This is a genomic window from Neiella litorisoli, assembly GCF_014773395.1.
In the GTDB taxonomy this organism is placed as follows: Bacteria; Pseudomonadota; Gammaproteobacteria; order Enterobacterales; family Neiellaceae; genus Neiella; species Neiella litorisoli.
This window is the reverse complement of sequence record NZ_JACXAF010000015.1, coordinates 57,672-115,342: the sequence shown is the minus strand read 5'-3', so window position 1 is coordinate 115,342 and position 57,671 is coordinate 57,672. Positions and strand designations below refer to the sequence as shown.

Genomic DNA, 57,671 nt, shown 5'->3' with positions numbered 1-57,671 from the left:
GGTGCCAGTAAAGCGAGCTTCATGAACACACTGCTCTAGGGTCATGGAGCCACTAACGGGTAGCAATAATCCTTCGATTGATTGGCCAACTAATTGTTCTGGTGGTTGTTCTAACCAGCCTGCCAACATTTGGTTGGCGAAGTTGATGCGACCTTTGCCATTGACTTCCAAAATGCCATCGGACGAGGCTTGTAGCACGCGACTGAGGCGATCATTGAGCATTTGCAGTTCTTGGGTGCGGGTGCTGACCTGATGTTCCAGCGAGTTGTGGTAGCTGGCCAGCGCTTTGGTTTTCCGCACGATGTTGGCGAATAACTGGTGTTGCTCGCGATAATGGAAGTTATGGCTTTGTGATTTGTCTTTCGGGATGGGGAAGTTGTCCTGACTGGAAAATCGCAGCAGGGCATCCAGAGGCTGGGTAAACAAACCCGCCAGCAGCTGTCCGAGGACCACGGAGGCCAGTGAGGCAATGACAATAAACAGCGCCCATTTGAGATAATGCTGTTGCAGCTTCACCAAAACTTTCGTCGCCGGCGTTAATACCATCACTTCAGTTTGCTGATCGAGAGGGCGGCGGTGATAGAAATAGTCGGCTTTGCGATTGCCCAGTTCGGTGGTTAACGCGGGTAAGGGTAGCGGCAGCGCCGACATACTCTGAGTGTCAAACACAAAGTGACTATTGAGTGGCAAGCCGAGATTGCTGCTGCTCAGATTGACCTGTTGATTGCTATCTAAAATGACAAATTCAAACGGCGTTCCGGCAAGAAAGCTGTCCAAATTTTTCTGATGCTGCTTAAGTGGCAGAATGCCTTGTACATAGCCTTTGATGGTGAAGTTGTCTGTGCCGTAAATCGGCCGGGTGGCAATGACTGTTGGCTGAAAACCAAAGTCTGAATTGGCTACTGAATGCGATAAGCGGGTCAGCCGGCTCTTGCCTGCGCGTTGTAGCTCATCTTGCTTGATTTGAGGCGCTGGAGAGCGGCTGCGCAAGCTCTGCTGGAAGTCGCTTTGCTGGCTGTAGCGCAACAGTTGGCCATCTGGTGACACCAACATCAATGCCAGGTATCTGGGGTTGGCTTCGAACATGGCATCTAACTGCACCTGCGAAGGCATTACGCCAGGGCCTAAGTTGGTCCGCCAAATCGCGACCAAGGCATCCATTTGATTGCGCTCAATGGCTTTTTGCTGCAAACCGTAAGTGCGGATTTGGCCACTGTAATTGGATAAATCCAATTCCAGTTGTTGTTTGACATCATCAGTGTAATGGCGCTCGCTGACCAAGCCATAAGCCAACAGGCTCAGCGTTGCCAGCATACCGAATGCTTGGGTTAGATAAATTTTTAAGGGCGGTAGCGACAGCGGTCGATCAGACAGGAAGGTGCGGCACCACGGCAGCATGGCAATGAATGCTGCAAGTAAGGTATACAAATAGCCGTTGAGGGCTTGCTTGACCAGAATGGTCGCGAGCATCGGCGGTGACAGTTGCTCGACGCTGATCAGCACCAAATACACCAGTGGCATCCCCACCAGCAGCCAATAGAGTAAATCGGCAATCAGTGCGTGAATACGCTGCCGCACCATCCAGTTGACGAAGAGCACTTCGAGCGGAAACCAGATGTAGCCCCAGCCATGCTGCCAGTTAATCAGCAAACCGGTGGTGGCAATCACCGACGCCAGCAAGGCGTGATGGGGGCGCATAAGAATAGCGGCTAGCATGCTGAACACGCCGCCGAGGACCAAGCTGGTATTGGCGAACATGGGAATGGTAAATAGGTTGGTGACAGCACCGAGCACGCCTAAGCCAATCGCGACAAAGAGCGATTTGTTTTGCCATGTTTCGGGAGAAAACCATTCTCGGGCCAAAGTAAAACCATCCTGGTGACCAACCAATCTGCGCTAGATTAACAAGTTGTTGTCTGAAAGCGAATCGGATTGGTGTAAAATAGCGACCATGATTTTGCTGGTATTAACGCTTTGAATGACTGCCATCTCTGTTATTGCCGAATGTGCCGAACTTGTCGATGGCGCCAAACAGCTTGCTCGTCGCTTTGCCCTTCCTTTTGGTCCAACTAAACAGCCTGGATTACAACTGATCTTAACTGCTCGCGGTTTAGTTCTGCGCGATCGCCAGCAAACCAAGTTGGGAGATGTGTGGGTTGACTGGGCGTCGGGGGCTGTTGCTCATCGGCGCAACTTTGGTGGCGGTCGTGGTCAGGCCGTTGCCAAAGCGGTAGGGCTGAAAAAGGGGCAAACCCCGACAGTGTTGGACGCCACCGCAGGCTTAGGTCGCGATGGCATGGTCTTGGCGAGTTTGGGGTGTTCGGTGACATTGGTGGAGCGCCACCCAGCAGTGGCAGCGCTATTGTACGACGGTTATCAGCGTGCTTGTCTTGATGCCGATATTGGCCCTTGGGTGGCCGAGCGGGTGCAATGTCATCATGGTCAGTCGCGACAAATGATTGAAACCTTGCCACAGCACGATGTCATTTATCTCGATCCGATGTTTCCCCATCGGGCCAAATCGGCGCAGGTGAAAAAGGAAATGCGCTTGTTTCAACAGCTGGTTGGTGCTGATGAAGATGCCGATGAGTTGTTGGCCGTCGCGCGACAACATGCCGCTAAGCGAGTCGTGGTGAAACGTCCCGACTATGCCGATTTTATGGCCGGCCAGCAGCCCCACCATCAGATTGTGACGAAGAAAAATCGTTTTGATGTCTATATGGCAACGTCTTGATTACCATTTAATAATTTCATGAATCTGTCATATTTCTTGGCTACTGTGCCAGCCAACCATTCACTACCGGCTGACACTGCGATGCGCGTATCCCACTATTCCAGGTTCTCTACCATCACCCTGTTTTCTGTCAGCCTTGCCTTTATGGCCATGTTGTATTGGGCCAAAGGTCAACTCAATGGCGCCAGTGAACAACGAACCACCTATCAAACCATTAAAGAAGCGGCGTCGCTTGGCGTGGTGGCATCGCTGCAGAATTATTTGCTGACCGGTGATGCCGTGTTGCTGGTCGAGGTTGAGCAACGCCTCCGCAAGCTTGAGCAAGATTTGGCAACGCTGCCGCCGTCGATATCTGCACCGATTAGTGAACAGGTCAATTTGCTATTGCAGAAAACACAATCGGACTATCGCGCCATTGGCAAACTCAGTGGCGATCCGATGGCATTGTTGAAAAATGCCGAGCGAGAAATGCTGTCCAGTAGCAAATCCTTGATTCGCTACGCCGCCGATGGTTATGACAACAACCCCAATGCGGCGCGCCAATTTACCGATATCAGTGCCGATGTCGCCAGTTTACTGCACGAGTTGAGTGACGCCCGTCAGGATCTGTTTAATAGTCAGCCTCAGGCGCGCCAACACATTGCCACGCTGGTTAATAATCTGGCCGAACTGAGCCGGCGGATTCAAGCGCTGCCGTTGCTCGGCGTTTACCTTGAAGTAGAGCAAGATGAATTTGCTCTCGGTGACGATGACGAAGCGGCCGAAGAAGTTGGCGAACTGGCCGTTGCCGAGCTGGCTAGCCTGATCAAACGTTACCCTGGTGAACTGCAACAAACACAACAACTGGCGGATCAGCGTGAACAAAGTTTGCAGGCGCTGGCGCAAGACATGCAGCGCTTTGGTGACGAGGTTGCCAAAGGCGAAGCGGTGGTCGCAGCGGAGCGCGAAGCCATGCTCGACCGACTGCAACTGGTGGTGGGGGCCTTAGTGGCTATTTTGCTGCTGATTGCCATTGTGAACTACTTGCTGCAATTCCACTACGTACTGAAGCCGCTGCGGCAGCTGCGCGAAGGTTTTAAGCAACTGCTTGAAAGCGATGAGCTGACCACCATTGATATTCGCAACAAGCGTTCTGAAATGGGCGAGATTGCCGCTTACTTCAATCAGCTGATTGAGCAGGAAATGGCGGACATGAAACGCCGTCAGGATCAGCTGCAGGTGGTATCAAACGCATTAGAAAGTATCAGCGGTCAGGTTAATCACATTTGCCGCTCCAATAATGATACCGAGCAGCAACTGCTTGGCTCGCGCGAAGTGACCTCGGCGTTGGCAGAAATTACTACCGAGTTAAGCCGTATTTCAGCTGAAGTCGAAACTAATGCGCGGGAAACCGAAGCGGCAATGACTCACAGTCAGACCGATGTCGCCCAAGTGATTGCCGCCAGTGAACAAACGGCGGTGGCGACCGAGCAAGGGCTGACCTCGTTGCGTGACCTTACCGCTTCGGTCAGCGATGTTAGCGCCATTCTCGATGTCATTCGCACCATTGCCGAGCAAACCAATCTGCTGGCGTTAAATGCGGCCATTGAGTCAGCGCGGGCAGGAGAGCATGGCCGAGGTTTTGCGGTGGTGGCCGATGAAGTTCGTGGTCTGGCCATGAAAACGCAAAACTCATTGGGCGAAATTACCCAGATCCTTGAAACACTGGGCCAGGCCTCGACAAGCCTTGAAGGCAATATTAATGAGGTTCGAACGGCTTCCAGTAATCAAAAGCAGATTGCCCAGCAACTACTCGATACTTCGGAAAGCGTTCGTGAAAAGTCGCAGCAGGCGGTAAGTGTTGCTCATCAGGCGAATAATTTTGTCCAGCAGCAAGAGCAACAAGTGAGCTTGTTTAATCACGCTATGGACACGGTGCAACAACAGGTTGAGGGCGCGCGTGGCCTCGCCGAAGAGATTCAAACGGATGTCCGAACTCAGGCCAGTCACATTACCCGTACGCTGATTGAGACCGAAGCAGACAACGACGATTATCATCAAACCCGCAGAGCGTCTTAAGTCTGGCGGCTACAGCCTGTATACTTGCCCTCCATTTTTGCTGATATGAGAGGGTAGTCGTGGCAGCCATGATTACTTTGTTGGCCATGATTGTGGCCATGACGCCTCTGGCTATCGATATGTACCTGCCGGCGATGCCAACCATTGCCACCGATTTCAACACCCCACTAGCTGATGTGCAGCGCTCGCTCACCACGTTTTTGATTGGCTTTGCCGCAGGTCAGTTAGTCCACGGTCCGTTGTCGGATGGCTTGGGCCGACGCCCAGTGATGTTGGGTGGCCTCGCTCTATTTGTTGTGGCTAGTGCCGCTGCGGCAATTGCCACCACCGTCGAGTCATTTATGATTTGGCGGGTTGTTCAGGCATTTGGTGGCGCTGCTGGATCGGTCGTCATTAATGCCATTATTACCGACAAATTTGATGGTCCTGCCGCCATTAAGGTTCGTTCGGCGATTTTATCGGTGATGCTGGTGGCGCCGCTATTGGCACCATCGGTGGGATCATTTCTATTGCACTTGGGCGATTGGCACGCCATTTACTGGGTGCTGGCGGTGTACGGCACGGTGGCTCTCGCTTGGTCTTGGCGCGCCTTTGGCGATTTGGCGCCGGGCGTTGGCGGCACTAATTTGTTGGCGCTGTTTCGCCGTTACAAAGTGGTGCTAACCGAACCCAAAGGGTGGCTGTGGTTTATCGGTATGGCATTTCACGCTTCAACCATGTTTGCGTTTATTGCCGGCTCGCCATACCTGTACATGGAATATTTTGGCGCCAGTCCCCAGCTGTACGGGATTTTGTTTGCCGCCAATGTTGTGGTGATGGCAACTTGCGCTTTCTTTAATGGCCGCTTAGCTGGCCGCGCCCAAGCGCGGGTGGTATTGCGGCGAGCACAAACTGTGCAGTTGATGGCGTTAATCAGCCTAGTGGCTTTGGTCGCCTCAGGACTGGGCCAACTGCTGACGATTGTGCCGCTGATGGCGCTGGCGATTGGCGTCAATAGCTTTGTTTTTCCCAATGCCACGCAACAAGTGATGGAGCTATTTCGTACCAATGCCGGTACCGCTTCGGCGTTGCTTGGTGCGAGTCAGTTCGGTATGGGCGCGCTAGCCAGCGGCTTGGTGACGCTGGGTAATGATCACGGCCCGCTGCCCATGGTGGTGTTAATGGCGACAACCTGTACCTTGGCGTTTAGCTTGGTGGGCTTGGCCTGTCGGCAAAAGTAGCTAGCAACGGGTGATGCAGTGGGACGGGTTTGGGTAACAACGTTACTTTTCAAGACGCCGTGAAATCGTCACTGATGGCTCAGCCGCCGCGTCCTTGCGGCGGATGCTTTCAAAGCAAAGTTGTTACCCAAGCCCCAATATTGGCAAGCAAGCGCGCTAATGAAGTGGTCGAGTTTGTCGAAAACTTGAGACATGGATAATATGCCGCCACTATTAGCAACTTCATTGCTAGGCCCTGACCTCAATTTCATGGGCTTTTGACTAAAAAGCTCCGAGATTCGGTGCACACGAGGACAACACCGTTATGATCATCAAACCGCGCGTACGTGGCTTTATTTGCATTAACGCACACCCAGTTGGTTGTGCTGAAAACGTCAAACAACAAATCGAATACACTCGTCAGCAGCCCGCCATCACCGATGGCCCAAAACGCGTGCTGGTAATTGGCGCATCGACTGGCTACGGCCTTGCTTCTCGCATTACCGCCTCGTTCGGTGGCTCAGAGGCGAAAACCATCGGTGTGTTTTTTGAAAAGCCACCCACAGAGAAGAAGTGTGCATCGGCTGGTTACTACAACTCAGCAGCCTTTCATGCCGCTGCCGATGAAGCGGGTATTTATGCCAAAAGCATTAATGGCGATGCATTCTCGGATGCCATTAAGCAACAGACCATTGACCTGATTAAGAAAGATTTAGGTCAGGTTGATATGGTGGTGTATTCGTTGGCATCACCTCGCCGTACCGATCCGGTATCAGGCGAAACCTTCACTTCAGTATTGAAGCCAATTGGTGAGGGCTACACGGCCCGCACGTTGGACACCAGCAAAGAAGTCATCCACGAAGTATCGGTAGAGCCAGCCAATGAGCAAGAAATTGCTGATACCGTCAAGGTGATGGGTGGTGAAGATTGGCAGCGCTGGATTGACATGATGGCCGAAGCAGGCGTATTGGCTGACAATGCCCGCACGGTTGCGTATAGCTACATCGGTAAAGAGCTGACTTGGCCTATTTATGGCCACGCCACCATTGGTCGCGCCAAAGAAGATTTGGATCGCGCGGTGAGCGAAATGAACAAGCAATATGGCGACAAGGGCATCAAGGCCAATGTTGCTGTACTGAAGGCGCTGGTGACTCAGGCTTCTTCTGCCATTCCAATTATGCCGCTGTATATTTCACTGCTGTACAAAGTGATGAAAGAGCAGGGCACTCACGAAGGTTGTATTGAGCAAATCAGTGGTTTGTTCAATCAGTTGTACCTGAGCGAAGAAATCCTCGATGAAGCCAACCGCATTCGGGTTGACGGCAAAGAGCTGGATGACTCGGTGCAACAGGCGGTCACCGATTTATGGCCACAGGTTGAGACCGACAACATTTTCGAACTGACCGATTATGCCGGTTACAAGTCGGACTTCCTCAAGTTATTTGGTTTTGATTTCGACAACGTTGATTACGAAGCCGATGTCAGCCCGTTGGTTGATTTGCCACTCGAAGGCGAATAACCGCTAGCGACTCAGTGAAAAAGCGAGCTTCGGCTCGCTTTTTTGATCCTAATTCCATTGGCTGGTGTCCGACCAGCAACGAGCCTTGAGATTGCTGCAAGCCAGCATCCACAATTAGCTCAAGGTTGCCAGTTTATGACGGTATTTGAATAAGTGATCTGGTGTCTTGGTTTTTACTTAACAGATATTATGCTCTGTAATAAAGCGCCATTCGCCAATTCCAGAGTCTCGCTCTAAAATTAAACTTGTATTTCATTGGTTCTTATTGATCGGGTGCCGATACTAGTGACTAGCGCGACATACGAAAAAAACGCCGATTATTGGCAACGCTTGAGCCGACTGGAAGCTGGTAGGGCTGAAGTGTTGAAATTTGCCGCGCAAGGCGAGTCAATCGATACCATCCTCAGCTTTCTTTGTGCCAAGTCCGAAGAGTTCAATCCAGCGATGAAAACCTCGGTGCTGGCTCTCAACGAACAACAGCAAACCCTGCATCCGCTGGCCTCGGTGTCGTTACCTAAGGCGTATTGCGACGCACTGGATGGCGTCTCCATCGGCCTCGGCGTTGGTTCTTGTGGCACGGCGGCGTTTTCTAAGAAGCGGGTGGTGGTTGAGGACATCAATAGCCATCCCTACTGGTCACAGTACAAGCAACTGGCAATGGGTTTTGGTTTACGTGCGTGTTGGTCTGAGCCGATTATTGGCTCACACGGTAAAATCTATGGCACCTTCGCTATTTATTACAACGAACCTCAGTCGCCGACAGCAGAGGATCTGCAGTTCATTGAAACCTCGGCTAACCTTGCCGCCGTGGTGTTTGAGAACGCGGCGTATCGGCAGCAGTTGTTGGAAGCCAACCGCCAACTCGCTCAGACTGTTGATGACCGTACCCAAGAGCTGCAACGGCTTAACAGTGAATTGTCGGAAGTCGTGAGGCGCCAGCAAGACGACGAAGCATCACGCCTTGAAGCTGAAAAGCAGGTGATGGTGAAAACGTTGCTCACTGGCATTGCCCATGAATTGAATACGCCGCTGGGCGTTGCCATGACTGCGGTTTCTTGTGCGCAAAGCGATATTCACCGCCTGCTAAGCGGCATTACCAACAGGACCCTATCGCAGTCGCAAGCAACGGGATTGCTCGAAAGTTTGGAAGAAAAATTCAAACTAACCGAATCCAACCTGTACAAAGGTTCGCAGCTGATCCAAATCTTTAAACAGGTCGATTCCAGCGGTTCATTTCAATCGGAAGCCAAGTTCGATATTGGTGAGTTGTTACGCGAGCTGAAAACCAGTTATCAGCAACAAACCGGTTTTGCCAATATGGCGATTGAGGCCGATACGGGGATCCGCTGTCGCTCGCGTTATACCTTGTGGCAAATTTTTAGCGCCTTGGTGGATAACTCGCTAGTTCACGGTTTCAACGGCTCCAACAGCGGCCATATTTCGATTGGCGTGTCGGAATCGTCTTCTCATATCCATATCACCTACCACGACGACGGAGTCGGAATTGCGGCCAACGACAAAGACAAAGTGTTTGAGCCGTTTTATTCCCCCAACAAAACCAAAGGCAACATGGGCTTGGGCCTGAACATCATTCGCAACATCATCTACAACGCCTACAATGGCTCGATCAAGCTGGTTGATTCGCCCGTTGGCGTGCGCTTTCAGATTGCATTGCCGAAATAATTAACTTGCCCGCAATTGCCTCGGGTCGCCGCTATGCGGCTTTGTTCAGATGCTTTTGCAAAAATTTGTCGATCGCTTTTAAGGTCGCCAGCTTGGATTTTGACTGGTGCAAGTTGTGCCCTTCGTCTTCCAACTCGACGAACTCAAACTCTTTGTTTTCGTCGGCCAGCTCATCTGCCATGTCTTCGGATTGTTCGAGTGGCACTACTTTGTCGATTTCGCCATGGATCAACAGGACCGGCGCTTTGAATGCTTTAGCATGATGAAGTGGCGAAATAGACTCCAGAAATCCATCAGATAAGTTGTTGTTGGCAATCACTTTGCGCCAATAGGTGAGTACCCAACTATCAGAATCGCGGCGATCTTCTTCAAACTCTAGCATTTCCGGAATGCCGCTGACGCCGTTAATCGAGACAACACACTGATATAAATCAGGCGTAAAGGCTCCGCCTGCGAGTGCGGCATAGCCGCCATAGCTGGCGCCCATGATACAAACGCGGTCGGGATCGACTTCGCCTGCCGCGATGTAGTGCTTCACGGCGTCAGTGATGTCATGCTGCATTTTCTTGCCCCATTCACCGTTGCCTGCCGCTCGGTGTGCGCTACCAAACCCTCTTGAGCCGCGAAATTGCGGCTGGATCACCAAGAAGCCGCGACTAGCCAGGTATTGGGCCATCCAATTGAACCTGACTTTGTCGTAGGAAGCTGGACCGCCGTGCGGATACACCACAGTCGGTAACTTTTTAGCCGGCTGTGGTGAGGTCTTCGGGTACGTTAGTAACGTTGGAATGGTCAGGTCATCTCTTGCTTGAAAGGCGGTTGCGACCACAGGATGAACTTGAGACGGATGAACGTATCGGCGAGCGGTATCGACAAACGAGAAACCACCGTTTTCATACAGCATGTAGTCGCCGGCGCTGCCTTTGCCTTCGACGTAAAACAGGATCTTTGACCAATCAGGAGTATGGTCGGAAATGGTAAAAGAATGATTCGGTGATGACTGTTGAATACTCTGATAGAGCTTGTCAATTTTCGGATCAAAGAAGGCATAGCTTGGATAAAATCCAGAGAATCTCACCCCGTAAACGACTCGGTTAAGATCTTTCATCACCCCTTCGACATCGGCGTTTTTGTTTTCAAAGAGTGGTTTAGAAATAGCACCATCTTGTAGTGACATGGTGAAGTAATTTCGCCGCCCTGATTTGTCGGTTTTGAGCATGACTAAACTGCTGCGATCGGGGGTTAAACCGACGAAGCTACGCTTTCTGATTCGAGCTTTCTCTTCAAAAATAGTGACCCACTGGCCATCTTGTCGGGCTTGCACACGATGAATATCATCTTTATTGCTGTAGTACTCTTGAGCAATGATCTCGCCGTTTTCATCGACGAAGAAGTCGGTAGCATCATGGGAGCCGAGGGTCATTTTCCGTGGTTTACTTTTGCGATCAAGGCGAACAGAAGTCAGGGTGTATATTGGATCGGCGCCGCTATACATGTCACCGATATAGGCTGGCATAAAAATGCGGTTTTGTTCAGGCATGACACCCACCACTTTGCCAAGACCTCCTTGGCCCTTGAAAATGCCATATCCCGGGAACAGCAGTTGCCTGATTTTTTGCTCCTGTAAGTCATAAACCCAAGCCATTGACACATTGTGTTTGCCGATAAAGCCACCAATCGCGGTGTACTCATAAGCCCTTAAAATCAAACGATGCTGGTCAATAAAGTAAATGTTACGCGGGTTGATGCTTGCGATATCGATGGCGCCAATCGGTTTTTCCTGCCCAAACTGCTTCACGACGAGGTATTTCTTGTCGCCGCGAGTCAGCCGATAGGCGTATCGTTTGCCATCGGGGGAAAGGCGCATCATGCCGATTTCTGCTGGGTTGGCATAAACCTCTAGGGGAAGTAAAGGCTGCGAGGGTGCAGCAAAAATTTGGCTGGCACTGAAAAGAGACCACAACGCCACGAGTGCTCGAAGAGAACGCATAGTTAAATCCATTTAATCAATCAAATGCGAGCAAATATTATCAACAATGATCGTTTGTGCAATAAAAGGACAACAAACAGGCTGTTAAAAACGGCAGACTGTGATCTTGCCCGAGGGACTGTGGATCTTTTTCGGTAACCGATTGAACTAGCCGGCGATTCGGTATAATTGGCGCGCCAAAAATAATAACAACCAAACTACCAAGCCCTGCTTTATGCCCAATAGCGGGTTTCCAGGTCATTACAATTAGGAGTTTTCCGATGAAATATCAGCTCTTGGCATTGGCGCTTGCGGCCGGTGCCAACAGTGTTTATGCCGACACTCAGGGCCTGACGGTCGATACCATAGCCAGCTTGAATAAGATTCACAGCGTCACGGTATCGCCAGATGGCAAACACATGGTCTATGGCGTTAAATCGCCAGCGGTCGACGACCAGAAAAAATCGAACTATCTATTTATCAAAAGCCTCAATAAGCCGAACGAGGCACGCCAACTGACCAGCGGCAGTGGTGAGCACAATGTGGTGTGGGCGCCAGATGGCAGCGGCTTGTTGTTTCTTACATCGCGCAGTGGCTCCTCGCAGATCTGGCGGTTGCCGCTAAACGGTGGTGAGGCGGTGCAGGTATCTGATCTACCACTCGATGTTGAAGGTTTTAAGCTCAGCGCCGATGGCGAGACCTTGGTACTGTCGATGAGCGTTGATATCAACTGCGATACCCTGCAATGCTCGGCTGACAAAATTGCCGCGCATCAGGCGCAAAAAGCCACCGGTCGCGTTTACGATCAACTAATGGTACGCCACTGGGATACTTGGTTGCCGCCTTTCAAGCGTCACCTGTACACGGCTTCAATCAATGGCAAGCTCATCGATGATGCACAGCCTGTGATGCTGGGTTGGAACACCGATGTACCGGCACGGCCATTTTCTGGCATGGAAGAAGTCGCCATCACTCACGATGGCAAGGCGGTGATTTTCGCCGCTAAAGCACCGGGGCCGGATCAGCCTTGGCACACCAATTTTGATTTGTATTACAGCAAAATTGGCAGCGGAAAAATAACTAACCTGACCGAGCAAAATAAAGCTTGGGACAGCCATCCAACGCTTTCGCCTGATGGTAAAACGTTGGCTTATCTGGCGATGAAAAAGCCCGGCTTTGAAGCCGACCGTTTTGGCATCATATTGCGGGACTTAAAGACCGGTAAATCGAAAGAAATTGCGGCCGATTGGGATCGCTCAACCGGCTCACTAATCTTTAGCGATGATGGCCGCAAGCTCTATGTCACGGCGCAGGATTTGGGTCAGCGCAGTATTTTTGAAATTGACATCAACAGCAGCGAAGTGACCCGCTTGTTCAATGATGGCTATGCCGGTGACCTCAATTTGGCTGGCAATCAACTGGTGTTTAGCCGTCACGCACTGAATGCGCCAAAAGACATCTATGCGTTAGATTTGAGCAGTCGCCAAACAACAGCCTTAACCGAGGTCAACAAGTCGCGCTTGGCTGATACCCAATTTGGCCAGTTCGAGCAGTTTGAATTTGCTGGCTGGAACAATGAGACGGTTTACGGCTACTGGGTGAAGCCTGTTGGTTATCAAGCAGGTAACAAATACCCTGTGGCGTTTTTGATCCACGGTGGCCCGCAAGGCTCGTTTGGCAATATGTTCCATTTCCGCTGGAATGCTCAGTTGTGGGCGGCACAGGGTTATGGCGTGGTGATGATCGATTTCCATGGCTCGACCGGCTATGGCCAGCAGTTTACCAATTCAATTTCTCGTGATTGGGGCGGTAAGCCACTCGAAGATCTTCAAAAAGGGTTTGCAGCCGTTGCTAAACAGCAACCTTGGCTGGATCAGAATAATGCCTGTGCCCTTGGCGCCTCTTATGGTGGTTACATGATCAACTGGATTGCCGGTAACTGGAATGATGGCTTTAAGTGTTTGATTAATCATGCTGGTTTATATGACTTGCCGGGCTTCTATGCGACCACCGAAGAATTATGGTTTCCAGAGCATGAATGGGGCGGACCGCAGTGGCAGGGCGCCGATGATTACGTCAAATTCAACCCAGCCAACTATGTCGACAACTGGCAAACGCCAATGTTAGTCATTCATGGCGAAAAAGACTTCCGCGTGCCATACGATCAGGGGATTGCCGCCTTTACTGCACTGCAGCGCCGCGGTATTCCGAGTCGTTTGATCATGTATCCGGATGAGAATCATTGGATCCTCAACATGGACAACCTCAAACAGTGGTATGCCGAAGTGTTCCGCTGGATGGATCACTGGACTGCCAAATAACGGCCGTCGGGTGAACATGCTGCTGCCAATTCCGCTGCTTCAGGGCCAGAATTGGCGGCAGATCTCGATAAATTAGCCGAGCCTAACATTCCAGTTGACATTGCTTCGCAACAAGTTAAGGATATGCTTGCGCTTGACTAAAAAATGACGATTGCCAACAAGATGGCGATCGCGATAACGATTTTCCAGAGAGGAATTCATGGTTTTTGGGGCACGCTCAGCCTTTGGCTTAAAAGAGCGTCGTAAAAAAGTTGCTGTGCCTGAGCAACATTCAAAAAAACTAAAACAATTTCAGATGGATCGCGTCAGTGATTTGATTCACATGGGGGCAAATTTGCTGTTTGTCCGTAATGCCGAAATGGCGCCACTGGCTGTTTTAGAGCACGGGCACACCTTACTCACTGTTGATCATCACGGCCTGATTCAAAGCGACCCTGATCTGCAAGTTCGTTGATTAGCGGCCCGTTGTGCCGTTCGTTTGCTTTTCCCTTCATTTCAACTGGTCTGACCATTCGGCTATTTTACTATTCAGCGGATAACATTCCCTGTTGTTTTCTGGAGTAGCCATGACCCCACTGATCCTTCATTCAAGCCGCCACCGCGACCACGATGCGACACCCTTGGTGCTATCGCCTGCAAATGGTTTTCCGCCGTTGGTTTATCGGCCGCTGTTGCAGCAGCTTGATGATGATCTGGAGATCTGGCTCACTGAACACCGGCCGTTGTGGCGTGACCAGCCAATGCCTCCTTCACGCTTGAATTGGCAGCACCTGGCGACCGACTTGATTCAGCAAATCGAAGCGCAAAAATTGCTGCCGGTGGTGTTATTGGGCCATTCGCTCGGCGCTGTGCTTGGCATAATGGCGGCGCAACGGCGTCCTGACTTATTCCGCCAGTTAATCTTGGTCGATCCGGTGATGCTGCCGTCACACAAATCCTACTTTCTCCGCTGGTTGCCGTGGTCAATGAAGCGCCGCATTCCAATGATTAAGAAAACCCTCGGGCGCCCAGAGCAGTTTGCCGATCGGCAGGCAGCATTTCGTTTTCATCGCCGCGCAGCGGCGTTTCGCAATATGTCAGATGAGGCCCTAGATGCCTACATTGAGCATGGTTTCGAAATGGCTGATGGTGAGTTGAAATTGCGCTTTGGCAAAGTTTGGGAAGCGGCAATTTATGGCTCGCTGCCGAATGTTTGGCCAATCTTGAAACGGCTAACGGTCCCGACCACCGCTATTCGTGCCGAGCATTCCAATACGCTGGGTGTGCCGCAATGGCGACGCTGGCAGCAACTCCAACCCCAGCATCATTTTATTGAATTATCTGGAAGTGAGCACTTGCTACCATTAACTGAGCCTGAGCGATTGGCGTCAGTGCTCAATCCGATCGTTAGCGGGTTGCCGATTGTTCGGTAAAAAATTCGCTGATGCGCTCGATTAACGGGGTGCGAACGGCATCCACTTCCAGTAGTGGTTCGTGGCGACATTGCTCCAATTGTAGCCATTGTTGTGGCAACGAACTGTGCGCGAGTCGCTGACGCAGCTTGTGTTGGCCGGCAGGTGTGACGACGCGTTCATCATCAGCCAGAGCGACCAGCATTGGCGTTTGAATGTCGTTAAGGTGATCGAACACGGTGGCAATGAGCTTGAGCGCGGCGCGCAGCCAGCCTGCTGTTGGCCCACCTAGCTGCAATTCTGGTTGCTGCTCATACATCTCTCGAAATGCTTTATAGCGCACCAAGCTTGAGGTCAGCGGGTTGTTGCGAAAGCCGCCGTCTTGATATTCACGGCGATCCGCTGATATGTAATCGGGTGGCTGCCGATGCTTGCGCCAAGCGACTTTTTCTTTACTACTTCGCCACCATAAATAGAGTGACATCAAAACGCTCGGCATTGGCAACGACAGTGACAGCATCGGCGCCATTAATGCCATTCGACTAAACCGGCTGGGATCCAATTGACAAGCCCGCAAGCCGATGGTGGCGCCCATTGAGTGAGCAATTAAAAAGCACGGTTGGCGGCCAAATTGAACGCGTTTGGCTAACTGCAATAAATCGTTGGCAGCATAGTCAAAATCGTCCATATGGCCCAGCTGGCGCTGAGGGAAAAAGCGCTCGGATAGGCCTTGACCGCGATGGTCGATCACCGCGACTTGAAAGCCGCGTTGATAGCAGTCCATCGCCAGCTCGCGATACTTAAAAGCGGCTTCCGCTCGGCCCGGCGCAATGACGATTGTTGGCTTGTTGTGCTGAGGGTAATAGACGTAGTGCAGTCGCATGCCGCGACTGCCGGTCATAGCGTGTTGCTGTTCGTGGGACTCAACAAACTGAGCCAGTTTCTGCTGACGTTGTGGGTCGTCTTCGGTTAGAGGCTGAACAGCATTCACGAGGTCGACGTTTCAGGTTGCTTGGCTTCGCTAGTGGACTGGCTCATCATCGCATTCATCAATTTCATCAATGCATTTGGATCGCGCATTTGCCACAGTCGTGCCCAGGTTTTGTTGCGCTCTTTAAAGTACTCCGTCAGTTCTTCGACGCTACAGCCTTCCGGTGATGGCAGTGTTTTCAGGACTTGGACGTAGTTTTGACCGGTTTGTGCCTGTGTTTGAATAATGGCCGGGAGCCGCTCAATCAAATGTTCCAGCACCTGCGAATTGCGCTGCTGAATAGCGCCTTGCTGAGCGTTGACCTGGCGCAGCATCTGTTCTTGTAATTGATGGGCGGTGTGGGTCAGCGTCTGACGGGTTAATTGCAATTGCTGATTGGTGTTGCGCAGCAATTTGTCGCCTTTGGCTATTTTCTTGAGCAGCGATAAGCGCTCGACGAAGAGAAGAATATTGACCAGTAGACTGGCGACGAGAATGACAATTAGATACATCATAGCGCTAACAACAATTCAAAAAGCCAGCCGGTATATTGGCTAACCGGAACCATGAAGTAAAGAGATGGTTGCGCTGTTTTACATGATCGCAACCACCTGCAAATGCCGTTGGGCTGGCGACGATTACAATTGGCTGAGCAGTGACTGGGGCAGGGCTAATGCGTCATTGCTATTGATGCCAATGCCCTTGCTCTTGATTGCTTGGGCGATTTGTTGAGCTTCTTCTAACGAGTGCATGGCAAACGTGCCACATTGGTACTCATTGAGCTCTGGAATATCATTTTGATCCGACACCGCCAGCACATCTTCCATGGCCGCCAACCAAGCGTCAGCGACTTGCTGTTCGGTCGGCGTGCCAATCAGACTCATGTAGAAACCGGTGCGGCAGCCCATTGGCGAAATATCAATAATTTCAACTTGATCAGAGTTCAGATGGTCACGCATGAAGCCAGCAAACAGGTGCTCAAGGGTGTGGATCCCACGCTCTGATAGAATTTCAGCATTGGGTACACAAAAGCGCAGATCAAACACCGTAATGGTGTCTTGTTTAGGGGTTTGCATGGTCTTGGCAACACGAACGGCAGGCGCTGCCATTTTGGTGTGGTCAACCGTAAAGCTATCGAGCAGAGGCATAGTAAAAACTCTTTGAATGGAGAACAAACAGTGCCGCCCAGTTTAGCAAGTTCAACGCGTCATTTGCTATCACCTCGAGGCGACGTCCTGATGAATAATAACGTCCGCTAGGTCAAATAGATCAGCGACGTTGCGTTCGACCTGATCGCAAATGGCATGGGCTTCGGTGAGTGACAGCGCTCCATCAAGCTCAAGGTGAAGCTGAATGAATCGGGTTCCGGCAGACTGACGGGTGCGAAGATCATGATAGCCGCGCACTTGCGGATGCTGTAGCACTTGATCGATGATTTGTTGCCGCTCATCGCTGGATAGCTCGCGATCCATCAAGTGTGAAAAAGCATGGCGGACAATGGCCACGACACTAAACAGCATGTAACAAGCGATCGCCAGAGCAAACCAAGCATCGGCAGCTTGCCAGCCGTACCAAGTTAACGCCAGCGAGCTAAACACCGCCAAGTTCATCAGAATATCGGATTGGTAATGCAGCCGGTCGGCACGGATCGCGGTGCTGTCGGTTTTCGCGATGGCAATGGTTTGAAAGGCGACGAGCGCAATGGTGAGGAGCATGGCAAAAGCCATTGCCGCTAAACCAATGGGCAGGTTCTTCACTATGGTTGGATTGAGCATGCGATCAATGCCATGCATCGCCAGTAGCAGGGCTGAGCCAGTAATAAAACCGCTCTGGGCGAGCGCTGCAATGGCTTCGAGTTTGCCATGGCCGAAACGATGATTGGCATCGGGTGGCTTGGTGGCCCAGCGAATTGCGGCGTAGTTAACCGCCGAGGCAACGGCATCGATAAGCGAATCGAGGAGTGAAGCGAGTAGGGCCGCAGAGCCGGTGTAAAGCCAGCAAATTCCTTTGATGACGACCAGTACAATGGCTACGACTATTGCCGCTGTACTGGCTCGTTTGACCCATGTGGCGTAATGGTTGGCTGGCATGATCACTCAGGCAGCAGTCAATAATGTGCCACATGCTGCCTGAATATTGCCTTCAGCTCAATGAGTTGAGCCAATGTCTGGGCAAATTTGGGTTAAAAACCGCTACCGCCCAAGTTTTGGCCTTTTTCGCCTTTGTTACCTTTTTTGCCTTTTTTACCACCGCGCTCTTTTTGCTTCTCCATTTTCTGCTCCATCAGTTCAATAAACTGAGTTTGCTGCTGCGGTGTTAATACCTGCATGACCGCGTGGTGAGCGCGCATTTTTTCCAAGCTGCGGGCTTTTTGGTGGGCATTGCGCTCATCAATTAAACGCGCCGCTTCGTCTTCATCAAAGGTTGGGTTGGTCATCAACGCCTGCATTGCTGCTTTGTGTGCTTCGCGGGCAGTGGTCATTGCGTCTTTCTGCGTTTGTCCGGCTTCGCGCTGCTCGTTACGTAGTTGTTGAATTTGAGTTTTTTGTTCTTCCGTTAAATCTAACTGGCGAAGAACTTTGCCCATTGGCATTTGGCCTTTGGCGAACACCGGAGCGGCAACGCCAAGAGTACAACACAGGGCTACAACAAGAGCTTTGGCTTTCATTTTATTCATCCTTCAGGTTGGGTGACTCGAAGATTCAATTCAATTAAGTTCAGTTCAATTCGTTGGGGGGACAACGATGATTGAAGTCTACGGCAGGCAATGCAAAGCAACGTCAAGGCAACGTAAAGATTCGTAAAATTGAATCGAGTCGCTAGAGTTGCCACGGTACCGCAAGTAATCTTGAGTTGTATGACAACAGTCGAGGACACCATGAATCGGGTATTACTGATTGACGACGATACTGAATTAGCCAGCCTGCTCACTGAATTGCTGCAATATGACGACTTTCAGCTGGATGCGGTTCATGACGGCCAAAACGGTTTACAACAAGCTTTGCTCGGTCAACATGAGCTGGTGTTGCTCGATGTGATGTTGCCGCAACTCAATGGTTTTGAGGTGCTCAAACAACTGCGCCAACAGTCCAGTGTGCCCGTGATCATGTTAACTGCACGGGGCGAGCCGGCTGATCGCGTGCTGGGCTTAGAGCACGGCGCGGATGACTATTTACCCAAGCCCTTTACCGAAGCCGAGCTAGTGGCGCGAATGAAAGCCGTGTTACGGCGTTATCAGCCGGCCCAGCAAGAACTCGGAGACAGCTTGGTGTCCGCGGGTGTCGAAGTCAATATCGCCAAGCAAACGGCTCTATGGCAGCAGCAAGATTTGCAGATGACCAGTGCCGAGCTGGCAATTCTGGCCTGTTTAATGGACAACCCAGGGCAACCGGTTGATAAGGAAACCTTAAGTCTGAAAGCGCTGGGGCGTCGTTTGATGCCGTTTGATCGCAGTGTCGATATGCATGTCAGTCATGTTCGCAAAAAGTTGGCTGAGCACCTCCCTGAAGTGCCCATCAAAACCTTACGAGGCCGCGGTTACAGCTGGTCTGCAGAAGTGGTTCGGAGCAGTTAATGTCGTTGTCGATTCGAATTTTTATCTGGTTGTGGGTCGCTCTGTTGGCCGTCGCCGGCTTAATGTTGGCGTGGCCGTTATTGGTTCCTGTGGGGCCACAACAGCTGGATGCGCGCTTGACCGAATATAGCGAGCGGCAAGTCGGTAAAGTTGATCGCATGTTATCTCGGGGCAAAAAAGGCAAGTGGTTGAAGCACCGCCAAGTGTTGCCTGATGGCGGCATGTTATGGCTCTATGATGCTGACCAAAGCCGCTTTATCACCGATAAAATTCCGCCGGAATTTATTCAGCAGGCTCAGCCATTGCTCGATTTGGAGCAGCCGTTACTGAACAAAATGGGCCCTCATTGGGTCGTTGGGCCGCTCGCCGTTCGTCATGCCGATCATCAATATTTATTGTTTTTAGGTTTGCCAGAGCGCATTAGCCGCGGAGTATGGCTGCGAAACATGCTGCGCCAAAGCCCGTTGTTGTTAATGTGTGTCGCCCTCCTGCTCGGAGGGTTGGCATTTGTGGTGGCGCGGCAAATCGTCAAACCGCTAGCGCAACTGCGTGGCACGGCAAACCTGATTGCCGCTGGCGACTTTAAAGCGCCGGTCGATCAGGCGGTGCAACAGCGCAAAGATGAGATTGGTTCCTTGGCCCGCTCGGTGAGCTCGATGGCAACCACCATTGATGATGCGTTGGCGGCCCATAAACGGCTGCTCAGTGATGTGTCGCATGAATTGCGCTCGCCACTGACTCGCCTCAGTTTGGCCAATTCGTTGTTGGTAAAACGGCTTGGCAGCAACACCGAAAGTGACCGCATTAGTCATGAAAGTGATGTGCTCAACGATATGATTGGCCAGTTGCTCAGTTTATCGCGAATGCAGCTCATGCCTGAGCACGACAAGCAGCGCATCGACTTCATGGCAGTGTTAAAACAATGCGTTGATAACTTGCGCTTTACTCGCCCTGACTTGCACATTGAGTTGAATGTCATGCCAACCACGTTGGCGACAATCGACTTTTATGGCAATGCTGATTTGCTGCAACGTGCCATTGGTAATGTCCTCGACAATGCCGGCCGTTATGCCGAGTCATCGCTCAATGTGGAGCTGACGCTAAGTGACCAACAGCTCACCTTGAGCGTGGACGATGATGGTTGCGGCGTGCCCCAAGAAGAGCACGATAAATTGTTTGAGCCCTTCTATCGGCCTGAATTTGCTCGCCAGCGCGAGCGCGGAGGCGCTGGGTTGGGGTTGGCTATTGTTGCTCAGGCCGTGCGTTTTCATCATGGCGAGGTGCGAGCTGAAACGGCTGAGTCCGGTGGCTTGCGAGTGGTGATGAGCTTGCCAACAAGCGGCGAAGTAGAGTCGATGCAATAGAGTGCGTACAATGGCGCGATTGCATTGTTAGTTTGAGTCTCCCATGTTTCATATTGCTCTACATGAACCTCAGATTGCGCCGAATACCGGCAACATTATTCGGCTGGCTGCCAACTGTGGTGCCCAGCTGCATTTAATTGAACCCTTCGGCTTTGATTTAGAAGAAAAAAAGCTGCGCCGAGCGGGGCTTGATTACCATGATTTAGCGCGGGTTAGTCGCTATCCCAATTTTGACGCATTTGCCGAAGCCATGGCTGGGCGACGGATGTTTGCCTTGACCACCAAAGGCAGTCGGCCCCATACCGAACCCCACTACCAAGTCGATGATGTGTTGCTGTTTGGCTCTGAAACCAGTGGGTTACCCGATTCGATCCGCAATGGTTTTAGCCCTGATCATCGAATTCGAATCCCGATGATGGCCGATGCCCGCAGCCTTAACTTGTCCAACGCGGTGGCGATTGTTAGCTACGAAGCTTGGCGTCAGCTTGATTTTGGTGGTGCCGTTCTCGGTTCGGTTTAAGTCTGTTAGAACAATGGGCTATGGCCTTGCCAAGGTCACAGAAACAGGATTTGCCGGTGGTTTTGTGATAAACCGGCGATTTACTAGTCGGATCGATCTGAAGATAATGGTTGGCTAGTCAAAGCAAGGGATTTGTTGTGTCACCATGGAACCGCTCGTGAGCGAATCTGCAGTCACTCAATCGGCCACATTCAAGCGTCTTCGGCAGCGTTGGCAGCAATGTCAGCAAGGCTCGGCGAATTTGACGTTTATCCGAGGCGATCAGCGCGAGCACAGCTGCCAGATGATCGATCATTGGGCCGCTAGCGAGGGCCTGACCGCGTTCCGTTGGCGCTTGTATGAGCGCGATACCTGCCATCCCTTTAGTCCGTTGCTGCCACTGATTGCGCAAGTGATTCGGCAGCGTCAAATCAGCCCAGAACAGTTGCTTGACGGCATTGCTGTGCGAAATCAATATCGCGCCATTTTACTGCGGTATTTTGCTGGTAAGTCGCCATCTCGGGTGGAATTGCCCTTGCCGGGCGAGCTGGTATACGAGCGTAATTTTGCCGCGAGTCTGATTGTCTCAATGTTGCGCTGGTTGGCTGAGCAAGCTCCTTTGTGTTTGCTCGCCAGTGATTTTCAGTTTGCGGGGCCATCAACACTGCAGGTGGTGAAGCAACTTGCCGATATCACTTCAGTGCCGCTAATGCTGGTGATCGCCCTTGATCCGGAATACATCCATGCTGATGAGCGAATTCAAGATCAGTGGCATGGTTTTGTCGAATGGCTCGATGGCGATCAAGGTCTGCTAGAAACCAATGCTCACGAGGCGGCTGGCGCCGCTCAGGCATGGCCAGAAAGCCCGTTTATTATGGCCAAAGATCCGCGGGCCATGTTGCGTGACTGTGAGGCGTTGCTGGCTTTGATGTGTTTGCCGGAAGCCAGTTATGCAGCAGAGCAGACCGAGCGAAACTTTATCGTCAAAGGCTTAAGTCATGACACCAGTTCGCGGCTGCATTTGCAGGCCTTCAAAGGTCATTGCCTGCTCTATTTGGGTGAACTAGACGAGGCCTTTGATGCCCTTGATAGCATTTTAGAGCAAGCGCAGCTAGGCGCCGATCGGCGTGCGCTAGCCAGAGCCTACCGTCATTTGTGCTGGGCTTATATTTACAAATCCGATCTGACTCAGGCATTGAGCTGTGGTCGTCAGGCCGTGAACTATGCCTCGGGCCTAGCAGATGAGCGCGAACGGGCCAATTGTTTGTTCAACTATTTTGTTGCCTGTAATCGCGCTAACGCTGGTTTTGGCCTTGAGCGCATTGCCGAGTTGCTGCAATTGTTGCAGCAACTGAATATGCACAACGGCCAAATTTACGTTTGCCGTAATATTTTTGGCCAGCTTGAACATTCCACCAAGTTGAGTCAGCCGCAAGCATTGGAGGCTGCCAAAGAAGCCATCCGAATCGCAAAAGAGACGGATCAGCGCGCTGGCTTAGCGGCCGCCTATCACTCGCGAGCGGTGGTGCTGGAGTCAATGCAACGAATGCATTCGGCCAAGCGCTGTTTTGCGATTAGTGAACGGCTCCGCAATCAACTGCAAGATCCGGTTGAAATTGCTCGGGTACGCAATGGTTTTGGTTATTTTTACTGTCAGCAAGAGCAGTTTCTCGACGCCTACGATTATTTCAATGGTGCCCTGAAACAAGTCATCAAAGCCAATGATGTCGGCGAGACCATTGCCACCATGTATAACTTGGCGTGGCTTTATTTGATGGTACGCAACTACCGCCACAGCGCGACGATTCTGGAAAAATTACGCCGCTTAATGGTCAGTCAGCATTCCAGCTACTTTGCCTACCGCAATTTACATGACGTGCATTTGATGCAAGGCGTGGTGTTGGTGCTCAGTGGTGAAGCATTGCGAGCGCAACAATGTCTGGAACGCAGTAAACGGCTGTCGATCCCGATGTCGCAATCGGCCAGCCTGCTGCAACCAATCCTTCAGCTGTTGCTGGCCGACAGCAACGGTGAAGATAGAATCGACCGAGAAGCCACCGTGAACGCCATTGAACAGCGCCTTGCCACCAGTGTGCGGTTGCGCAATCAGTTTCAATTGCTGTGGCTGGAAGTGCAGGTCCGCTGTGCACCATCGCGTGATAGTGGCATTGCCATCTTAGAGCAAGCCGATGGTATTAAAGTAAGAATGCCGGCTGGCTGGCAGTCATCGCGACAATGGTTGTTGGGCAACGAGGCCGTGCTGGTGAATTTGCCGCTGCCGACACTGGAGTTGGACCACTTGTTCCTGCTGGCACAGCAAGAAGCGCGGCTTAATCAATTGTGGAAGCGAATGCGCGAAGTGCGCTTGATTAGCGCCTTGCAAGCGATTGGTTCAGATGCATCAAGCGAATCGGTGATCGCGCGCGAAACCGTGCGATTGCTGTGTGGCCATTATGATTTTCAGGTCGCCATGGTGGTCAACTGCCAAACCGAGCAAGCGGAAGTCATGGCGGTGCATGTTGACGGTCAGGTGCAGAATTTTCCGGTCGACGAGCTGGCCGAAGATGTTCGCGATTATCGCAATCAACAGTTGTTGTTGAATCGTAGTTGGTTGTTCCGTGGCGGCAGCCAGCGGTTGAGTTCAGTGTGCGTGTTACCACTGCGCGATGGCAACCTGCGCTGTTGTCAGCTGGTGCTGGTTAATATCGATCAGCCTTACTCGCCAAGCAAACATGATCAGGAAGTGCTGTCGCTAATTGGCAATCAGTTGGCGAGCCAGTTATTGGCGGTCCGGCAAAAGAATAAGTTAATTGAACTAAGCTCCATCGATACCTTAACAGGGCTGGCCAACCGGCAAGCGCTGCAAAGTACGATTCAAGATGAAATTAATCGTGTGCGGCGTTATTCCGGCAAAATCGGCTACATGTCGTTGGCGTTTATGGATCTGGATAATTTCAAATACTACAACGATACCTTTGGCCACGATGCCGGTGATCTATTGCTGCAATGGTTTGCTGATTTGTTGTTGGAGCAGCTCCGTGATGTCGATGTGGCTGGCCGCTGGGGAGGCGACGAATTTATCGTCTTTATGCCCGAAACAGGCGCCGAGCAAGCACAATTTGTTGGTGAACGTATTCTGCAGGCGCTTGCCAGTAAGCGTGGTTTCACTGAAGCCCTAAGCAAAGCGTTGAAGCGGCCGGTGGTGATCCCTCAAGAGAAATGGTTGAGTTGTTCGGTGGGGGTGACGCAAACCGATTATCGGTTACATGCGCCCAATGCGGCCAGTATGCTAACCGAGGCAGATAAGGCCCTGTATCAGGCCAAAGACAATGGTAAAGGGCAGGTGATTCGCTTTCAGACCAGCGAAGCACCTGCTCAATAAGCGCTTAGCCTGCTTTGCCTTCGCTGGTTTGCTCGCGAGCTAACAAGTCAACGGCAGCAAGTTGTGCCGGTTTACCTTGATAAAGCACCTGATAAACCTGATCAACAATTGGCATCTCAATATTGAGTCGCTGAGACAATCGGTACACCTCATTGGTATTGCGATAACCCTCAACCACTTGGCCAATATCTTCAGCAGCCTGCTCAACCGTTTTGCCTTGGCCTAATGCCAAGCCAAAGCGGCGGTTGCGAGATTGATTATCAGTGCAGGTCAGCACCAAATCACCGAGGCCAGACATGCCCATAAAGGTTTCTGGTTTTGCCCCAAGAGCAACGCCCAGTCGGGTCAGCTCTGCTAGTCCGCGGGTGATGAGGGCCGTGCGAGCGTTCGCGCCAAAACCCATGCCATCGGCTAAACCGGCGCCAATGGCAATGACGTTTTTCACCGCTCCGCCAAGTTGCAAGCCAATAAAGTCATCATTGCGATAGACCCGAAAACGCTTCGGACAATGCAGCAAGTCGGCCAGATCAGTATCGAGCTGATCATCTTCACCGGCGACCGCAATTGCAGTGGGTAGCCCCTTGGCAATTTCCATCGCAAAGGTCGGGCCGGAAACAACCGCCAGCGGGATGTTATCGCCCAACTGTTCTTTCGCCACGTCGCCGAGTAAGCGGCCGGTGTCTGCTTCTAAACCTTTGGTGGCCCAGGCAACCCGTGCGCCAGCTTGCAAATGGGGTTGAATCCGCTGCAACACTTGGGCAAATGCAAAACTTGGCACCACCACCAAAATGGTATTGCAGGCGCTCGCGGCTTCGGCAATATCATTGGTAACGGACAGTGTCTCGGGGAATTCAACGCCGGGCAAAAACTCTTTGTTTTCGCGGTCGGCTTGGAGGCGTTCAACGTGATCGGCTTCATGGCCCCAAAGCAGCGTTTGGTGGCCATTGCGGGCTATCAGCAAAGCCAGAGCGGTGCCGTATGAGCCCGCTCCGAGTACCGTAATTGCTGGCGTTGGCATTGCGATTAAGCGTCGCTGCTACTTGCTGCAGCGGCTGCCGCTTGCGCTTCTTGCTGACGCTTCTGAACGTATGAAGCAAACAGCGCATCAAAGTTGACCGGTGCCAAGTTCAACTGTGGGAAGGTACCACGAGTGACTAGGTTGGTAACGGCTTCACGAGCATATGGGAACAGGATGTTCGGGCAGAATGAACCGAGCATGTGAGCCAGCTGGGCTTCGTTCACTTCGCCAATACCGAAGATACCCGCTTGTTGTACTTCACATAGGAACGCCACTTCTTCACCAACGTTGGTGGTGACGGTGAGCGACAGTACAACTTCATAAGCATCGTCAGTCAGTTTGCGGCTCTTGGTATCCAAGTCCAATTTAACTTCTGGCTTCCACTCTTTTTGGAAGATATCTGGCGCATTTGGCGATTCGAATGAAATATCTTTGATATACAAACGCTGGATGGCGAACTGAGGTGCTTCAGGCGCTGCGCTGCCGTTTGCTTTTACTTCTTCTGACATGGTTGGTTACCTTATTCTGGCGTTGGCCAACGGGCCAACGAATCAATTTTAGAAATCTGTTATTTGCTGGCTACTGGTAAATTGGCCTGACGCCATTCATTCATGCCGCCGCGCAGGCTATAAATGTTTTCCAGTCCCAATTGTTTAAGTGTCGCGCAGGCTTTGTTTGCCGTCATTCCTGCCTCGCACACAACTATAATGGGTTTGCCTGCTAGCTTTTCAAGCTCTGAACGGTTGCTTTCTGTGATCTTCGACGCAACGATGTTCTTTGCTCCAGCAATGTGGCCCTTACGGAAGGTATCTACTGCACGAATATCAACCACGGTGGCGTTATCTCGATTGACCAGCATGGTTAACTCGTGAGGAGAAACCAACTGATAGCCCCGAAAACGGCCGCCAATAAAACTGTAAATCAACATACCGGCCAAAATGATCCAAGCTCCGCTGAGTAGTGGATTGGCTGATACGAATTCAATTAGTTGATCCATCGTGTCTCTCTTCATGAGGGTGAAAACTTATTCCGCCGCGCACCATTGGCTGCGGCGAAAATCGCCAACGGATTATACATAGATTATTGAATCGGGAGCACCCGTTTATCTGGCGCATTTTTCAACTCGTTGCCTTAAGCTGATTTGTGTCATAATAACCGCCAACAAAAGGAAGCAAAATTCGACGCCATGTGTTTGCCACCGAAACATCTGGCAGAAGTTTTAATTCATTGAAGGTACAAGAGAAACGCTAGCATGAGTGATCAAAAGAAAACGCTGGCCCTAATCATCCTTGATGGTTGGGGTTATCGCGAGGATGACACCAGTAACGCCATTAACCACGCCAACACCCCAAATTTAGACAAATTGGCAGCCCACTACGCCAGTGGTCTGATTTCTGGTTCGGGTTTAGATGTTGGCTTACCTGATGGCCAAATGGGTAACTCGGAAGTCGGCCACATCAATATCGGCTCTGGCCGAGTGGTGTATCAAGAACTAACCCGCATTGCCAAAGCCATTGAAGAGCGTACGTTCTTCGAAAACGCGGCACTAACTGGCGCTGTTGACAAAGCAGTGGCCGGTGGCAAAGCCGTTCACATTATGGGTTTGATGTCGCCAGGTGGTGTTCACAGCCACGAAGACCACATCATGGCAATGGTTGAATTGGCTGCAGAGCGCGGTGCCGAGCAGATTTATCTGCACGCTTTCCTCGATGGCCGAGACACCCCACCACGTAGCGCCCAAGCAACTTTGGAACGCTTTGCTGCTAAATTCGAAGAACTTGGTAAAGGTCGCATTGCGTCATTGTGTGGTCGCTTTTACGCCATGGACCGCGATAAGCGCTGGGAGCGTGTGCAGTCGTGCTACGAGCTGTTAACCGAGGCAAAAACAGATTACACCTACCCGACGGCAGTTGAAGGTCTGCTGGCGGCGTATGAGCGTGATGAAAACGATGAATTCGTTGCTCCGAGTGTGATCAAAGCTGATGGCGAAGCCGATGCCGCGATTAACGATGGCGATGCCGTTGTGTTCATGAACTTCCGTGCTGACCGTGCTCGTGAAATCACGCGCGCATTTGTTGACCAGCCGTTTGATGGTTTTGAGCGCGCTAAAGTGCCGGCGCTGTGCGATTTTGTCATGTTGACCGAATATGCCGCAGACATTGACACCACGGTGGCATTCCCACCAGAAAAATTGAACAACGTGCTGGGCCAGTGGTTGGCCGACCATGGTCGAACGCAGCTACGTATTTCTGAAACCGAAAAGTACGCGCACGTCACTTTCTTCTTCAACGGTGGTAAAGAAGACCCGTTTGAAGGTGAAGATCGGATCTTAATTCCATCTCCGAAAGTTGCTACATACGACTTGCAGCCAGAAATGAGCTCGGAAGATTTAACCGACCAGTTTGTTGAAGCGATTAAGAGCAACAAATATGACGTCATCATTTGTAACTACCCGAATGGCGACATGGTTGGTCACACCGGTAGCTTTGATGCGGCAGTGAAAGCCTGTGAAGCGGTTGATCACTGTATTGGTCGCGTAGTTGATGCGTTGGATGAAGTCGGTGGCGAGTGTTTGATCACCGCAGACCACGGCAATGCTGAGAAAATGCGTGATGAAACAACTGGTCAGGCGCATACCGCTCACACCAGCGAGCCGGTTCCTTTGATTTACTTCGGTCGCGAAGCGGAGTTGGTTGAAGGCGGTAAGCTTAGCGATCTGGCGCCAACTATGCTGAGCTTGCTCGGTATGGAAACGCCGCCAGAAATGACCGGCAAGGTACTAGTTAATCTGAAATAAGGTTTAATCTAGTTGCCGTTATTATCTTCTCGTTATCAGGCCAGCCTCGTTGCTGGCCTGCTGCTGTTGAGCTGCACAACTGCGGTGGTTGCCTCGGAGCAGCCTCAGGGCAGTCAGCTCAAGGAAGTTCAGCAAGAGCTTGAGAAGCGAAAAACCAGCCTGAGCAAACAACAGCAGGCACAAAAACGGGCGCAGGCCGAGTTGCGCTCCGTCGAGCTGGATGTTGCAGCCCAAGCCAAAGAGCTGCATCAAACTCGCAGCCGAATCAAAGATAATCAAGCCCAGCAACGCGATCTCCAAACGAAACGCAGTCAATTGGAGCTGCAACGAGCTGAACAGCAAGAAGTCTTAGCTGCACAACTTGAAAGTCACTTTTTGGCAGGTCGTCATGATTACCTAACGATGCTGATGAATCAGCAAGATCCCGCCACTATCGAACGAACCCTGACCTACTTTGAATACCTAAATAATGCCAGAGCTGCGGCGCTGGAAGCGATTCGCCAGACCCAACACCGGCTCGAGCAGGTCGATCAAAATTTATTGGCCAACGCGCGCCAACTGGAAGAGTTACTCGGCCAGCAGTCTGCCGAACAACAGCTACTGAAAACGCAAGAAACCAGACAACAGCAGGCGATTCGGGCGCTGAACCGCCAGATTAGCTCTGAACAAGAGCGCATTGCCCAGTTGCAATCCAGTGAGCAAGAGTTGCGTCGATTACTGGATGAATCGGCTAAAACTCGCAGCTTAATCAAGCTCAGTGGTTTAAAAAAAGGCGCGCTGAAGTGGCCAACGAAAGGCAAGCTTAAGCACAAGTATAATAGTCGTCGTCACGGTCAAATCCGCTGGAAAGGCGTGTTAATAGATGGCCAAGCTGGCGACGATGTCAGGGCAATTGCCAACGGTAAAGTGCTATTTGCCGATTGGGTGAAAGGTATGGGGCTGGTGATGATTTTGGACCACGGCAAGGGGTACATGAGCTTGTATGGTCATGCGCAGACCTTATTGCTCCAAGCTGGTGATGAAGTTCGCTCGGGAGATACCATTGCGCTGGTTGGGCAAAGCGGTGGACAAACCAGTGCCGGCCTGTACTTTGAAATGCGTCACCAAGGAGCGCCAGTTAATCCGGCTTCATGGTGTAAGTAACTGATTTGTAAGCGCTAATAACAACAATTAAACATACTTGATTTTTATCAATGTCAAGTGCGGTTGTCTATTTTTCGGTATTATTTTTACTGGTATTCCCATTCATTTTGTGAGTTAATTCACATCCCCGAGTAATGTTCTGTCAGAGCATCTTACTCTTCATCAAATGCCAGAGGTTATCCATGCTTGAATCGCGCAACATGACAGATGAGCAGACCCAATCGCCGACCAACACATTGGGAGATATGCTCACGATGATTGCAGCATTAGATCAGGACAACCAACAAGGGGTGGTTGAAGACCCCGAAGAAAGCTTGAAGCTTGCATAAAAAAACGCCGCAAATAGCGGCGTTTTTTTATGCTTGTTTGAGCCTACTGATTGGCGGCAGAGGCAACCTGCTCAAAGCTATAAGGAATTTCTAATTGCTCCAGCTTTTGTTGCCACTCCGTGAGTAGCTCCGTCATATGTTCAGCAATGATGGTCATCTCGTCGGCTGACAAGTCCTTGGTGTTCCACTGGCCTAAGCTGTGGCAACTACCGGTGAGCAATTCGACTTGGGTGAGTTCATTCTCTGGCATGGCATAAACGGCGTGCCAGCCAAAATAAATTCGATCGACCGGCTCAGCGTTGGGGTTACGGCAACCAAGCATGGCTTCCAGCGTCACCGTGCGCTGTTTGTCATCGGTCGCCATGAGAAAGCAGGCAAAGTCCTTGGCCGCTAACTTGACAACTTTTCTCCAGAGAGTGTGAGACATGTAATATCCGTCCGTTGGGTTGCTTCTATGAACGCTTAGCTTTCATGTTAACAATGCTAATCTACTCATACAATGCGCTATTTCTCAAATCGCTAGGGTTGAGTCGCCTGTTCGAGCTGGTTTAAGTGATCAAATGCAAATTGGTCCGTGTTGCCGCAGGTATCGGGCCGAGCTTTGAAGTCGAGGCAAAACTGTGGTCGGCTGGGCTGACCAAACAATTTGCAGCGATTCAATTCATCCAACTGAACACAGCGCACGCCAGCCGGTTTACCTTGTGGCATTCCTGGGATCGGAGAGGTAATCGAAGGTACAATGCAGCAGGCGCCACAACCGGCGCGGCAAGCAAAATTAGTATCGGCCATTTATTCAGCTTTCGTTGTTACACTTGTTTTAGAGAGTCACCATGCGTCTATCTGTGCAGCCATTGCAGCAAATTACTCCCGCACTTTGTCAGGATCTGGCAAAACTACCCTTACCTGAAGGGGTTGATGATATCGAATCTTGGCTGCAGGAGCAGCAATCGGATGTTTGGCTAGCAACGTTTAATGCCAAATACATCGGCTTGTTATTACTATCAAGCCGCCAACAGCAACTGCATATTGATTGGCTGGTGGTGCGAGAAGCCACTCGCCGACGGGGTGTTGGGCGTTATTTGTTGGAACAAGCCATTGCTGCCTATCCTGATAAGGAGACGGTGGTCGCCGGCAAAGATGGTGCGATCCCACAATTACAACAATATGGCTTTTTGACCGCGCTTGGGTTTAGCGACCAAGGGCATGGTCGTTGGCTCAAGGCCTGGTGATAGCCGTCAAATTGCACCCACAAAAAAAGGCGCTTAAAGCGCCTTTTTCTATGCAGCTCAGTGGCTAAGCAGCCATCGCAGCTTTCAACTTTTTCATCGCATTCTTTTCTAACTGGCGAACACGTTCTGCGGAGACTCGGTACTTGTCAGCCAATTCTTGCAGCGTCACCTTGTTATCTTCGTCCAACCAGCGAGAGCGAACAATGTCTTGACTGCGCTCGTCTAGTGATTGCAGCGCTTCGGTCAAGGCGCCGTAAGCATGCTGCTCCCAGTTGCTGGTTTCAACGTGTTGAGCGACATCTGACGATTTGTCTTCTAGATACAGCACTGGCGCGTAGGAGCCAGTGGCGCTGTCATCTTCGTCATTGGCCAAATCGAACGATTGATCGTGGGAACTCATGCGAGATTCCATTTCGACCACTTCTTTGGTGCTAACACCCAGTTCATCGGCAACGGTTTGAATTTCAGCTTGGCTGAACCATCCCAAACGCTTTTTGTTTTTGCGCAAATTGAAGAACAGTTTGCGTTGCGCTTTGGTGGTTGCCACTTTTACGATGCGCCAGTTACGCAGGACGTATTCGTGAATTTCGGCTTTAATCCAATGGACGGCAAAACTGACCAAGCGAACACCAACCGTTGGGTCAAAGCGCTTGACCGCTTTCATCAAACCAACGGTGCCTTCTTGGACCAAGTCGGCTTGTGGCAAACCATAGCCAGAGTAACCGCGCGCCACGTGAACAACGAAACGCAGGTGCGACATGACTAATGCGCGCGCCGCTTCCAAAGAGCCGGTTTCCTGTAATTCATGGGCAAGCTCCCGCTCCTCTTCGGCGGTGAGCATAGGCATACTGTTGACGGATTGAATGTAACCATCCAAGCCACCTTGTGGAACAGTGAGTGCCATTGAAGAAGAAATGCTCATGTGCTGATTGACCTCGTCGAATCGAATTAGGGCTAATTTTAGCACTCGTACGCAGAGAGTGCTAAAAACGATCTATACCTAACTGAGACTTAATTTGCAACGGATGGTTCCATTTGTCGTAAAAGCTGAGTGGTGGCGCGGCTTGACGGGTGATTCTGTGAACAATTCGCGGTGTGGTTATGAGGTCGGCTCGATGGCTCGAATATGTTGCTGCACCGACAGCCAGGATCCCAGCAAGCCCATGCCTGATGCGATGATCACCAGAAACAGACTTTCATTGGGTTGTAAGCCTTCGAGCACTATGGGGTAGTCGTAAAGCTGGGTTAGGGTGTTGATGGCGCTCTCAATCCACCAAAGCAGCAGAGTTGTAACAATCCATGACAAAAAGGCGCCAAACACACCATACCAAACGCCAGCATAGAGAAATGGCCGCTGAATGAACTGATCGGTGGCACCGACCAGCTTCATTACCTCGATTTCGGTTTTGCGGCTGACAATCGACAGCCGAATGGTGTTGCCGATCACCAGCACAACGGAAAAACATAGCAGTGTGGCCAACGCGATGAGGGTATCTTCGACAACGGAAACCATCGCGTTGAGCCGCTCTAGCCACTCGATATCGAGTTTCACCATGGCCACAGCATCTAGCTGGCGCAACTCATTGGCCAGTGCTTCTGCTGCTGATGCGGTTTGCTGCGCTGCCGCTGGCTCTACCACCAAAACATCAGGTAGTGGATTACTGTCGAGGTAATTTAACGCGTTACCGAATCCCGAGGTTTCTTTAAATTCGATCAAGGCATCGTCTTTGCTGTACCAATCCACTTGATTAACGGTCGGCCATTGTTGCAGTTCAGCCACCAGTTTTTCGACGTGATTGATTGCGACATTCTTTTTCAGGAATACCGAGATTTGAGCGGGGTTGTCCCAGTTGGCCGCCACTTGCGCACCGTTCTTACTGACCAAATAAAAAGCGGCGGGCAATGACAAACTAAAACCGAGCACCAGCATGGTCATCAAACTTGGCCCTGGCGTCCGCCATAAATCACCCAAACTGGCAGTGGCTTGGCGCATATGGCTGATCCACCAACTTGCAATGCGCTGGCCGAGGGACAGTTTGCGGTCAGTGGCACCGGCGCGGCGTTCGAACAACAAACTCATAGTTGATGCTCCGCGATGAGGCCATCATTGATCATGTGGCCGTCGCGCAAGGTCAGGGTGCGATAGCGCATACGGGCAATCAAACCTAAGTCATGCGTTGCGATGAGAACGGCAACATCAACCCGATTAAACTCTTCGAACAGTCGAAGAATTTCCATCGACAGCGCCGGATCGAGGTTTCCGGTTGGTTCGTCGGCGAGAATAATCGGCGGCTTATTCACCACCGCGCGGGCAATTCCGACTCGCTGTTGCTCACCGCCAGATAGCATACTTGGTAGCAAGCGCTCTTTATCAAGCAGGCCGACCTTATCTAAAGCGGCGGCAACGCGTTTGCGAATTTCCTGATGAGGGTAGCCTTCAATAACTAGTGGCAGTGCAACATTGTCAAACACTGGCCGGTCAGTGAGTAAGCGGTGATCTTGAAAGATAATGCCGATGTCGCGCCGCACTAATGGAATATTGCGGCGAGTGACGGTGTTTAAGCTATGACCATTAATAAAGACGTTGCCGTGACTCGGCCGTTCGAGCAGGGCAATGAGTTTCAGCAAGGTGCTTTTACCGGCGCCGGAGTGACCGGTCAAAAATGCCATTTCCCCTTTTTTCAGGTGAAAACTGACATTTTTCAGGGCGTGATGACCTGAGCTGTAAACTTTATCAACGTTATCAAAGCGGATCATTAGGCGTTATCTTGCTCATCCTGACTAAATAGCGCGTCAACGAATTCTTTGGCCGCAAAAGGCCGCAGATCATCAATGCCTTCACCAACACCAATGTAGCGTATCGGAATATTGAACTTGTCGGCAATGGCGAAGATCACACCACCTTTGGCGGTGCCATCGAGCTTGCTCAGGGTGATGCCGGTCAGGCCAATGGCATCGTTGAATAATTGCGCCTGAGATAGTGCGTTTTGGCCGGTGCCAGCATCTAACGTCAGCATGACCTCATGCGGCGTATTGGCATCGAGCTTTTGCAACACCCGGACAATTTTCTTCAGCTCTTCCATCAAGTGCGCTTTGTTCTGCAAACGTCCTGCCGTATCAGCGATTAACACATCGACGTTGCGCGACTTGGCCGATTGCAGAGCGTCGTAAATCACTGAGGCACTGTCAGCACCGGTGTGCTGTGCCACGACAGGCACATTGTTGCGCTCACCCCAGACTTGCAGCTGCTCAACGGCTGCTGCGCGGAAGGTATCGCCGGCTGCCAGCATCACGCTTTTGCCTTCGCGCTGGAATTGTTTCGCAAGTTTACCAATGGTGGTGGTTTTACCGACGCCATTGACACCCACCATGAGCAAGACGAAAGGGCCTTCTGCCTCGGTTTGTAGCGGTTGGTCGACAGGCGCGAGTAACTCGGCCATTTGCTCTTTGAGCACGCCATACAAGGCTTCGCCATCGGTGAGCTGTTTGCGATCAGCATGTTGAGTGAGGTGGTCAATGATTTTAGTAGTGGTATCAATGCCCACGTCCGCCATCAGCAGTTGGGTTTCCAACTCTTCGTACAGATCATCATCAATCTTTTTGCCGGCAAAAAGGCTGAAAAATCCGCTACCAATGTTGGATTTTGTCTTCTTTAACCCTTGCTTTAAGCGAGCGAAGAAACCAAGCTTTTCTGGCTCTGGCTCTGGCTCTGGCTCTGGCTCTGGCTCTGGCTCTGGCTCTGGCTCTGGCTCTGGCTCTGGCTCTGGCTCTGGCTCTGGCTCTGGCTTCGACTCAGCCACTGGTGCTGGTACTTCAGCAGGCTCCGCTGTGGTTTGTGGCTCCGCTTCGGACTCCGCCGATTGTGCCGTTGATTGTTCGTTTCCGAGAGTCTCTGCCGGTTCGCTCTTGTCTTTGCGGAACCAGGAAAACAAACCTTTGTTCTTTGATTTTGCCATGTTAAATGAACCCACCCTCCTGACTCCGTATGACAACGGTGAGGGTTAAGAAAAACTGGTAGACTACATCCGCCTCGCTGCGGGAGCGCGAACAAAGCCGACATAAATATTACGTATTTGATGCGGATGTTACCTGCTTCTGGCGCGTTTTTCATCCTGCTAACGTCAGCGCGTTAGCCAAGTAATTAGGAAGAGTCACCACGATTGATGCGGAAAAACACTAACCGAACAAATAAAACCCCGAATAACGTAGGGCAAATACGGATCATCGCTGGCCAGTGGCGGGGCAGAAAATTGCCTGTTCACGACTTACAAGGGCTCCGTCCGACCACCGATCGGCAAAAAGAAACTCTGTTTAATTGGCTGCAAGGGCAAACTGATGGCGCTCAGGTGCTTGATTTATTTGCTGGTGCTGGTGGCCTCGGTTTTGAAGCGCTGTCACGCTATGCCGACGGCTTAGTGGCAGTGGAAATGGATGCGGCGGCAGCTCGGCAGCTCAAAGCAAATGCCGCCACCTTGCAAGCGACAGCTCAGGTGGTGCAGGGCGATGCACTGGCATTTTTGCAGCAAACGCCCACACAGAGCTTTGATTTGGTGTTTGTCGACCCGCCATTTCAGCGAGATTTATTAGCGCCAACACTGGCATTGCTGAGCCCTTGGTTGGCACCGCAGGCGTGGGTCTATTGTGAATCAGAAGCGGGATTAGCGATGCCACAACTACCAGCGAACTGGCAGCTGTGGCGCGATAAAGTGGCGGGGCAAGCCCACGCCAGACTTTATTTGGTGGAGTCGGCCGACTGATCCTTGGCGGCTTTCATGGCCGCCAGTTGTCGATCCAGCTCGTGGCTAACATCGTCTGGTGAGCCGCTTCCGCGGGCCAACAAGGCGTACACAGATGGCACAATGGTCAGGGTGAATGCGGTGGCGACCACAATCCCTGTTAACACCACCACACCGATGACGATACGTGTTTCACTGCCGGCGCCGGAGCTGACCACCAACGGCAGTGCTCCCAATGCAGTGGTGACTGCGGTCATCAGAATCGGCCGCAGGCGCTGTCCGGCCGCTTCAATGATGGCATCTTCAAAGGCCATGCCTTGGTCGCGCAGCTGGTTGGTAAATTCAACGATCAAAATACCGTTCTTGGCCGCCAGACCAATCAACATGATGATGCCGATTTGGCTGTAGATGTTGAGTGATTGGCCGAACAGATACAGTCCCAGCAAAGCACCAAAAATAGCCAATGGCACCGTCAGCATGATCACCAGCGGGTGAATGTAGCTTTCAAATTGCGCTGCTAACACCAAAAACACCACCAGCAAAGCCATGGTAAAGACGAAGTAAATCGACCCACCGGACTCTTGATAATCCTGCGACTGCCCCTTGTAACTGATCATGGCGTCAGCAGGCAGGTAGGTGTGGGCAATGTCATTGAGATCATTCAGCGCTTCGCCCAGGGTATAACCGTCGGCCAAATTCGCTTCTAAGGTAATGGCGCGCATCCGGTTGTAGCGGTTAAGCGACGTGGCGTCGGCAAACTCTTCCACCGTCACCAGGTTAGAAAGCGGGATGAGCTCCCCGGTATTGTTGCTGCGAACGTACATATTGGTCATGTCCGTTGCTGAATTCTGCCGCTCACGCTCGCCTTCAAGAATGACGTCATATTCTTCGCCGCGCATCATAAATGTGGTGACAACACGGGAGCCCTGCATGGTTTCCAAGGTGCGGCCGATTTCCGCAACCGAGACGCCAAGATCGCCAGCGCGCTCGGTATCGACTACCACCCGTAACTGCGGTTTGGTTTCTTTAAAGTCGTGGTCTAAACCGATTAAGTTCGGGTTCTTGCTCGCTTCGCGGATCATGATGTCGCGCCAGCGGGCTAGCTCCTCGTAATCGCTACCACCAAGCACAAATTGAACTGGCTTGCCAACACCGCCGCCGAGTGCTTGGCGCATAATCGGGAAAGCCCGAACACCGGCCAAATCGCCAATCCGTTGTTGCACTTCGCCCATGATCTGCCAGGCGCTCGGGCGGTTTTCCCAGTCATTGAGCACTAGAATGGCAAAGCCGCCGGAGAAGTTAGAGGTGCTGCCAAAGGAGCGAGGTGTGCGGATCAGCAGTCGTTTGACATCGCCGCGTTCGGCCAATGGCATTAGCCGGCGCTCGATTTCATCCATGTACTGCTTGCTGTACTCGTAGGTGGCTCCTTCATGAGCATTAACAATAATGAAGAAAGCGCCGCGATCTTCTTTCGGCGTAAACTCTTCTGGCACTTGCTTGAACAGCACGCTGACGGCGCCAACCGCGGCAATAATAATGACAAAGGTGAACCAAGGTTTTTGAATGCGGTTGCGCAGGCTTTGTTGATAGGCGCGACGCACTTTGTCGAGGCCGGCATCCATTTTCTGGGTAAGCCAGCTTGGTTGCTCATGGGGCTTGAGCAGCTTGGAGCACATCATTGGCGACAGGCTGAGCGCCACCAAACTGGAGAATGCGACTGCCGCTGACATCGCCACCGCGAATTCGGTAAACAGCTTGCCGATATCACCTTCAAGGAAGGTGATGGGTAAAAATACCGCAATCAGTACCAGCGTTGTAGCGACCACCGCAAATGACACTTGCCGCGCACCGAGATAAGCCGCCACCAAGGGGGACTCGCCCGACTCAATCCGTCGGTGAATGTTTTCCAGCATCACAATGGCATCATCCACCACCATGCCGATGGCCAGAATCATGGCTAGCAGTGTTAGCAAGTTAATGGTGAAGCCCAATAGATAGAGCACGATAAACGTACCCATTAACGACACGGGTACCGTTAGTGCTGGGATCAGCATCGCCCGCATGTTGCCGAGAAACAACAGGATCACCAAGATCACCAGGCCCATGGCAATGAATAGCGTTTGGTAGACCTCTTCAATGGAACGCTCAATAAACACTGACGAGTCGTAGCTGTTGATCAGTTCCATGCCTTCGGGTAATTGCTGGTTAACCTCAATTGCCAGTTTGCGAACTGCTTTGGCAACTTCCAGCGTATTGGCAGTGGATTGCTTGGTGATGCCCAAACCAACCATAGGTACGCCGTTGCCTCGGAACGATTTACGCTGCTCCGATGGGCCGATTTCAACTTTCGCCACATCGCGCATACGAACGAGATAATCGTTGTCGCCGCGCTTGATGACCAAGTTAGAGAAGCCTTCGGCGGTGTCATATGCTCGCTGAATTCGAACCGTAAACATCATGTTGTCTGATTCAATATTACCGGCTGGCAGCTCCACATTTTCCCGTCGCAGGGCGGCTTCGATGTCGTTCACGGTCAGGTTACGTGCTGCTAGCGCTTCGCGGTCGAGCCAAATTCTCAGCGAGTAATCTAAACCACCGCCAATGCGAACCCGGGCAACCCCATTGATCACGCTGAATCGATCTTCCAAATAGCGCCGAGCGTAATCTGTCAACTCGAGCAAGTTCATCCGATCGGAGGTCAGGTTGAGCCACATGATGGTGTCATCATCGGCCCCAGCTTTGGTTACTTCCGGTGGATCGGCTTCGTCTGGCAAGTTATCCAAAATGCGTGAAACGCGCTCGCGAATATCGTTGGCAGCCGCGTCAATATCGCGTGAGATATCAAATTCAATGGTGATGCGAGAGCGACCATCTTCACTGCTTGAGATGATATTGCGAATGCCTTCAACACCGGCGATCCGGTCTTCAATGCGCTTGGTGATGCGGCTTTCGACGACCGAAGCGGATGCCCCTCGATAATCGGTGCTGATGGATACCACAGGGGCATCAATGTCGGGGTATTCGCGCAGCGGCAATTTGTCGAACGAGACCAAGCCAAACGCCAGCAGCAATAAGCTGATGACCGAGGCAAAGACGGGTCTTTTGACAGATATGTCGGTCAGGATCATGACGCATCCCCACGCCAGTCTTCAGTTTGGATCATCACTTTCGAGCCGATACGGACTTTTAGACGCCCTTCAATCACGACATTTTCGTTGGCTTCAATGCCGCTGATGATTTCCACCATGCCATCCTGGCGCATGCCGATTTCGACTTGCTTTTGGCTTACTGTATTGCTGTCATCAACGACATAAACAAAGTGCTTGTCTTGCAGCATTAGCAAGGCTTGTTCGGGCAATGCCAAGACTTGGTTACGAGCGCGGATCACTTGCACGCGCAATAGCATGCCGGGGCGCAATGCGCTGTCTTGGTTATCAATTAACGCACGGACATCAACCGCGCGAGTGACCGGGTCGATGCGCGTTGCCAAGCTGCTAACCTCACCTTCAAAAGCGCGGCCAGGATAAGCGGCGCTGGTTGCCGCAATGCTGGTGCCGGGCTGAACGGCGGTGAGGAAACGTTCGGGGATTTGAAAATCGAGTTTGACGATACTGATGTCATCAAGCGTGGTGATCACGGTTCCCGGAGTCACCAAAGCACCATTGCTGACTTGGCGGAAGCCGAGCTGACCGGCAAATGGCGCAGTAATTATGCGATCGTCAAGGTTTGACTGTGCTTCGGCAACGCGGGCTTCACCCACGTCGATCAGCGATTGCAAACGGTCAAGTTCGGAACTGGCCACCGTGCGCTGACGCACCAGATCTTCAATCCGTTTGTATTCGCGCTGTTGTTCGGCCAAATAAACCTTGGCGGCTTGGAGCTGTGCTTGTTGCTCGCCACTTTGCAGGCGCACTAGCACTTGGCCTTCTTTGACTTGCTGACCATCGGTGAAGCGAACCTCAACCACCTTGTCGGTAGTATTGGCGGTGACTTCAATATTGCTGTTGGCTTGCAGTGTGCCAAGTGCTTCAAAACGGTCTTCCATGATCATCGAAGTCAACGGTGCGACAACGACGGATGCGGTTGGCCGCTGGCGGTTTTCGACCTGCGCGTTTTGCTGGTAGCGCCAGTACACGGCACCGGCAACGGCGATGATGATGAGCGCAACGACAATGCGTTTCATGAGTGAGTATCCTGTCTTAGTCGGTGTATTTTATTGTTTTGGTTGTTGTTTTAATTGTGCTTGCGTGGCTTGAGTGTTACCGCTCAATACCGATACTGCTGACACCCTGCTCTCGGATCAGTTGTCGCAGTTGTTTATTGTGCTGATAGTCGAGCTTGGTTTTGCTTGTTACCTCGGTCAGGATCTCATCCTGACTGTCGTGTTCGAACACCATCAGTGGATGAGTGCTGAGCTTTTCGCCTTCATCCAAGTCGTTGGTGGCCTCGATAAACCGAGCGACACTGGCGCGCGATAAACGACTGATGCTGACCACCTGTTCCGGATCTTTTTGAATCAACAACTGTAAACAGTGGTCAATGGCCAGCGCTGCATCGAGCCCTAAAAAGCAACCGAGGCTGTCATCAAGGTGTGGGTCGGGCATCAGCTCTTGTAGCTTTTCGGCTTGTTTGACAAAGTCGATGCGGCTGCCCGCGACCGTTAAGTGCTCCCAAACTGTGTCGAGAATGGCTCTGGCTTTGCGCCCTGCTTCGCTGTCATTGGCTTCTGCATAAAGCTGAAAATTTGGCAGCATGCGCTCGGCAATGGCGGCGCAATAGGCCGCTTGTTGCCACGCCTGCAGTTCTCTTAGTTGATCATTAAATGCCATGGACTATTCACTCCGGTTGGCGGCATGGCCGCATTGCCAGCATTGTTCGAAGCTGGCAGGATTTTGTTCGTGGCATTGGCTGCATTGCCAATTGCCCTGCGACGATTGCTGTTGCCACTGGTTGAGCTGCTGTTGTGCGGCTGGCAATTGCTGTTCATCAACCCAAAGCTCAATTTGCAGCAGGTCTGCGGGTAGTTCACCAATCGCGCCGCCGAGGGCTTCGCCACGCAACTCGGTGGCAATGCCGCAATGGTTGAGCAAACCCGCCAGTAAATTTGCTTCGATACTATTGGCGGCCTGATAAAGGCGAACTTTGCTCATTAATGCATACTCGCTTCCAGGTAATCGGCAATACCATCGAGGAACATCTGAACGCTGAGCATCACCAGAATCATCCCCATTAACTTTTCCATTGCCGTCAGTCCACGCTCGCCGAGCCACTTATGGAAGTTTTGCGAGAACAGTAGGATCAAGGTTGTTGGTACCCAAGCAGCAAAGAGTGCCAGCGTCCAATCGACCATTCTGCCGGGCTCTTGGTTCGCCAGCAGCAGTAGCGCCGCTAAAATTGATGGCCCCGCCACCAACGGAATCGCCATGGGTACGATTAGCGGCTCTTCGCCTGCCGCTAAGCCAATGACGCCGCCGGGCTGAGGGAAAATCATTCGAATCGCAATCAAAAACAGAATGATGCCGCCAGCGATGCTGACCGCTTCTTGTTTCAAATGTAAGAATGACAAAATTGCCGATCCGGTGTAGAGGAATATCAGCATGATGGCCAAAGCAATCAACAATTCGCGCAGCAGCACGATACGGCGGCGCTTGGGATCGACCTGTTTTAGGATGGACATGAATACGGGCAAGTTGCCCAGTGGATCCATGATCAGAAACAGCATGGCCGCGGCCGATAAGGTTTCCATCTTTACCTCAGTATAAACGTTAATCTGATACCAATGCCGCAGCGAAAGTGGTGCCTCGGATCGGTATTATTGGCCCGCGAGTCTACCAGACAAGGCAAGAAAAATGCCTGTCGGCGTCGGGGTTTGGACAACAATTACTGTAAATAATTGTAAGCAAAAATAGCGAAACATGGCGGCGCTTGTTGGTAAGCGGATGAGCGATTAGAATGGCCGCGATTATTTGGAGGAGCCCATGTCTGAATCAACGCCTTTGTATCGAGTTCAATTTGTTGTCAACGGCGAACAATACCAGTTGTTCGTTCGCGAAGTGATACAGGGCAGTTTGTGGGGCTTTATCGAGATTGCTGATTTTGTCTGGAATACCCAATCGGAACTCTTGGTCGATACCGCTGAAGAGCGCCTAAAAAGTGAATTCGAGGGTGTTCAGCGAACTTACCTGCCGATGCACAATGTGTTGCGAATTGATGCGGTTGAGCAGCGCGGTCGCGCCAGTATTAAACCTCTATCAGACAAAGTGGCCCAGTTTCCTGGGCCTGTGTATACCAAAAAGCCGTAGGGTGTTAGACCTTAACGCCGAGCCTGCCGTAATTGCTCGATGATGCTGCGCAGTGAATTAGTCTCGCCGGCCAATTGCTGACCGTTATCACTTGCCACCTGAATATTGCCCGAAACGCTGTCAGATAGAGCTTGCAGCGAGCTAACATGGTTGCTCGCGGTTTCCGCCACTTGCTGTTGACTGGTGGCGTGTTCAGCAATTTGGTTATTCATATCGCTAATGGCGGTGACATTGGCCCGAATATGCTCCAATGCATCGCTCACTTTTGCAGATGTTTCAATGGTTTGCTGCGCCGCTTGTTGACTTTCCTGCATCGCAGCATTGGCCTCAGTGGAGGCTTTTTGCAACTCATTGATGATGGTTTCAATTTCTTCAGTGGAATGCTGAGTCTTTTGTGCCAACGAGCGAACTTCATCGGCAACCACGGCAAAGCCACGACCCTGTTCGCCAGCGCGGGCTGCTTCAATCGCCGCGTTCAGGGCGAGCAGGTTGGTTTGCTCGGCAATCGAACGGATCACCGTGAGCACTGAGCTAATGTTGTCGCTGTTGTCGCGCAGTGTTTCAACTTTATTGGCGGTGGTATCAATTTGTTCGGTCAGTTGATTGACCGTATCCATCGAGCTGATCACGATGGCGGCGCCTTCATCGGCAAACTTGCGAGTGCTGGTGGTTTGTTGTGCCGCTTCTGAAGCATTGCTAGCAACCGTGGCGGCGTTGCTGTTGAGTTGCTCTAAAGTGTCAGATAACGCTGATAGTTCGCGTTGCTGCTGACCATTGACTGTGAGTGTGTTGTCGCTGGCTGCGGCCATACTCTCAGCATTGAATTCCACCGTTTGGCTGAGGTTTTGTACCTGCTCGGCGATTTGTTCAAAGCTTTTTACTTGCTCTGCTTGAAGTGCTTGCATTAACTGCACCGGATCGCTCGGTGGCGAGGTTAATTTGCTATTTGCTGCAAGTTCGCGAAGCGGTGTGACAAGCCACTGTCCTAAGCCCCACTGTAATGCTAACCATACCAAGATGAGCTGCACCAATAGCAGCATCAGGCCTTGCGCCCAAGGTAAGCCATCGAGCACAGCAATGGCCACGATCAGTGGCAGAACTATGGCGATGCCACAAAATGTCGTTAAACGCAGTCCGAGGCCGTTCATGTTGCGATTCCTTACAGCAGAAGTTGAACCTTAGGGGTTCTTATAAGTGGAGCTATTATCGACATTTTTCGCCAGGTCTTAAGCCTTTATCGGATTTATTCTTGCACGATGTGAAGTAAATCATCGGCGCAGCGACTGGCAGCAAATCAAAGCTGTTTGTGGATCGGCAGCCAACTGAACATACGAGCCACTAGGCGCCGCCAGCGAGTGGTTTCTGGCTCGTGGCGTTTGAGCTCGGTTTGACCGCGGCGAACGCGGCGCCAGAACAGATAGCCAAATCGGCGACTAACGCGCCAACTATTACCCTGTTGGGTATGGCTGTTGAACTCCGCCAAAACCTGCGCGGTTAGTGATTCGCTGTCGATTAACAAACCCATTTCGGTATTGAGATGAATGGAGCGCGGATCGGCGTTATGGGTGCCAATGAAGACTTTGTTCTGATCGAAGATCAGGGTTTTGCTGTGCAAGCTATAGCGTGATGGCGCGGGTGGTTGAAATTGTGCCGTGGGCGATAGCTCGTAGATGGTCGCGCCTAGTTTCAGTAGTTGTTGCCGGTACGCCATGTAGCCGCCATGGGCAATGAGTACATCATTGCTGGCGAGCGAATTGGTCAAAATGGTCACTTTGACGCCGCGCTTGCGATATTGCCGTAGCAGTTCGAGCATGCCGGGAGTTGGGATTAAGTATGGCGACATTAAGCGCAAGTTGGCTTTCACTTGGCGCAATGCCAACAGCAAGGGGTCGCTATCATCGGCTGGTTTGCGACGGCCAATTTGAACTTTATCGGGCAAATCATACAACACCGTTGCTTTGGCCCAAGTTAACTGTTCCGTGATTGCGGGCACCGATAATTGGGTGAGCTCTTGTAAGCGAGCCACATGGCCATATTGGCGCGAGCGCTTGAATCGTCGCAGCATGAGTTGCAGCCGCTTTCGTTGTCGTACGGGTAGGCTGACCTTCAACAGCGAGCCGACCGGAATTGCCCAGCGGCTATTCCAGAAATCATCGAAGGCACTGCTCATTGCCGGAATGACATCACCGACGGTGAGTAAATCGAGATCGCGAAAAGTGACCTGACTCGAAAGGCCAAAGTAGTTATCAGAAATATTGCGGCCACCGCACAAGGCGACCAGCGAATCGACCAAGATCAGCTTGTTGTGCATGCGATGATTGACGCGATCATCACGCAGCCATTCCAGCGGCCGGGTTAACGGCGTCATCCGTCGGGAGTCGAACGGATTGAACAAGCGGATCTCGATATTGGGGTGCAAATCCAATGCTTGTGCATTGAGATCGGCATCAAAGTGAATATCATCAATCAGTAATCGAACCCGAACACCGCGATCGGCGGCGGCAATGACGTGCGACATCAATAGTGAGCCGCTGTTGTCATCGAGCCACTTGTAGTACTGCAAATCGAGGCTGTGATCCGCTTGGTCGATTAATGCCAGTCGAATGGCTAATGCTTCATCATCACGGCTAATTAGACGAAAACCGGCATTGGGTTGATTCAGTAGCTGCTGCTTGGCAAGCTGATCGCCAATGCGACATTGATAATCCGCTTCATAAGCGTAACTGGCTTTACTCTTCCAGTTGCGGGGGATGCGAATAATGCTCGACGATTTCATACCTAGTGATCACCTACCTGTGAGCAATGGCTCCACATTGGAGTGGCTTGCTGCATGAATGCGACATTCTGGCTGTTGCTTGCTGCGTTAAGTTGGCCGTGGCAACTACCCGATAACAATCAAGTTGTTGATAATAACGGAGACGCCGTTGCGGGTGAATGCTCAGCATTGGACTTTGTTGAATTGGCAAACGATCAAGCCGCGGCAGGCGATCAGTTATTACCGGCGGAATTTGAGTTGTTGGTGTGGAATATCTACAAGCAGAGTCGCACCAACTTAGTTCAGCAACTTGAGGGCTACGCGGCGACTGCTGATGTCATGGCGCTGCAGGAAGTGGTGGCCGATCAAAACTGGCAGAGCGCTGGCTTTTTGCAGCCTTGGTATCGTTATCAGGCGGCGGCATTTAATATGTTACGCGAGGGCCAATATGGCACAGCGGGAGTCAGCACGATTGCCCGAGTTCCTGCCATTGACGTTTGTGGTTGGTGGGCACCAGAGCCATGGCTGCCCTTCCCTAAAACGGCGTTGTTGACGGCATTTCAGTTGCCATCGCAACAACTCCTTTGGCTCGTCAATTTACATGCCATTAATTTCACCGTTGGCACAGAAGATTACCTTGCGCAACTCATTGGCGTTATCGATGTTTTAAAGTTCCACTCTGGTCCCATTATTGTTACAGGGGACTTTAACAACTGGAGTGATTCGCGGCACCATGCAGTTAAACAATTACAAACTGAATTGGGCCTAAAGGCGGTGACGTGGTCGCCTGATCTGAGGGTTCGCTTTTTTGGTCGTCCTATCGATCACGTGTTCTATCGTGGCTTGAATGTTTTAGCAGCCGTTGCTGAAACCTCTGATGCGTCTGATCATGGTCCGTTGCGGGTCCGCTTTACATTGGAGTGACTGGGGGAGTTGTTAAGTGATCGGTATCACCTTCTATCTTGAGAAGATCAAAAAGTGTGATATGGTTAACACTTCAACCCTGCCTCAAATCAATTTGCGGTTTCGATCGGGCACGGATAATAACTCTGTAGCTGAGCTTCAAGCAGCTGAAAATGCTGACTTCTACGCAATCGAAACAAACCCATCATGGTATTGATAGAGTAATTCGTTTGTAACGTAATGGAGCACATAATAATTACTTGTGGGACCGGTTTCTTGGTCTTGCTTTTTGACTTAGATTGAACAAAAAGGAGAAGTCATGTCTGGAATTCTGTCCATGATTTTGGCAGGGGGTGAAGGTACTCGATTATCACCATTGACGGGAATTCGAGCTAAACCAGCGGTACCTTTTGGGGGCAACTACCGCATTATTGATTTTGTGCTGAACAACTTCGTGAACTCGGATTTGCTTCAGATATTTGTATTAACTCAGTTTAAGTCGCATTCGTTGATGAAACACATGTCGCGCGCCTGGCAAGTCTCGGGTTTGACAAATCGTTTCATTGATCCGATTCCTGCTCAGATGCAAACCGGTAAAAACTGGTACATGGGTACGGCTGATGCGATCTATCAAAACCTACACCTGATCCGCGGCCTCGATCCTGAGCACGTTTGTATCTTTGGTGGCGACCACATCTACAAAATGGATGTCCGTCAGATGATTAATTATCATCACGACAAGGATGCAGTGCTGACCGTTGCGGCGATTCCGGTGCACATTAGCGAAGCCGATCAGTTCGGTATTATCGAAATTGATGAAAGTGGCCGCATGATTGGCTTTGAAGAAAAGCCAAAAGAAAATCCAAAAACCATTCCGGGCCGTCCCGATATGTGCTTGGCATCAATGGGCAACTATGTCTTTGAAGCGAAGACGCTGGTCAATAGCTTGGAAGAAGATGCCGAGCAAGTTGATTCGAAGCATGACTTTGGTCATGACATCATTCCTAAGCTCTACCCGCAGGGTAAAGTGTTTGTCTACGACTTCTCGACCAATGTGATTCGTGGCGAGCCGGATTATGCCCGCGGCTACTGGCGTGATGTTGGTACCATTGACGCTTATTTCGAAGCGAATATGGATTTGATCCAAATCCAGCCACCAATCAACCTGTACAACAAGTTCTGGCCGTTGCGCAGCTACCACCCTGCGGTACCGCCAGCTAAGTTCGTTCACGATGAAACCAACCGTACCGGTCAGGCCATCTCGTCGATGGTTGCGGCAGGTTCGATTATTAGTGGTGCGATTATTTACAACAGCATCATTGGCCACAACGTCCATATTCACAGCCACTCTTATGTTGAGAAATGCGTGATTATGGGTAACAACGATATTGGTGAAGGGTGTCGTATCCGACGCGCCATTATCGACAAAGATGTCCAAATTGCTCCAGGCACAGTGATTGGTGAAGATCCTGAGTCGGATCGCAAACGCTTCCATGTCTCCGAAGGCGGCATTGTGGTGATACCGAAAGGCGAAAAAATCGGTTTTTAATGATTCAAACCCCGGGCACTCCCCGGGGTTTTTTCTATCATTACCCCAACGATGTATTGCAAAGAGCAGGATTTATGAAGCGAGTTCAGGGTACAGGCCGTACATACCCGCTGGGAGCTTCCTTTCTCAATGGTGGCGTTAACTTTTGTTTATTTTCCCGATTAGCAACGTCTGTCGAATTGTTGCTGTTTGATCATGTTGATGATGATGATCCTGAGTCCATTGAACTCACTGATTTAGCGAATCACAGCGGCCATTATTGGCACGTGTGGCTTGAAGGCATTGAGCCAGGCCAGCTATATGGTTATCGAGTGCACGGCCCTTATGTGCCTGAAAAAGGCCTTTATTACGACGGCAGCAAGGTGTTGCTCGACCCATACGCCCAGAGCGTTTGCCGGCCACAGAAATACTGTCGGGCAATGGCTGCCGAATATGGCGTTGACAACGTAGGCCACAGTTTTCTTGGTGCGGTGGTTGACCACAAAGGGTTTGACTGGGAGGAAACCAGCCCGATTGCCAGACCCTTGTCTGAAACGGTCATTTATGAAATGCATGTCAAAGGCTTTACCGCCAATCCCAATTCCGGTGTAGACCCAGAGCGGCGCGGCACTTACCTTGGCGTTATTGATAAAATCCCTTATCTCAAAGAGCTTGGTGTGACAGCGATTGAATTGATGCCGATCCATCAGTTTGATCCGCAAGATGTGCCGCCCAATAGCCCTGCCAATTATTGGGGCTACAGCCCAATCAACTTTTTTGCGCCTCACTCCGACTATGCCGTCGATAAATCGCCCCTTGGCCCCGTCAACGAGTTTCGCCAAATGGTGCGAGCGCTTCACAAAGCGGGCATCGAAGTTTATTTGGATGTGGTCTATAACCACACCGCTGAAGGTGGCGCAGATGGTCCGATTTTGAGCTTTAAAGGACTTGATAACGACACCTATTACATTCTTGACCAGCATGACCAATTCACCAACTACAGCGGTTGCGGCAATACCTTTAATGCCAACCACTCGGTGGTGCGACGCATGATCCGCCATTCGCTGCGGTATTGGGTGCAGCAAATGCATGTCGATGGCTTCCGTTTTGACTTGGCCTCGGTATTGTCGCGCGATGAATCCGGTTCGCCGATGGCGAGTCCACCGATTTTATGGTCGATTGATACCGATCCGGTGTTGGCTCAGACCAAGATCATTGCCGAAGCTTGGGATGCCGCCGGTTTGTATCAGGTGGGTAATTTCATTGGCGATCGTTGGCAGGAGTGGAATGGTAAATACCGAGACGATGTACGGGCGTTTATCAAAGGGGATAAGGGCAAGATCAGCGCCATCACCAACCGCCTGATTGGCAGTCCTGATGTTTATTTGCATCATAACTCCTCTCCTCATCGCAGTATTAACTTTGTTACCGCCCACGATGGCTTCACTTTGCACGATCTGGTGAGCTACAACGATAAGCACAATGAAGCCAACGGCGAGTGTAACCGCGATGGCGATAACCACAATAACAGCTGGAATTGTGGCGTCGAAGGGCCGACCGATGATGCTGAGATTAATGCTCTCAGGCAGCGTCAGATGAAGAACTTCATCACCGTCTTATTGTGTTCATTTGGTACCCCAATGATCAATATGGGCGATGAGGTGGCGCGTTCGCAGCGAGGCAATAATAACGCCTATTGTCAGGATAACGAGCTGAGTTGGTTTGATTGGGATGACGTGGCCAAAAATGCTGACCTATTGCGCTTTACACAAAGCATGATCCGGCTCCGCTTACTCAACGCCGGATTGAACCAGCAATTAAATCAGTCATTGGCGGAGATGTTGAACAGTGCCAATTTGGAATGGCATGGCACTGAGCTGCATCAGCCCGATTGGTCCGAACATTCGCGCTCAATCGCGTTAAAAATGAAGGCGCCGCATTCGGATGAAACCATTTATTTTGCCATTAACGCCTACCATCAGCCGCTATCTTTTGCCTTACCACAGGTTGAAGATTCACACTGGTATCGGGTGGTCGATACCTCGCTACCAAGCCCCGACGATTATGTAGAACTGGGCTACGCGCCAGCGCTGACGGTTGAGCGCTATCAGCTTCAAGCGCGCTCAGTGTTACTGCTTTGGGCTCGCAAAGGTTCGGACAACAGCTAACAAAAAAAGCCACTTGCGTTGCCGCAAGTGGCTTTTTCATCAAATACATCGCCGATGTTACATATCCAGCTCTTTTAATTTTCGGGTCAGGGTGTTGCGGCCCCAACCTAATCGCCTGGCTGCCTCTTGTTTGTGACCGCCAGTATGATTAAGGGCACAGCGCAGCATGACTCGCTCGAATTCAGCGGTTGCTTCTTCGAGAATGTTGCTGCGGCCGGCGGCTAATTGGCTATCGGCCCAATGCTGCAGCAATTGCTGCCATTGCTGCGCGGTGGCTTCTTGTGGCACGCCAGCTTCACCTGGCTCAGTGCTGGTGGTCGACAATGGCTCGTTGAGTAGTTCGGGTGGCAAGTCGGCGACCAAAACCTCTTGGCTACTCGCCATCACAGTCAGCCAACGACAGGTGTTTTCTAATTGTCGAACGTTGCCCGGCCACGGCAGTTGCGACAGATAGAGCTCGGTATCGGGATGCAGCGCTTTGGCTTCGACGCCAAGATCTTTTGCGGCGCGCTGGAGGAAATGCTGCGCCAATTGCGGAATATCGGTACGGCGCTCAGCCAGTGCCGGTAAGTGGACCCGAATCACATTCAAACGGTGGAATAAATCTTCGCGGAACTTGTTCTCTTGTACCAGCTTCTCAAGATTCTGGTGCGTTGCGGCAATGATCCGCACATCCACCGAAATCGGCGAATGGCCACCAACACGATAAAACTGACCATCAGATAACACCCGTAACAAGCGGGTTTGCACTTCCATTGGCATGTCGCCAATTTCATCGAGGAATAAGGTACCGCCATCGGCTTGTTCAAAGCGGCCATGGCGCGGCCCAGCCGCGCCGGTAAAGGCACCTTTTTCATGACCGAATAGCTCGGATTCAATTAAGTCCTGCGGGATCGCCGCCATGTTCAACGCGATAAATGGGTTGGCGGCGCGCGGCGAGTGCTTGTGTAATGCTCCCGCGACCAGCTCTTTACCGGTACCGGAACCGCCATTAATCAGCACACTAATTGATGAACGTGATAGCCGGCCAATGGCCCGAAACACCTCTTGCATTGCAGGTGCTTCGCCAATGATCTCAGGGGTTTCAATTTGGCCGAGCGGGGCTTCGCTGGCTGAGCTTCGAGCCTGCTCATTGGCATGGGTCAGCGCCCTGTTGACTAGGGTGACGGCATCATCAACATCAAATGGTTTTGGCAGGTATTCAAAGGCGCCACTTTGGAATGCGGTCACTGCGCTATCGAGGTCGGAATGCGCGGTCATGATCACCACTGGCATTTCAGGATATTGCTCTTTTACTTGCTTGAGCATCTCCAGACCGTCCATGCCTTCCATTCGGACGTCAGAAATCATCACCTGTGGACGGGTCCGAGTTAACTCGTCCAGCACATCTTCGGCACTGGCAAAGCTCTGGTTACTGATGTTGGCGGCACTGAGTGCGCGCTCTAAAACCCAACGAATTGAGCTGTCATCGTCAACAATCCATACAGAGGAATTTCTCATGCCGCTATTAATCCTTGCGTATCGGTAGTGTCATTTTGAATTCGGTATGTCCCGGCCAACTACTGCAGTCAATTCTACCGTTATGCTGAGCTGCTAATGTCTGAGCAATCGATAAACCGAGTCCGGTACCCGATTGCTTGCCTGAAACCATGGGATAAAAAATTGTGTCTTGTAGTTCTAGTGGAATACCCGGCCCGTCATCGACAATCGATACTTCAACTGCCAAGCGGTAGCGCACGCCTTTCAATGTCACTTGATTGGCGATCCGCGTCGACATGGTAATGGTGCCCTTGCCTTCCAGCGCTTCAACGGCGTTTTTAACGATGTTCAGGATGGCTTGCTGCATTTGTTCCGGATCCATCGGGAATTCCGGAATGCTGGGGTCATAATCGGGAATGATGGCTAAGTCTTCAGACTTCTCCATACTGACCAGCTGGCGCACGGTTTCCAGTACTTTGTGAATGTTGTGCTCGCCGCGTTCGCCCGGGCGCTGGGGCCCCAATAACCGGTCGACTAAGTTTCGTAGTCGGTCGGCTTGCTCGATAATGATGCGGGTAAATTCACTTAACTCATTGTTAACCAGCTCTTTTTGTAAAAGCTGGGCGGCACCGCGCAAACCACCGAGTGGGTTTTTAATTTCATGGGCTAAGCTGCGAACTAAATCTCGCGCGGCGGTTTGTTGAGCCGATTGAATGACTTCTTGGCTGATCCGACGTTGTTGGTCAACACGACGCAATTCCATCAGTGCGTATATTTGATCGCCAATGATCATCGGTGAGACGGCAATGTCTGCCAGTAGAGGTTCGGCATCGGTTGGCACCAAAGACACTTCCGAATCGGTAAATCCTTGAGCCTTGCTGAACACTGCTTGCAGTAAGTCTGATTGCAGCGAGCAATGCTCGAACAGGGTGGTGAACTTTTCGCCAATCAAACGATGGGCACTTTGCGCTAGAGTTTGTTCGCCAGCAGCGTTGATGTAGCGGATGAGTAGGCGGTGGTCGAGTAAGATCACTGCCGTTGACAAGTGTTCCAGTAATGTTTCGGACAGACCTGGTATAACTTGTTGTGTTGAGTCGCTAATCATAATGCTGCTTGTCGCTCAATATCTGAATCGTGTTTGTGCACCAATAAGGAACTTTTGGCTAAAGCCTCAAGTCACCTTAACATGGTTTGCACAATAGTGGTGCGGGAGATGTTATTGAAACTGGAATAACTCCCGAATTTTGTTCCAAATACAAACCCAGCAAAATTTATGCCTAATCTTGGGGCGTTATCTTGGAACAAACCTCAATCAGGCAAGTGATTAATTGCGTGGCGTTGGAACCGGTGGTTTATTTTTCGGGTGTAGTACCGAAGGGCGGTGCATGTGGATTTGGATCGCTTCGGAGGACGCCAGTACCGAGCCTTGATTATTCACTAATTGTAACTGCAATTGATGGCTACCACGCTCGACGCCCGTTAGTGCAAACACAGATGAGGCTTGCGGCTCGCCTTGTTTTTGGCCATCCACTAATAATTGCAGTCGTTGTGTAACGCCAGCAGGGATCGACAATTGAGCGGTGACCATCAGATTACCCTCAGCGCTGCGGATTGTGGCTTCATGGGCTGGATCGCTAATCGCAATGGCAGGTTGGGCTTGTGGAGCTGACTCTTGCTGCGGTTGGTAACCGGCTACTGCCGATTGACCATCGGATACATTTTGCACTCGTGCTCGCAGGTCGATTGCATCTGCACCAGGACGGGGCATGTCGGAATAGACGACATTGCCGTTTTCGTCAGTCCAGCTGTAGATTGTAGCGTGGCTTGTCAGCATCCAGCTGCTCAACAAGCACGAAATGACGACTACTGGTTTCATGTTAATGTCTGCGCAACAAATCCTGTGCTCAGTATAAAAAAAAGCCCGTGCGATGCACGGGCTTTGTTCACAGTTCGTACCAGACTTTTGGTCTTATACGCTGTAGTACATTTCGAACTCAACTGGGTGAGTTGTCATGTTCAGGCGCTCAACTTCAGCAGATTTCAGCTCGATGTAAGCGTCGATCATGTCGTTAGAGAATACACCGCCAGCATTCAAGAACTCACGGTCTGCGTCTAGTGCAGACAGCGCTTCTTCCAGAGAAGATGCAACTTGTGGGATTGCTGCAGCTTCTTCAGCTGGCAGATCGTACAAGTCTTTATCCATTGCATCGCCTGGGTGGATCTTGTTCTGGATGCCGTCAAGGCCAGCCATCAACATTGCAGCGAACGCCAAGTATGGGTTAGCTGTTGGATCCGGGAAACGTACCTCAATACGACGAGCCTTCGGAGAAGGAACGAATGGGATACGGATAGAAGCAGAACGGTTACGAGCAGAGTAAGCCAGCATTACTGGGGCTTCGAAGCCTGGAACCAAACGCTTGTAAGAGTTGGTAGAAGCGTTGGCGAAAGCATTGATTGCTTTAGCGTGCTTGATGATACCACCGATGTAGTACAGAGCAGTTTCAGACAACCCGCCGTACTTGTCGCCAGAGAAGGTGTTTTCGCCTTCTTTATAGATAGACTGGTGACAGTGCATACCAGAACCGTTGTCGCCAACAAGCGGCTTAGGCATGAAAGTAGCAGACTTGCCATAAGCGTGTGCAACGTTGTGAACAACATACTTGTACACTTGGATTTCATCAGCTTTCTTAACCAAGCTGTTGAACAGAGTAGCGATTTCGTTCTGACCAGCAGTCGCAACTTCGTGGTGATGCGCTTCAACAGTCAGGCCCATCTCTTCCATGATCATGCACATGGCGTGACGGATGTTGTAGCCAGAATCGACTGGTGGTACTGGGAAGTAACCGCCTTTAACGCCTGGACGGTGACCCAAGTTACCTTCTGGGTATTCTTTGTCGCTGTTCCAGCCTGCTTCTTCTGAATCAACTTTGTAGCTTGCACCAGACATGTCTGAAGTGAAGCGAACGTCGTCGAACATGAAGAATTCTGGTTCTGGACCGAAGTAAGAAGCATCACCGATACCGGTAGACTTCAAGTACTCTTCTGCGCGCTTAGCAACAGAACGTGGGTCGCGGTCGTAGCCTTGCATAGTCGCTGGCTCAAGGATGTCACAGCGAACAATCAGAGTTGCTTCGTCTGAGAATGGGTCAAGCAGCGCAGTGCTTGGGTCTGGCATCAAAATCATGTCTGATTCGTTAATGCCTTTCCAGCCAGCGATTGAAGAACCATCGAACATCTTACCGTCTTCGAAGAAATCTTCGTCAACTTGGTGAGATGGGATAGTTACGTGCTGCTCTTTACCTTTAGTATCAGTAAAGCGCAGGTCAACAAATTTAATTTCTTCAGTTTTTAACTGATTTAGTACGTTTTCTACGGACATCCTTTAAATACCTCCGATTTCCATACTAGGAAATTCTGGTCAATCCACGTTGTTGTTTTAAATGGGGTCTGACTTCAAAGCGAATTGTGTGCCAAAATGGACATTTTGTTTGATAACAATTAGTTGTCGAAATCAATGCAACAAAACCATGCTTTGGAAGTGGACAAAAAGAACTAAAATGGTGCGTAATGCACAAAAATGGTGCCTGAGCTAGCGGCTGTCCATATGAGTGCAAAGCGCCATTACTTTTACAGCAATCTCAGTTTTTCGGAGTGATCTGGATCGCACTATTGTCACTGCGCCGAAAACACTTCCGATCGATCAAGATCACAAAGACCGAGCAATCGTCTTTTTTTTGTGCATAATACGCACCCAAAGATGAGGCATAACTATGATTATGTCGCTAACGCTACTGGCCAGAGCTGCGAATTCGCTCGCCTCGCCAGCACTTGCTGAGATGACAGAGTAAAAAGCACATGCAAACCAAACAAATTCGCAATATCGCGATCATTGCCCACGTTGACCATGGTAAGACCACTTTGGTTGATAAGCTGTTGCAGCAGTCGGGCACATTAGACGTGCGCGCCGACTCAGGCGAACGCGTCATGGATTCCAATGATTTGGAAAAAGAACGCGGTATTACCATTCTGGCGAAAAACACCGCCATCGAGTGGAACGGTTACCACGTTAATATCGTCGACACTCCGGGCCACGCCGATTTCGGCGGTGAAGTAGAGCGCGTGATGTCGATGGTTGATTGCGTGCTGTTGCTGGTTGATGCGGTTGATGGCCCGATGCCGCAAACTCGCTTTGTAACGCAAAAAGCATTTGCTCGCGGTTTGAAGCCAATTGTTGTCATCAATAAGGTCGATAAGCCTGGTGCTCGTCCTGATTGGGTCATGGACCAAGTTTTTGACTTGTTCGATAACCTAGATGCAACTGATGAGCAATTAGACTTCATCACTGTGTACGCCTCGGCCATCAACGGTTGGGCGACGCTCGATATGGATCAAGAATCTGATTCAATGGAGCCATTATTCCAGGCCATTATTGACAACGTTGAGCCACCAGAGGCCGATGCTGCTGGCCCGCTGCAAATGCAAATCTCGCAGCTGGACTACAGCTCTTATGTTGGTGTTATTGGTATTGGTCGTATCAAACGCGGTACCGCCAAAGTCAATCAACAAGTCACTATCGTGGGTGCTGATGGCAAAACTCGTAACGGCAAGGTTGGCCAAGTACTGGGCTATCTGGGCCTAGAGCGCCATCAAGTCACTGAAGCCCATGCTGGCGACATCATTGCCATTACAGGTCTGGGTGAACTGAAGATCTCTGACACCATTTGCGATCAGAATACAGTTGAAGCATTGCCGCCACTGAGCGTTGATGAGCCGACTGTGACCATGACGTTCCAGGTCAACACCTCTCCATTTGCAGGTAAAGAAGGTAAGTACGTTACCTCGCGCAACATCCTTGAGCGTTTGGAGCAAGAGTTGGTTCACAACGTTGCCCTGCGTGTTGAAGAGACCGATGATCCGGACAAATTCCGTGTTTCTGGCCGCGGTGAGCTGCACTTAGGCATCTTGATTGAAAACATGCGTCGTGAAGGCTTTGAGTTGGCGGTATCGCGCCCTGAGGTAATCATCAAAGAAGAAAATGGTGAAAAGCTCGAGCCGTACGAAACACTGACCGTTGACATTGAAGATGAGCATCAGGGCTCCGTCATGGAGCAACTTGGCTTGCGCAAAGCCGAGATGAGCAATATGACACCAGATGGCAAGGGCCGTGTTCGTCTTGATTTCATGATCCCAAGCCGTGGCTTGATTGGCTTCCAAACTGAATTCATGACTATGACTTCAGGCTCGGGTTTGCTCTATCACACCTTCGACCATTATGGTCCGTACAAAGGTGGCATTATCGGTCAGCGTAACAATGGCGTATTGATCTCGAATGCAACTGGTAAAGCGTTGACCTATGCCCTGTTCAATCTGCAAGAGCGCGGCAAGCTATTTGCCAAGCACGCTGATGAGGTGTACGAAGGCCAGATCATCGGTATTCACAGCCGTGACAATGACCTAACCGTTAACTGCCTGAAAGGTAAGCAATTGACTAACGTCCGTGCATCCGGTACGGATGATGCGCAAGTGTTAACACCGCCGGTAGTTTACACCTTGGAACAAGCGCTGGAATTCATCAATGATGACGAACTGGTTGAAGTGACGCCAGAAAGCATTCGCATTCGCAAGAAGTTACTGACTGAAAGCGATCGCAAGCGCGCCGGTCGCATCTAATTCGAAGCGAACCAAGCATGAAAAAAGGAGCACTAAATAGTGCTCCTTTTTGGTTGCGGGGATTGATGGTTAGTTCCCGCGTAAACTCTCAATAAACTCATTTGAGCTACTAATCGACGCGTTCATCTCAGCAATCAGCGCATCAATGTCACTCTTGATCGATTTATATTCCTGATCGAGCGAGCCAATTGCCGCTGCATTCAGGTTGTGCTTGAGGTACAACATGTTGTCCTTCAAGGCAGTGAGTACCGGATCCATCTTTGCTTCGGCGCGACGCATAGAGCGAATCAAACTCTTATAGTTACGCTCCGTAGCTTTCAGCTTGCTTGCACTATCGCGGCGTAAGCGATCGTTGCTGATTTGATCGAGCTCGTCTTGCCATTCTTCAAACAAGGCATCGGCCACGCTTTCGACATCGTCAATGCGTTTGCTGACTTGAGCGGCAGAAGCGGCGCTATCGTCGTAGGCATCGCTGACCGATTCATACATGCGTTGCAAATCGCCACCGTCAAAATTGGTTAGTGCCTGAAATTGCTCCAACGCTGATTGGAATTCTTGTTGTGCATCTGACTGAGCATCACGCGCTTCTTCGACGCGATCGACCATGATGTCACGTTTGTGAACACCAACCGATTCCATGGCTGAATAGTAGGTGCTTTCGCAGCCAGCTAACAAAAGCAAACTGGCTGCAATAAGAGCTTTATACATGGGGCTATCCTCCTGCCGGACCTTTGTATTTCGCTGCATCAATAATACACCACAAGTGAATGAACAGGCCGATAATGCCCGGCACCACCAGAACCCAGCCGATGTAGCAGGCACCGATCACTAGGAAGAATAAAATTGCTGGAATAATTCGTCCTTGAACCAGTTGCCCTAAACCTGGGATGAAAAAGCTACACAATGCAGCAACGACGTTGCCGCCTGAACCTTGACCTGACATATTGTTTT

General features: G+C 51.1%; 51 protein-coding genes (1 of these 51 only partly in view). 22 read left to right on the top strand and 29 right to left on the bottom strand.

The features are described 5' to 3' along the window. Positions 1-1,863: the 5' portion of a PAS domain-containing hybrid sensor histidine kinase/response regulator gene (locus IC617_RS12365; protein ID WP_191145293.1), read on the bottom strand. The gene continues 1,653 nt to the left of window position 1, outside the view; only the first 1,863 of its 3,516 coding nucleotides appear in the window; its start codon is at positions 1,861-1,863; its stop codon lies beyond the left edge, outside the window. Positions 1,864-1,978: 115 nt separating this feature from the next. On the opposite strand from IC617_RS12365, the gene IC617_RS12360 reads away from it, so the two are divergent. The 5 genes from IC617_RS12360 to IC617_RS12340 all read left to right on the top strand — a co-directional run bounded on the left by IC617_RS12360 (position 1,979) and on the right by IC617_RS12340 (position 9,193). Continuing rightward, positions 1,979-2,734 (top strand): class I SAM-dependent methyltransferase, encoded by a 756-nt coding sequence (locus tag IC617_RS12360; protein WP_191145292.1) that lies wholly within the window; start codon positions 1,979-1,981, stop codon positions 2,732-2,734. 18 nt (positions 2,735-2,752) lie between these two features. Then, a complete protein-coding gene (locus IC617_RS12355; protein ID WP_191145291.1) occupies positions 2,753-4,792 on the top strand; it encodes a methyl-accepting chemotaxis protein in 2,040 nt (679 codons plus the stop codon). Positions 4,793-4,860: 68 nt separating this feature from the next. Further along, complete coding sequence (locus IC617_RS12350) at positions 4,861-6,012, top strand: multidrug effflux MFS transporter (protein ID WP_224745978.1); 1,152 nt, start codon at positions 4,861-4,863, stop codon at positions 6,010-6,012. A gap of 304 nt (positions 6,013-6,316) precedes the next feature. Further along, positions 6,317-7,510 (top strand): enoyl-ACP reductase FabV, encoded by a 1,194-nt coding sequence (gene fabV / locus IC617_RS12345; RefSeq protein ID WP_191145289.1) that lies wholly within the window; start codon positions 6,317-6,319, stop codon positions 7,508-7,510. A gap of 285 nt (positions 7,511-7,795) precedes the next feature. Then, on the top strand, positions 7,796-9,193 hold the full coding sequence (locus IC617_RS12340) for a GAF domain-containing sensor histidine kinase (RefSeq protein ID WP_191145288.1): 1,398 nt from the start codon (positions 7,796-7,798) through the stop codon (positions 9,191-9,193). 31 nt (positions 9,194-9,224) lie between these two features. Here IC617_RS12340 and IC617_RS12335 read toward each other — a convergent pair whose 3' ends face one another. Continuing rightward, positions 9,225-11,183 carry an alpha/beta hydrolase family protein gene (locus IC617_RS12335; protein WP_191145287.1) on the bottom strand — a complete coding sequence of 653 codons (1,959 nt, stop codon included), beginning with the start codon at positions 11,181-11,183 and terminating at the stop codon, positions 9,225-9,227. Positions 11,184-11,443: 260 nt separating this feature from the next. On the opposite strand from IC617_RS12335, the gene IC617_RS12330 reads away from it, so the two are divergent. The 3 genes from IC617_RS12330 to IC617_RS12320 all read left to right on the top strand — a co-directional run bounded on the left by IC617_RS12330 (position 11,444) and on the right by IC617_RS12320 (position 14,895). After that, a complete protein-coding gene (locus IC617_RS12330) occupies positions 11,444-13,483 on the top strand; it encodes a S9 family peptidase (RefSeq protein WP_191145286.1) in 2,040 nt (679 codons plus the stop codon). Positions 13,484-13,682: 199 nt separating this feature from the next. Further along, positions 13,683-13,937 (top strand): hypothetical protein, encoded by a 255-nt coding sequence (locus IC617_RS12325; protein ID WP_191145285.1) that lies wholly within the window; start codon positions 13,683-13,685, stop codon positions 13,935-13,937. Positions 13,938-14,049: 112 nt separating this feature from the next. Beyond that, positions 14,050-14,895: an alpha/beta fold hydrolase gene (locus tag IC617_RS12320; RefSeq protein WP_191145284.1), complete on the top strand. Its 846-nt coding sequence runs from the start codon at positions 14,050-14,052 to the stop codon at positions 14,893-14,895. Here IC617_RS12320 and IC617_RS12315 read toward each other — a convergent pair. From IC617_RS12315 to IC617_RS12295, 5 genes are all read right to left on the bottom strand, one after another. Next, entirely contained in the window at positions 14,870-15,865 is a 996-nt protein-coding gene (locus tag IC617_RS12315; protein ID WP_191145283.1) for an alpha/beta fold hydrolase, read from the bottom strand. The two genes, IC617_RS12320 and IC617_RS12315, sit on opposite strands and share 26 nt — an antisense overlap. Continuing rightward, positions 15,862-16,359: a hypothetical protein gene (locus tag IC617_RS12310; protein WP_191145282.1), complete on the bottom strand. Its 498-nt coding sequence runs from the start codon at positions 16,357-16,359 to the stop codon at positions 15,862-15,864. The genes IC617_RS12315 and IC617_RS12310 overlap by 4 nt, the downstream gene beginning before the upstream one ends. Before the next feature lie 123 nt (positions 16,360-16,482). After that, entirely contained in the window at positions 16,483-16,992 is a 510-nt protein-coding gene (gene luxS, locus IC617_RS12305) for an S-ribosylhomocysteine lyase (protein ID WP_191145281.1), read from the bottom strand. A gap of 69 nt (positions 16,993-17,061) precedes the next feature. Then, the gene (locus IC617_RS12300; RefSeq protein WP_191145280.1) at positions 17,062-17,934 is read right to left on the bottom strand and encodes a cation diffusion facilitator family transporter; all 873 of its coding nucleotides are present in this window, start codon (positions 17,932-17,934) and stop codon (positions 17,062-17,064) included. 92 nt (positions 17,935-18,026) lie between these two features. Beyond that, positions 18,027-18,512, bottom strand: coding sequence for a Spy/CpxP family protein refolding chaperone (locus IC617_RS12295; RefSeq protein WP_191145279.1), 486 nt, complete (start codon positions 18,510-18,512; stop codon positions 18,027-18,029). Between the two features lie 189 nt (positions 18,513-18,701). Here IC617_RS12295 and IC617_RS12290 point away from each other — a divergent pair, with 189 nt between their 5' ends. The 4 genes from IC617_RS12290 to IC617_RS19080 all read left to right on the top strand — a co-directional run bounded on the left by IC617_RS12290 (position 18,702) and on the right by IC617_RS19080 (position 24,663). Further along, the gene (locus IC617_RS12290; protein WP_224745967.1) at positions 18,702-19,418 is read left to right on the top strand and encodes a response regulator; all 717 of its coding nucleotides are present in this window, start codon (positions 18,702-18,704) and stop codon (positions 19,416-19,418) included. Beyond that, positions 19,418-20,782, top strand: a complete 1,365-nt coding sequence (locus tag IC617_RS12285) for an ATP-binding protein (protein WP_191145278.1) — start codon at positions 19,418-19,420, stop codon at positions 20,780-20,782. The genes IC617_RS12290 and IC617_RS12285 overlap by 1 nt, the downstream gene beginning before the upstream one ends. A gap of 43 nt (positions 20,783-20,825) precedes the next feature. Further along, positions 20,826-21,302, top strand: coding sequence for a tRNA (cytidine(34)-2'-O)-methyltransferase (locus IC617_RS12280; RefSeq protein WP_191145277.1), 477 nt, complete (start codon positions 20,826-20,828; stop codon positions 21,300-21,302). A 157-nt stretch (positions 21,303-21,459) separates the two neighbouring features. After that, positions 21,460-24,663, top strand: a complete 3,204-nt coding sequence (locus IC617_RS19080; protein ID WP_191145276.1) for a diguanylate cyclase — start codon at positions 21,460-21,462, stop codon at positions 24,661-24,663. 4 nt (positions 24,664-24,667) lie between these two features. On the opposite strand, the gene gpsA is transcribed toward IC617_RS19080, so the two are convergent. From gpsA to IC617_RS12260, 3 genes are read right to left on the bottom strand one after another with little or no spacing between them, the layout of a single operon-like run. Then, on the bottom strand, positions 24,668-25,681 hold the full coding sequence (gene gpsA, locus IC617_RS12270; RefSeq protein ID WP_191145275.1) for an NAD(P)H-dependent glycerol-3-phosphate dehydrogenase: 1,014 nt from the start codon (positions 25,679-25,681) through the stop codon (positions 24,668-24,670). A gap of 5 nt (positions 25,682-25,686) precedes the next feature. Beyond that, the gene (gene secB / locus IC617_RS12265; RefSeq protein ID WP_191145274.1) at positions 25,687-26,190 is read right to left on the bottom strand and encodes a protein-export chaperone SecB; all 504 of its coding nucleotides are present in this window, start codon (positions 26,188-26,190) and stop codon (positions 25,687-25,689) included. Positions 26,191-26,249: 59 nt separating this feature from the next. Further along, positions 26,250-26,678: a rhodanese-like domain-containing protein gene (locus tag IC617_RS12260; protein WP_191145273.1), complete on the bottom strand. Its 429-nt coding sequence runs from the start codon at positions 26,676-26,678 to the stop codon at positions 26,250-26,252. A gap of 255 nt (positions 26,679-26,933) precedes the next feature. Here IC617_RS12260 and gpmM point away from each other — a divergent pair, with 255 nt between their 5' ends. From gpmM to IC617_RS12245, 3 genes are all read left to right on the top strand, one after another. Continuing rightward, entirely contained in the window at positions 26,934-28,478 is a 1,545-nt protein-coding gene (gene gpmM / locus IC617_RS12255; protein WP_191145272.1) for a 2,3-bisphosphoglycerate-independent phosphoglycerate mutase, read from the top strand. Positions 28,479-28,490: 12 nt separating this feature from the next. Next, the gene (locus IC617_RS12250) at positions 28,491-29,621 is read left to right on the top strand and encodes a murein hydrolase activator EnvC family protein (protein WP_191145271.1); all 1,131 of its coding nucleotides are present in this window, start codon (positions 28,491-28,493) and stop codon (positions 29,619-29,621) included. A 182-nt stretch (positions 29,622-29,803) separates the two neighbouring features. Continuing rightward, entirely contained in the window at positions 29,804-29,950 is a 147-nt protein-coding gene (locus IC617_RS12245) for a hypothetical protein (protein ID WP_191145270.1), read from the top strand. A 43-nt stretch (positions 29,951-29,993) separates the two neighbouring features. Here IC617_RS12245 and IC617_RS12240 read toward each other — a convergent pair whose 3' ends face one another. Together IC617_RS12240 and IC617_RS12235 are read right to left on the bottom strand one after the other, a co-directional pair. Beyond that, entirely contained in the window at positions 29,994-30,377 is a 384-nt protein-coding gene (locus tag IC617_RS12240; protein WP_191145269.1) for a hypothetical protein, read from the bottom strand. 92 nt (positions 30,378-30,469) lie between these two features. Continuing rightward, on the bottom strand, positions 30,470-30,739 hold the full coding sequence (locus IC617_RS12235) for a YkgJ family cysteine cluster protein (RefSeq protein WP_191145268.1): 270 nt from the start codon (positions 30,737-30,739) through the stop codon (positions 30,470-30,472). A 41-nt stretch (positions 30,740-30,780) separates the two neighbouring features. On the opposite strand from IC617_RS12235, the gene panM reads away from it, so the two are divergent. Continuing rightward, entirely contained in the window at positions 30,781-31,179 is a 399-nt protein-coding gene (gene panM / locus IC617_RS12230; RefSeq protein WP_191145267.1) for an aspartate 1-decarboxylase autocleavage activator PanM, read from the top strand. Positions 31,180-31,243: 64 nt separating this feature from the next. Here panM and rpoH read toward each other — a convergent pair whose 3' ends face one another. The 4 genes from rpoH to ftsY all read right to left on the bottom strand — a co-directional run bounded on the left by rpoH (position 31,244) and on the right by ftsY (position 35,135). Next, positions 31,244-32,101, bottom strand: a complete 858-nt coding sequence (rpoH, locus tag IC617_RS12225; protein WP_224745966.1) for an RNA polymerase sigma factor RpoH — start codon at positions 32,099-32,101, stop codon at positions 31,244-31,246. 177 nt (positions 32,102-32,278) lie between these two features. Next, positions 32,279-33,259, bottom strand: coding sequence for a permease-like cell division protein FtsX (gene ftsX, locus IC617_RS12220; RefSeq protein WP_191145266.1), 981 nt, complete (start codon positions 33,257-33,259; stop codon positions 32,279-32,281). Then, the gene (gene ftsE, locus IC617_RS12215; RefSeq protein WP_087507021.1) at positions 33,256-33,936 is read right to left on the bottom strand and encodes a cell division ATP-binding protein FtsE; all 681 of its coding nucleotides are present in this window, start codon (positions 33,934-33,936) and stop codon (positions 33,256-33,258) included. The genes ftsX and ftsE overlap by 4 nt, the downstream gene beginning before the upstream one ends. After that, the gene (gene ftsY / locus IC617_RS12210; protein WP_191145265.1) at positions 33,936-35,135 is read right to left on the bottom strand and encodes a signal recognition particle-docking protein FtsY; all 1,200 of its coding nucleotides are present in this window, start codon (positions 35,133-35,135) and stop codon (positions 33,936-33,938) included. The genes ftsE and ftsY overlap by 1 nt, the downstream gene beginning before the upstream one ends. A 207-nt stretch (positions 35,136-35,342) precedes the next feature. Between ftsY and rsmD the strand changes: the two genes are divergently transcribed. After that, positions 35,343-35,936, top strand: a complete 594-nt coding sequence (gene rsmD / locus IC617_RS12205; RefSeq protein WP_191145264.1) for a 16S rRNA (guanine(966)-N(2))-methyltransferase RsmD — start codon at positions 35,343-35,345, stop codon at positions 35,934-35,936. Here the strand turns inward: rsmD and IC617_RS12200 are convergent. From IC617_RS12200 to IC617_RS12180, 5 genes are all read right to left on the bottom strand, one after another. After that, positions 35,912-39,043, bottom strand: coding sequence for an efflux RND transporter permease subunit (locus IC617_RS12200; protein WP_191145263.1), 3,132 nt, complete (start codon positions 39,041-39,043; stop codon positions 35,912-35,914). The two genes, rsmD and IC617_RS12200, sit on opposite strands and share 25 nt — an antisense overlap. Then, positions 39,040-40,098, bottom strand: coding sequence for an efflux RND transporter periplasmic adaptor subunit (locus IC617_RS12195; RefSeq protein WP_191145262.1), 1,059 nt, complete (start codon positions 40,096-40,098; stop codon positions 39,040-39,042). The genes IC617_RS12200 and IC617_RS12195 overlap by 4 nt, the downstream gene beginning before the upstream one ends. Before the next feature lie 76 nt (positions 40,099-40,174). Beyond that, positions 40,175-40,744: a YjaG family protein gene (locus tag IC617_RS12190; RefSeq protein ID WP_191145261.1), complete on the bottom strand. Its 570-nt coding sequence runs from the start codon at positions 40,742-40,744 to the stop codon at positions 40,175-40,177. Positions 40,745-40,747: 3 nt separating this feature from the next. Further along, on the bottom strand, positions 40,748-41,065 hold the full coding sequence (locus tag IC617_RS12185) for a putative signal transducing protein (RefSeq protein ID WP_191145260.1): 318 nt from the start codon (positions 41,063-41,065) through the stop codon (positions 40,748-40,750). Next, positions 41,065-41,661, bottom strand: a complete 597-nt coding sequence (locus tag IC617_RS12180) for a YhgN family NAAT transporter (RefSeq protein ID WP_191145259.1) — start codon at positions 41,659-41,661, stop codon at positions 41,065-41,067. Before IC617_RS12180 ends, IC617_RS12185 begins: the two co-directional genes overlap by 1 nt. A 232-nt stretch (positions 41,662-41,893) precedes the next feature. Here IC617_RS12180 and IC617_RS12175 point away from each other — a divergent pair, with 232 nt between their 5' ends. Beyond that, on the top strand, positions 41,894-42,217 hold the full coding sequence (locus IC617_RS12175; RefSeq protein ID WP_191145258.1) for a DUF1820 family protein: 324 nt from the start codon (positions 41,894-41,896) through the stop codon (positions 42,215-42,217). 11 nt (positions 42,218-42,228) lie between these two features. On the opposite strand, the gene IC617_RS12170 is transcribed toward IC617_RS12175, so the two are convergent. After that, positions 42,229-43,365: a methyl-accepting chemotaxis protein gene (locus tag IC617_RS12170; protein ID WP_191145257.1), complete on the bottom strand. Its 1,137-nt coding sequence runs from the start codon at positions 43,363-43,365 to the stop codon at positions 42,229-42,231. Between the two features lie 146 nt (positions 43,366-43,511). Continuing rightward, a complete protein-coding gene (locus IC617_RS12165) occupies positions 43,512-44,993 on the bottom strand; it encodes a phospholipase D family protein (protein ID WP_191145256.1) in 1,482 nt (493 codons plus the stop codon). Between the two features lie 54 nt (positions 44,994-45,047). On the opposite strand from IC617_RS12165, the gene IC617_RS12160 reads away from it, so the two are divergent. From IC617_RS12160 to glgX, 3 genes are all read left to right on the top strand, one after another. Further along, positions 45,048-45,896, top strand: coding sequence for an endonuclease/exonuclease/phosphatase family protein (locus tag IC617_RS12160; protein ID WP_191145255.1), 849 nt, complete (start codon positions 45,048-45,050; stop codon positions 45,894-45,896). Positions 45,897-46,194: 298 nt separating this feature from the next. Further along, positions 46,195-47,424 (top strand): glucose-1-phosphate adenylyltransferase, encoded by a 1,230-nt coding sequence (gene glgC / locus IC617_RS12155; RefSeq protein WP_191145254.1) that lies wholly within the window; start codon positions 46,195-46,197, stop codon positions 47,422-47,424. 74 nt (positions 47,425-47,498) lie between these two features. Next, on the top strand, positions 47,499-49,571 hold the full coding sequence (gene glgX / locus IC617_RS12150) for a glycogen debranching protein GlgX (protein WP_191145253.1): 2,073 nt from the start codon (positions 47,499-47,501) through the stop codon (positions 49,569-49,571). A 57-nt stretch (positions 49,572-49,628) separates the two neighbouring features. Here the strand turns inward: glgX and glnG are convergent, their stop codons facing one another. From glnG to glnA, 4 genes are all read right to left on the bottom strand, one after another. Further along, on the bottom strand, positions 49,629-51,071 hold the full coding sequence (glnG, locus tag IC617_RS12145) for a nitrogen regulation protein NR(I) (RefSeq protein ID WP_191145252.1): 1,443 nt from the start codon (positions 51,069-51,071) through the stop codon (positions 49,629-49,631). 7 nt (positions 51,072-51,078) lie between these two features. Then, positions 51,079-52,155 carry a nitrogen regulation protein NR(II) gene (gene glnL, locus IC617_RS12140; protein WP_191145251.1) on the bottom strand — a complete coding sequence of 359 codons (1,077 nt, stop codon included), beginning with the start codon at positions 52,153-52,155 and terminating at the stop codon, positions 51,079-51,081. A 219-nt stretch (positions 52,156-52,374) separates the two neighbouring features. Further along, on the bottom strand, positions 52,375-52,926 hold the full coding sequence (locus IC617_RS12135; protein ID WP_191145250.1) for a DUF4124 domain-containing protein: 552 nt from the start codon (positions 52,924-52,926) through the stop codon (positions 52,375-52,377). A gap of 93 nt (positions 52,927-53,019) precedes the next feature. Then, the gene (glnA, locus tag IC617_RS12130) at positions 53,020-54,429 is read right to left on the bottom strand and encodes a glutamate--ammonia ligase (RefSeq protein WP_191145249.1); all 1,410 of its coding nucleotides are present in this window, start codon (positions 54,427-54,429) and stop codon (positions 53,020-53,022) included. Positions 54,430-54,905: 476 nt separating this feature from the next. Here glnA and typA point away from each other — a divergent pair, with 476 nt between their 5' ends. Then, positions 54,906-56,720, top strand: coding sequence for a translational GTPase TypA (gene typA / locus IC617_RS12125; RefSeq protein ID WP_191145248.1), 1,815 nt, complete (start codon positions 54,906-54,908; stop codon positions 56,718-56,720). A gap of 69 nt (positions 56,721-56,789) precedes the next feature. On the opposite strand, the gene IC617_RS12120 is transcribed toward typA, so the two are convergent. Both IC617_RS12120 and IC617_RS12115 read right to left on the bottom strand, forming a co-directional pair. Continuing rightward, complete coding sequence (locus IC617_RS12120) at positions 56,790-57,428, bottom strand: DUF2959 domain-containing protein (RefSeq protein WP_191145247.1); 639 nt, start codon at positions 57,426-57,428, stop codon at positions 56,790-56,792. Between the two features lie 4 nt (positions 57,429-57,432). Next, positions 57,433-57,663: a hypothetical protein gene (locus IC617_RS12115; RefSeq protein WP_191145246.1), complete on the bottom strand. Its 231-nt coding sequence runs from the start codon at positions 57,661-57,663 to the stop codon at positions 57,433-57,435. Positions 57,664-57,671: the final 8 nt, after the last annotated feature.

Coding starts and splice junctions, on each gene's coding strand:
- IC617_RS12360 (WP_191145292.1), top strand. CDS start 1,979: ATGACTGCCATCTCTGTTATTGCCGAATGTGCCGAACTTGTCGATGGC.
- IC617_RS12355 (WP_191145291.1), top strand. CDS start 2,753: ATGAATCTGTCATATTTCTTGGCTACTGTGCCAGCCAACCATTCACTA.
- IC617_RS12350 (WP_224745978.1), top strand. CDS start 4,861: ATGATTACTTTGTTGGCCATGATTGTGGCCATGACGCCTCTGGCTATC.
- fabV (WP_191145289.1), top strand. CDS start 6,317: ATGATCATCAAACCGCGCGTACGTGGCTTTATTTGCATTAACGCACAC.
- IC617_RS12335 (WP_191145287.1), bottom strand. CDS start 11,183: ATGCGTTCTCTTCGAGCACTCGTGGCGTTGTGGTCTCTTTTCAGTGCC.
- IC617_RS12330 (WP_191145286.1), top strand. CDS start 11,444: ATGAAATATCAGCTCTTGGCATTGGCGCTTGCGGCCGGTGCCAACAGT.
- IC617_RS12325 (WP_191145285.1), top strand. CDS start 13,683: ATGGTTTTTGGGGCACGCTCAGCCTTTGGCTTAAAAGAGCGTCGTAAA.
- IC617_RS12320 (WP_191145284.1), top strand. CDS start 14,050: ATGACCCCACTGATCCTTCATTCAAGCCGCCACCGCGACCACGATGCG.
- IC617_RS12310 (WP_191145282.1), bottom strand. CDS start 16,359: ATGATGTATCTAATTGTCATTCTCGTCGCCAGTCTACTGGTCAATATT.
- luxS (WP_191145281.1), bottom strand. CDS start 16,992: ATGCCTCTGCTCGATAGCTTTACGGTTGACCACACCAAAATGGCAGCG.
- IC617_RS12300 (WP_191145280.1), bottom strand. CDS start 17,934: ATGCCAGCCAACCATTACGCCACATGGGTCAAACGAGCCAGTACAGCG.
- IC617_RS12295 (WP_191145279.1), bottom strand. CDS start 18,512: ATGAAAGCCAAAGCTCTTGTTGTAGCCCTGTGTTGTACTCTTGGCGTT.
- IC617_RS12290 (WP_224745967.1), top strand. CDS start 18,702: ATGACAACAGTCGAGGACACCATGAATCGGGTATTACTGATTGACGAC.
- IC617_RS12285 (WP_191145278.1), top strand. CDS start 19,418: ATGTCGTTGTCGATTCGAATTTTTATCTGGTTGTGGGTCGCTCTGTTG.
- IC617_RS12280 (WP_191145277.1), top strand. CDS start 20,826: ATGTTTCATATTGCTCTACATGAACCTCAGATTGCGCCGAATACCGGC.
- gpsA (WP_191145275.1), bottom strand. CDS start 25,681: ATGCCAACGCCAGCAATTACGGTACTCGGAGCGGGCTCATACGGCACC.
- secB (WP_191145274.1), bottom strand. CDS start 26,190: ATGTCAGAAGAAGTAAAAGCAAACGGCAGCGCAGCGCCTGAAGCACCT.
- IC617_RS12260 (WP_191145273.1), bottom strand. CDS start 26,678: ATGGATCAACTAATTGAATTCGTATCAGCCAATCCACTACTCAGCGGA.
- gpmM (WP_191145272.1), top strand. CDS start 26,934: ATGAGTGATCAAAAGAAAACGCTGGCCCTAATCATCCTTGATGGTTGG.
- IC617_RS12245 (WP_191145270.1), top strand. CDS start 29,804: ATGCTTGAATCGCGCAACATGACAGATGAGCAGACCCAATCGCCGACC.
- IC617_RS12240 (WP_191145269.1), bottom strand. CDS start 30,377: ATGTCTCACACTCTCTGGAGAAAAGTTGTCAAGTTAGCGGCCAAGGAC.
- IC617_RS12235 (WP_191145268.1), bottom strand. CDS start 30,739: ATGGCCGATACTAATTTTGCTTGCCGCGCCGGTTGTGGCGCCTGCTGC.
- panM (WP_191145267.1), top strand. CDS start 30,781: ATGCGTCTATCTGTGCAGCCATTGCAGCAAATTACTCCCGCACTTTGT.
- rpoH (WP_224745966.1), bottom strand. CDS start 32,101: ATGAGCATTTCTTCTTCAATGGCACTCACTGTTCCACAAGGTGGCTTG.
- ftsX (WP_191145266.1), bottom strand. CDS start 33,259: ATGAGTTTGTTGTTCGAACGCCGCGCCGGTGCCACTGACCGCAAACTG.
- ftsE (WP_087507021.1), bottom strand. CDS start 33,936: ATGATCCGCTTTGATAACGTTGATAAAGTTTACAGCTCAGGTCATCAC.
- ftsY (WP_191145265.1), bottom strand. CDS start 35,135: ATGGCAAAATCAAAGAACAAAGGTTTGTTTTCCTGGTTCCGCAAAGAC.
- rsmD (WP_191145264.1), top strand. CDS start 35,343: ATGCGGAAAAACACTAACCGAACAAATAAAACCCCGAATAACGTAGGG.
- IC617_RS12200 (WP_191145263.1), bottom strand. CDS start 39,043: ATGATCCTGACCGACATATCTGTCAAAAGACCCGTCTTTGCCTCGGTC.
- IC617_RS12195 (WP_191145262.1), bottom strand. CDS start 40,098: ATGAAACGCATTGTCGTTGCGCTCATCATCATCGCCGTTGCCGGTGCC.
- IC617_RS12190 (WP_191145261.1), bottom strand. CDS start 40,744: ATGGCATTTAATGATCAACTAAGAGAACTGCAGGCGTGGCAACAAGCG.
- IC617_RS12185 (WP_191145260.1), bottom strand. CDS start 41,065: ATGAGCAAAGTTCGCCTTTATCAGGCCGCCAATAGTATCGAAGCAAAT.
- IC617_RS12180 (WP_191145259.1), bottom strand. CDS start 41,661: ATGGAAACCTTATCGGCCGCGGCCATGCTGTTTCTGATCATGGATCCA.
- IC617_RS12175 (WP_191145258.1), top strand. CDS start 41,894: ATGTCTGAATCAACGCCTTTGTATCGAGTTCAATTTGTTGTCAACGGC.
- IC617_RS12170 (WP_191145257.1), bottom strand. CDS start 43,365: ATGAACGGCCTCGGACTGCGTTTAACGACATTTTGTGGCATCGCCATA.
- IC617_RS12165 (WP_191145256.1), bottom strand. CDS start 44,993: ATGAAATCGTCGAGCATTATTCGCATCCCCCGCAACTGGAAGAGTAAA.
- IC617_RS12160 (WP_191145255.1), top strand. CDS start 45,048: ATGAATGCGACATTCTGGCTGTTGCTTGCTGCGTTAAGTTGGCCGTGG.
- glgC (WP_191145254.1), top strand. CDS start 46,195: ATGTCTGGAATTCTGTCCATGATTTTGGCAGGGGGTGAAGGTACTCGA.
- glgX (WP_191145253.1), top strand. CDS start 47,499: ATGAAGCGAGTTCAGGGTACAGGCCGTACATACCCGCTGGGAGCTTCC.
- glnG (WP_191145252.1), bottom strand. CDS start 51,071: ATGAGAAATTCCTCTGTATGGATTGTTGACGATGACAGCTCAATTCGT.
- glnL (WP_191145251.1), bottom strand. CDS start 52,155: ATGATTAGCGACTCAACACAACAAGTTATACCAGGTCTGTCCGAAACA.
- IC617_RS12135 (WP_191145250.1), bottom strand. CDS start 52,926: ATGAAACCAGTAGTCGTCATTTCGTGCTTGTTGAGCAGCTGGATGCTG.
- glnA (WP_191145249.1), bottom strand. CDS start 54,429: ATGTCCGTAGAAAACGTACTAAATCAGTTAAAAACTGAAGAAATTAAA.
- typA (WP_191145248.1), top strand. CDS start 54,906: ATGCAAACCAAACAAATTCGCAATATCGCGATCATTGCCCACGTTGAC.
- IC617_RS12120 (WP_191145247.1), bottom strand. CDS start 57,428: ATGTATAAAGCTCTTATTGCAGCCAGTTTGCTTTTGTTAGCTGGCTGC.
- IC617_RS12115 (WP_191145246.1), bottom strand. CDS start 57,663: ATGTCAGGTCAAGGTTCAGGCGGCAACGTCGTTGCTGCATTGTGTAGC.